Here is a 56284-nt window from a genome sequence, read left to right as displayed (position 1 = left end):
TGATGCGCCCCGCGCTCCTCGTTCAGCCGTCATGCCCCGGCTTGGCCGGGGCATCCACCGGGCCGCGCATCGGGTGTTTCCGGCCGGGTACCGCGCCCGGCCATGCCGTGGATCCCCCGCACGAGGCGGGGGATGACGAGTGGTGAAAACACGAGGAACGACACATAGCGGGCGGTTGGGCATCGGCGAGCGGCAGGACCGGTTCAAAGCGCCGGCCCGCAGCAGAGACGGAAGGTGACACAGCATGAGCCTTGCAGAGACGCTCGACAAACCGGCCTTCGACACATCGCCTCGCGACGGCGCCGCGGCCGATACCGCAGCCCGGCGACGCGCCCGCCGGCGTGGGCCCTCCCGCCCGACGGCCCTCGGCTCGGTCTTGCTCGGCCTCTCCTTCCCCTTCGCCTTGCTGGTGGCCTGGTGGTGGGCGGCGCGCCTCGGTCTCGTGCCGGAACAGATCCTTCCCGCGCCAGCGACCATCTATGAGACCGTCTCCAGCCTCATCGCCGACGGCTCGCTGGCCACGCATCTCGAAGTCTCCACCCACCGCGTGCTGGTGGGCTTCGGCCTCGGCGCCCTGTTCGGCATCGTCTTCGGCGCGGCGGCGGGGCTTTCGCCCACGGTGCGCGCCTTCCTCTATCCGCCGGTGCAGGCAGTGGCGCGGGTGAATGTCCTCGCCTGGATGCCGCTCCTCACACTGTTCATGGGCATCGACGAGCCCTTGAAATATGTGGTCATCGGCTGGTCGGCAGCGATCCCCATCATCCTCGGCACGGCGCGCGGCATCGAGAATGTCTCGCCCGCCTTCCGGGAACTCGGGCGCGTGCTGCACTTCAACACGCGGGACACCCTGCGCCTCGTGGTGCTGCCGGGCGCGGTGCCCTCCATCTTCGCCGGCCTGCGCGAGGGGCTCGCCAATGCGTGGCAGACGCTGGTGCTGGCCGAGCTGTTCGCCTCCTTCGAGGGGCTAGGCTATCTGATGACCTGGGGCCGGCAGCTGTTCCAGCTCGATCTCGTCGTCATCGCCATGATCGTGGTGGCCCTCGCCGGCCTTGCGATGGACCTCGTCCTGCGCTGGGTGGAGCGCCGGGCGCAGCCGTGGAAGTGGGGGACGCGCGATGTCCATTGAGGCCGCTGCCGCCACCGCCCTTCCCGCCGAAACCCGCGCCGGCAATGCACTGCGGAGCGTCGCGCGCCGGATCGACTGGCGCCCATGGGCGGCTTTCGCGGCCCTGCTCGCCGCGTGGCTCGCCGCCCATCACTTCGGCTGGGTGCCGGCCAAATACCTGCCTTCGCCCGTTGCCGTGGTGCAGCGTCTCATCCGCGAGGTCACGGCGGGCACGCTGCTGCACGATCTCCACGAGACGTTGCGGCGCAATCTATCCGGCCTCGTCATCGGCGTCGCTGCGGGCCTCGCGCTGGGGGCGCTGCTGGGCGCCTCCTCCCTCGTCGGGCGCATTGTCGGCCCCACCGTGCTGGCGCAGCGGCAGACGGCGCTGTTCGCCTGGGTTCCGCTGCTCGCCATGTGGTTCGGCGGCGGCGACACGGGCAAGATCACCTTCATCGCGGTGGCCGCCTTCCAGCCGGTGGTCATCGGCACGTGGCGCGGCATCAGCCTCGTGCCCGCCACCTATCGCGAGCTTTCCGACGTGCTGCTGTTGAGCCGCTGGAACTACATGCGGCTCGTCGCACTGCCCCATGCCTTGCCGATGATCTTCACCGGCCTCCACGGCGCGCTCATCTACGCCTGGCTCGCCACCGTGGGCTCGGAGCTGTTCCTCAACATCTCGCCCGGCCTCGGCGGGCGGCTCAATGAGGGTAGCCAGCTGTTCGAGATCGACCTCCTGTTCCTCGTCATCCTCCTCTTCGGCCTCATCGGCCTCGGCTTCAATACGCTGGCCGAACGCGCCGAAGGCCTCCTGATCCGCTGGAACAACCGATGAACGCTCCTTTCCCTGCCCCTGTACCTTCCATCGCCACCGCGCTGCCCGCCCTCGACATCCGCCATGTGAGCAAGGCCTTCGTGGTGGACGGCAAGGCCGTGGAGGTGCTCGCCGATATCTCGCTCTCGGTGGAAGCGGGCAGCTTCGTGAGCATCGTCGGCGCCTCCGGCTGCGGGAAGTCGACCCTGCTGCGGCTCATCCTCGGCCTCGATCTCGATTATGCGGGAGACATCCACCTCGATGGCCAGCCGGTCGAGGGGCCGGGGCCGGAGCGCTCCATCGTCTTCCAGGAGCACCGCCTGCTGCCGTGGCTGACGGTGGAGGGCAATGTGGGCGCGGCTCTGCTGCATTCGGGGCTCGATGCGGCGGCGCGGCGGCGGTCGGTGGCGGAGCATCTGGAGCTGGTGGGGCTGGAGGCCTTCGCCAAGGCCTATCCGGCCCAGCTCTCCGGCGGCATGGCCCAGCGCGTCGCCATCGCCCGGGCGCTGGCCAACCGCCCCCGCTTCCTGCTGCTGGACGAGCCTCTGGGCGCCCTCGACGCCCTCACGCGCCTGCGCCTGCAGGGCGAGCTGAAGCGCATCGTCGCCCATGAGGGCGCCACCGCCGTGCTTGTCACCCACGATGTGGACGAGGCCGTTTTCCTCGGCCACCGCATCGTCGTCCTCCACCCCCGCCCCGGTCGCGTCGCCGCCGTGCTGGAGGTGCCGGAAGAGGCCCGGGCCGACCGCTCCAGCCCGGCCTTCGTCGCCCTGCGTGACCGGGTGTTGGAACTGCTCGGCGTCTCCCTGGGTGAAGGGCGGGCGCGGTGACGCTCAGAGGGTATTGAGGAAGGCGACCAGCGCCGCCTTCTCCGCCTCGGTCAGGCCGAGGGGACGGATGTGGGGCGAGAGGCGGGCGGCGTCCCGGTAGAGGGGACGGGCCGCCTCCTCCGCGTTCCGCGCCCATACCTCGCCACCGCCGCGATCGTAGAAATTGACCACGCCGGCGAGGGTCGGAAACAGTCCGTTGTGGAAATAGGGCTGACTGGCACCGATATGCCGTAGAAACGGGGTCCTGAACCTACCGACATCGTCTCGACTGTCAGTCGCCTCGAACCGCCCGAGATCCTGCGCCGGCTCGCCGAAGAAGGAGAGCCGCAGATTGTGGAACAGGCCATCGGAAAGCATTGGCCCGAAATGACAATTCATGCACCGGGCCTTGGTGCGAAAGAGGTGCAGGCCGGCGAGTTCGATGTCGTTCAGGGCGGTGTGATCGCCCTCGATGAAGCGGTCGAACCGGGTGGGGGTGTCGATAGTATTCAGGTAGGCAATCAGGGCTTCCGCCAGGGTCCGCGCGGTCAGCCCCTCCGCTCCAAAGACCCGCCGGAACTCCCCCTCCAGCTCGGTCCCGTCGATGCGGGCGAGGGCCGAAATAAGGTCCCGTCCCATCTCCGTGGGGTCGCTCAAAGGCGCGAGGACGCGGGCGGAGAGGTCGCTGCCCCGGCCATCCCAATCGAACCGCGCGCGGGTCGCAACCAGTTGCAATGACGGCGGATTTCGCCGCCCCTTCGCGCCGCCGATCCCCCGCCCCACCCGCTCGGGCACGCTGAATCCATGCGCCGGATCGTGACAGGACGCACAGGCGACTTGCCCGTCCTCCGACAGCCGGGGGTCGGCGAATAGCTTCGCCCCCAGCACGGCCTTGGGTCCAGGAGGCTCTGGCAGCGGCGGTACCCCCATCTCCACAAAGGCCACAGCGGCATCGATGTCCGGACGCGGCCATGAGGCCGGCGCTCCGGCGTAGGCCGCCCGCAGCTCTCCGCCCCGCTCCTCCGCCTTGGAAAATCCTGTGCCGGCAAGGGTTAGCGCCACCAGCAGCACGGGGCGAAGGGCGCGAGCGGACCTCAATGGCAGTCCGCCGCCACCTGGTCGCGATAGACTTCGAACGAGACGGTAGACGCCCATTTCTCCCGCCGCTGCCGCCACCGCTCCGGGCTCGTCCCATCCTTGAGCGCGCCTGCAACCGCCTGAGCCAGATCAGTATTTCCGGGCGAGACGGCGACCACCAGGGACGTTGGCTCAACGGCCGGGAGGGTGGCGGAGAATTTCTGCCACGAGAGCTTGGTGAACAGCGGATCGAGCAGCACCCGGTCGTGGATGGCGGCGTCGCAGTCGCCGGTGCGCACACGCATCAGTGCAAGCGCTGGAGCGCGCTCGATTTTCACCGTCGCACCAAGGCGCTGGGCGAGATCGCGGCCGTGCTGGTTGGCCTCCGAGGCGCAGACCACCCGCCCCTTGAGCTCATCCCAGGAGGAGAGCGGCCGATCCGATCGCATGGCGATGCTCAAACCCGACTCGAAGCCCGTCTCGACAATCCGGGCGCGCTGTCTCAGCCCATCTCCAGTTCCGGCGCGGGCCACCACGAGATCGACATCGCCGCCGGCAAGCGCCTGCACGGCGTCATCCGGCGCCACGAGGACGAATTCCGGACGGACACCCATTCCCCGTGCGATCTCGGCCGCAAGGTCCAGATAGAATCCTTCCTCGGCATAGAGGCGCATGTCCGGCGTCTCCGGAGGCGGTAGCCAGCCGACGCCGATGCGCAGCGTCCCGCCCACCCGGTTGTTCGCGTGGGCACCGGCGCCCCGCGGCGCGAGAAGGAGCAAGGCGGCCGCGAGCGCGCCGGCCATCGCCGCCACGAATATTGCCGCGAGGAATAGAGGAGGCCGGTGGAGCCGGGCCATTGGCTTGGCAATCCCTTGAAATGATTGAATCGGGGGCGAGCGGAGTGCGGACGGCGCCCTCCGCGGGCAAAACACCGCTTGATATTTTCTATAAAATCACTCGATTATATCAAAATTGCAAGCGATGCCCGTGATCGGCGCCTGCCCCGCTCACCATCCCTAGGGAGAGATCCATGCCCCGCCTATCCCTGCCGACATCCCCGACCGGACGCGCCCTCACCCTTTCCGCGCTTGCCGCCACCGCCCTTCTGGCGGCGGCGCTCTCCAGCGGCAGCCCGGCCGCACGCGCCGATGAGCCGCTGACCGCCATCAACCTGCAGCTGACGCCCTGGACGGTGATCGCGCAGGAGAACGGCATCTTCAAAGACGAATTCGACCGGATCGGTGTCAAGAAGGTGAACCTCATTGCCTCCGGCGGCGCCGACCTCGTGGGGGCCGAATCCGCGGCGGTCAACAATGGCGCCATCGCCATCGCCCAGCGCATGATCTATCCGGCCACCGTGCACCGCGCGAACGGCCTCGACGGCGTGGTCATCTGGGCGTCCGAGCCCTCCAACCGCTACCGCGCCCCCATCCTCGCCCGCGCTGACAACGACAAGATCAATTCGGTGGCCGATCTCGACGGCAAGAAGTTCGGATCGAGCCGCATCTCCTGCTACTGGTCCTCACCCTTCGAAATGACCACCAAGGCTGGCCTGCCCTTCGATTCCCGCGACAAGCAGGGCCGCATCCGCTACACCTCCATCGACAATTCGGCGGTGGCGATCACCTCCGTCCTCACCGGCGCGACCGATGCCACCACCGCGCATCTCGCGGCCGGCGCCTTCGCCGGAGCCTGGCTCTCCGGCAAGCTCAAGGTGATCGGCCGCTCGCCCGATGACGGCGTCTATGTGAACAACGCCGGCCGCGTCACCTACTTCGCCCGGCGCGATTTCGTGAACAAGTATCCGCAGGTGGTCAAAGCCTTCCTCGCCGCGCGCGAACGCACCCGCGAGTGGACCTATGACCATGTGGACGAGGCGGCCCAGATCGTCGCCGATAAGACCCGCGTGCCCGTCGAAGTCGCGAAGTTTCAGATCAGCCATGCGGGCGAATGGGAATTCATGGCCGGCGAGCCCAATGCCGACCGCGCCCGCAACGCCATCAAGACGTTCCAGGCTTGGTACGTGGCCAATGGCGACGACATTCTCGCCGAACGCAGCCTCACCGAGGCACAGATCGACGCCTTCATCGACGGGCGCTTCTTCGCCGGCGGCGAATACTCGATCTACAACTGATCGGATCCGGCCTGAACTCAACCGCCGGGACACAATCCCGGCGGCGACGTCCTTAATTCCTCTCGCTTCCAGCCGGATGCCTCAGCATGTCCAACACATCCGACACCATCGAGGCCGCGGCGGTCGAAGCGGCCACCGTGGACCTGCCGACGCACGCCGAAGCTCCCAGTCGACGCGGGCTTCAGTTGCCCAACCTCACCGGCTTCGTTCTGCCTTTCATCATCCTGGTCCTGTGGCAGACCGCGGCGACCTATAAATGGATCGATCCGGTCTTTCTGCCCGCCCCTCTGACGGTGGTGACGGCATTCTGGAAGATGCTGACCAAGCAGAAGCTGGCTTTCGACTTCCTCGCCTCCATCAACATCGTCGGGCAGGCCTTCATCTATGGATCGGCCGCCGCGCTCCTGCTCGGCATCGCCGCCGGGCTGTCGCGCAAGGTCGAGGAATTCTTCGGCCCCACCTTCGATACGATCCGCCATATCCCGGGCATTGCCTGGCTGCCGCTCATCGTGCTCTGGCTCGGCATCGGCGCGCCGGCGAAGATCCTGGTCATTGCCAAGTCCGTCTTCTTCCCTGTGTTCCTCAATACGCTGCAGGGCATCCGCAACGTGGAGAAGAACTATATCGAACTCGCCAAGGTGCTCACGCTCACCCGTTGGCAGCTCATCCGCAAGGTAATCCTGCCTGCCGCCATGCCATCCATCATGGTGTCGCTGCGCTATGCGGCGGGCCTCGCCTGGGCGCTCGTTGTGGTGGCGGAGGGGCTTTCCGGCCTTGAGGGCCTCGGCTTCCTCATCTTCCGCGCCCAGGGCCTGCTGCTCACCGACCAATTGCTCGTCTGCATGGTCATCATCGGCCTCGTGGGCTTCGCCATCGACCGCTCCATGTTCCTCGCGCAGAGGCGCGTGCTGAAGTGGAAGCAGGGCTACGACGGCTGAGCCGGACGAAAGGAAAAACCATGGCCACGCCAGGACACCTCACCATCCGCAACGTCTCCAAGACCTATTCCCTCCCCGGTCGCCCGCTGGTGAACGTGCTCTCGCGCGTGAACCTAGACGTGGAGCCCGGCGCCTTCGTCACCATTGTCGGCCCGTCGGGCTGCGGGAAATCGACTCTGCTGCGGCTCATCATAGGCCTCGATGATGACTACAAAGGTGAGATCGAGCTGAACGATAAGCGCATCGTCGGCACCGCGCTCAGCCGTGGCATCGTCTTCCAGGATCATCGCCTGCTGCCGTGGCTGACGCTGGAGCAGAACATCGGCCTCAGCCTGGAGAATTCCGGCTGGACGCGGGCGGAGAAGGACCTCGCCGTGCGCGAGCATATCGTGCTGGTGGGTCTCTCCGGGTTCGAGAAGGCCTATCCGCATGAGCTTTCGGGTGGCATGGCGCAGCGCGCCGCCATCGCCCGCGGTCTCGCCAGCCGCCCGGAAATCCTGCTGCTGGACGAGCCGCTGGGAGCCCTCGACGCGCTCACCCGCATCCATCTGCAGGACGAGATCCAGCGCATCTGGGAGGTGGAGGGTGTCACGATGATCCTCGTCACCCACGATGTGGAAGAGGCCGTCTTCCTCAGCAACAAGGTGGTGGTGATGGCCGCCAAGCCCGGACGCATCGTCGAGGCGCTGGACATCGACCTCCCCTTTCCGCGTGACCGCGCGGACCCGGCATTCGTGGCCCTCAAGCGGCGCATCCTCACCGCCATGGGAGAGGATGGCGGCAAGCCCACCGCCCGCGCAGCATGAAGACCGGCATCATTCAAGTCGCGGCCCTGCTGGCGCTGGCGATCCTAGCGGCTTCTGGCCCGGCGCGGGCCATGGACACTGCGCCCTCAACGGATCTGCCGGACCTCTCGGAGAGCCGCGCCGCGCTCTATGCGGGCGACTACGAGCGGGCGCTGGCTTTGCTCGAACCGCTCACTGCCACGGTGCGCCACGCCGACCTCTACAACCTGCTCGGGTTCGCCAATCGCAATCTCAAGCGCTACGACGCAGCAGCGCGCTGGTACAAGGAGGCCCTGTTCTACGATCCGGTGCACCGTCCGGCGATCGAGTATCAGGGGGAGTTGTTCATCGCAATCGGCGACTTCAAGGGCGCCGAAAAGAACCTCGAACTCCTGCGCCTTCTGTGCTTCCCATCGGGCTGCGAGGAGCATGAGAAGCTTCGCAAGGCCCTCGTTGCTGCCGGACGCAATTCCTGAGGGACGGCGATCAGGCGTCCGGGAAAAAGCGATTGGGCGGGCGCGGCAGGCCGAGGTGCTCGCGCAGGGTGGTGCCTTCATAATCGCGCCGGAAGATGCCGCGCCGCTGCAGTTCCGGCACCACTTTGTCCACGAAGGCATAGAGACCTTCGGGCACGAACGGGAACATGATGTTGAACCCGTCGGAGGCCTCGGTGACGAGCCATTCCTCCATGGCATCCGCGATGGTCTGCGGAGTCCCCACGAAGGAGAGTCCGCCATAGCCGCCGAGCCGCTGGGCCAGCTGGCGGACGGTGAGATTTTCCGCCTTCGCGAGGGCGATGGCCCGTTCACGCCCGCTCTTGCTGGCATTGGTGGGCGGAATTTCGGGCAGCGGCCCATCCGGGTCGAAGCTTGAAGCGTCCACGCCGAGGGCGATGGAGAGGGCGGCGATGGCGCTTGCCTCATGCACCAGCGAATCCAGCCGGGCCCGGGTCTCGCGCGCCTCGTCGAGACTGTCGCCCACCACCACCAGCGCGCCGGGAAGAATTTTGAGATGGTCGCGGCTGCGGCCGGCCTTCTCCACACGCGCCTTCACGTCCGCATAGAAGGCCCGGCCAGATTCGATGGAGTTGACCGCGGTGAACACCACTTCCGCCGTTTCCGCCGCCAGTTGCCGCCCGTCATCGGATGCGCCCGCCTGGACGATCACCGGCCAGCCCTGCACGGGGCGGGCGATGTTGAGTGGTCCGCGCACCGAGAAATGCTCGCCCTTGTGGTCGAGCACGTGCATCCGCTCCGGATCGAAATAGAGCCCTGAGGCTGTGTCCCGCACGAAGGCATCGTCGGCGAAGCTGTCCCACAGGCCGGTGACGACCTCGAAGAACTCGCGGGCCCGACTATAGCGGGCCACGTGCTCCATCTGCTCATCGTGGCCGAAATTGAGCGCGGCATCGGGATTGGAGGTGGTGACGATGTTCCATCCCGCCCGTCCGCCGGAGATATGGTCCAGCGATGCGAAGCGCCGCGCGATGTGGAACGGTGCATCGAATGTGGTGGAGGCGGTGCCCACGAGACCGATACGATCCGTTGCCCCGGCGAGGGCGGAGAGCAGGGTGAAGGGCTCGAAGGATGTGACTGTATGGCTGCGCTTCAGGGCCTCGATGGGCATGTTGAGCACGGCGAGGTGATCCGCCATGAAGAAGGCGTCGAATTTCCCTTCCTCCAGCTTGCGGATGAACCGACGCAAATGGGCGATGTTGAAATTGGCATCGGGGAAGGCGCCCGGATAGCGCCAGGCACCTGTATGGATGCTGACGGGGCGCATGAAGGCCCCGAGGTGCAGGCGGCGCTGTGCGGGCATCAGGTCTCTCGATTGGACGGGGCTGAAGCGGCGCGCGTCCGATCAGGGAGCGGCCGGCGTCCAGATGGCGGCGTCGGAGGCGTCGACCTTCTTCGGCAGAACACCCTCAGCGAAGAAGACATCGGCAATCTTCTGCTGCTCCGCAAGCCCGGCTCGCGTCACAGGCCCCACCTTGTAGGAGCGGCGCGCATTGGCCTTTTCCACGGTCGGCGCGTCGATGCCCCAGAGGCCCGCGAGGATTTCGGCGGCGGGTCCGGGATTGGCCTTCACCCATTCGCCGGTGGCTTTCAGGCGCTCGAACAGCACGTCGAGCACCTTGCCGCCTCGCTTCGATAAATCCTCGGTAGTCAGATAATAGCGCTTGTAGCTGGCAAGGCCGGTGCCATCCGCGAGCACCCGCGCGCGCGACTGGTTCTGCGTGCTGGCGAGGAAGGGGTCCCACGCCACCCAGGCATCGAGATTGCCGCTGACGAAGGCCGCGCGGGCATCGGCGGGTGTGAGATAGGCCGGGGTAATGTCCCGGATCGACAGGCCGGCCTTGGCCAGCGCGACCAGCAGCAGATAATGGCTGCCTGCACCCTTGGTGACGCCGACCTTCTTCCCCTTCAACTGCTCCAGCGTCGTGATGGGAGAGGCGGCGGGCACGAGGATCGCCTGGGCCGAGGGCGAGGGCGCCTCCTCCGCCACATAGACGAGCTTGGCACCCGCAGCCTGGGCAAATACTGGCACGGTGTCGGCGACATCGGCCGAGAAATCGATGGAGCCGACATTCACGGCCTCAAGCAAAGGCAGGCCGCTGGTGAATTCGTGCCAAGAGACCTCCACGCCCAGCGGGGCGAGCGCCTTCTCCAGCGAACCGTTTGTCTTCAACACGGTGATGAGGGTGGAGGAGCGCTGGTAGCCGATGCGCACCTTTGTCGGCGCCTGTGCTGCGGCCGCCGTCGCCAGCGCGAAGGTCAGGGCGAGACCCGCAGCAAGGGGCCGGGAAGCGCGGAAGAGACGGGCAATCCGAAGGCCACGATGCAGGAAGAAGCGGGAAAGAAACACGTTCATCACCTCAAGGGGGAGACCGGCGGCCGGCACGAGAAAGGCGCCAGAGGGCGGCCTGACCGCGGGCGGCGGCCGTTACCGAGGAGATAATATCTATATTATCAATCGATCTTATGTAAAGATGACTCGCACCTCCCGATACCCCCCCGGCATACGCACGCAGACCGGGGGACTTTGCCGCTCCACCGCTCCTCCAAAGCCACCAGACGGTCTTCCGCATGACGACACCGGAATCCGCCCTCGCGCCTGCCGATGCGGCTCCCATTGCCCCCTTGCGCGACTTCGTCGTCGCCTTCGGTGGATTGCTCGACGAGCGCCCGGCCGAGGCCCGCATTCTAAAGGACGGTTCCGCCCTGCTCGCCCGGTTGGTGGCCCGAGACGACTGGCTGCCGGAGGCCTTCGCCGCGCCCCATCCCACCTACTACCAGCAATATCTGCTGCACACGGACTCGACGGAACGCTTCTCGATCGTCAGCTTCGTCTGGGGACCGGGCCAGAAGACGCCCGTGCACGACCACACCGTCTGGGGCCTCATCGGGATGCTGCGGGGCGCGGAATACAATCAGACCTTCGTGCTCGATGACGCAGGGCGGCCGGCGCCATCGGGCTCTGCGGACCGGCTGGAGCCGGGTGCGGTCGCTGCCGTCTCGCCAACCATCGGCGACCTGCACCGGGTGAGCAACGCCTTCGACGACCGGGTGTCCATCTCCATTCATGTGTATGGGGCGAATATCGGCGGCGTCCACCGGCACACCTATCCGGAGGATGGGCCGCCGAGGCCCTTCGTTTCGGGCTACAGCAACACCACCCTGCCCAATCTCTGGGACCGGTCCAAGGACGGCCGACGGAGCGCGTGAGCCAATGACCTATCATGAGGTTGCCACCTTCCCTTCCCTGTCCTTCGATCAGGTGCGGGCGCGGCTATTGGCGCGGCAGGAAACCGCCCTTCTGGACGTGCGGGAGGAAGACCCCTTCGCGCAGGAGCACCCGCTCTGGGCGGCCAACCTGCCGCTGTCGCGCATCGAACTCGACGCCTTCCGCCGGCTCCCCCGCCGAGACACGGTTCTGGTGGTTTACGGCAGCCACGACGGCGAGGACCTCGCGCCCCGGGCAGCCCGTAAGCTGATCGCACTGGGCTATGGCGCCGTGCATCTTCTCGAGGGCGGGCTCGAAGGCTGGCGCGCGGCGGGCGGGGAACTGTTCCGCGACGTGAACGTGCCGTCCAAGTCCTTCGGCGAGCTGGTGGAGCACGAGCGGCACACGCCATCCCTGTCCGCCGAGGAGGTGTCGCGGCTGATCGCCGACAAAGCCGATGTGGTGGTGGTCGATGCGCGGCGCTTCGACGAATACCGCACCATGAGCATCCCCACCGCCACCAGCGTGCCGGGGGCCGAACTGGTGCTGCGCGTGCGCGAGCTGGCGCCCGATCCCGCCACGCGGGTGGTGGTGAATTGCGCCGGGCGCACCCGCTCCATCATCGGCACCCAGTCCCTCGTCAATGCCGGGCTGCCGAACCCGGTGGCCGCGCTGCGCAACGGCACCATCGGCTGGCTTCTCGCCGGCCAGACGCTGGACCACGGCGCCGACCGCCGGCCGCCGGAACCCACGGCCGCCACCCGCGCCGCCGCCCGCGCGGATGCCCAGGCCGTCACCGCGCGGGCGGGCGTCCGCTCCCTCGCCTATCCGGGCCTCTCGGGCTTCCTCGACCCGGAGCGCACCACCTATCTGCTCGATGTCCGCACGCCGGAGGAATATGATGCGGGCCACCTGCCCGGCTTCCTCAGCGCCCCGGGCGGCCAGCTGGTGCAGGAGACGGACCACCACGCGCCTGTGCGCGGCGCCCGCTTCGTGCTGTTCGATACGGACGGGGTGCGCGCGCCCATGACCGGCTCCTGGCTGGCGCAGATGGGCTGGGAGGTGCATGTGCTCGAAGACGTCCCGGCCGCAGCGCTGAGCGCGACCGGCGCCGCCCCTCCCGACCGTCCGCCGCTTCCCGAGGTGCGGCTCATCACCGCCGCCGCGCTGGCCGAGGCGCGCGACGGGGCGCAGGACGATCCCGCGGCGCTCCAGATCATCGATGTTTCACCCGGCGCGGATTATGTCCGCGGGCATATCCCCGGCGCATGGTACGCCATCCGCGCCCAGCTCGGCGCGGCGCTGGAGACCATCCCGGCGGCGCGGCGCTATGTGGTCACCTGCGGCGCCGGCATCCTCGCCCGCTTCGCCGCGGCGGACCTCGCCGAACACCTCGGCCCCACCGCGGAGGTTTTCGTGCTCGACGGCGGAAACGCCGCCTGGCGTGCCGCCGGCCATCCGCTGGCACAGGGCGAAACCCGCCTCGCCGTGCCGCGGACCGATCGCTACCGCCGGCCCTATGAGGGAACCGACGCGCCACGCTCCGCCATGCAGGCCTATCTGGACTGGGAGTTCGGCCTCGTCGCCCAGCTCGCCCGCGACGGCACGCATCACTTCCGGGTCGTCTGAGGGGAAGCCGGCGGGCCTGGCCAGCCACCGGACAGGGGCGGCCAGACCCGCCCGGCCGATGCCCGCCGAGGGGGACAGGCGCGGCCTCGTCTGACTAACAGTATATAAAATCGAAGGCTGCCGATACGCTGTTCGGCGGTCTCGCCGCCAGCGGCTGGCACACGGCGGCTGTGACGATGCGCCTTTTGGTCGATGGCGGCGCGCCCATCGCCGGCGGCATCATCGGCGCGGGCGGAGAGATCAAGTAGCCACGACCGACACGTCCCGGCGACGTGCTGCGAGTGGAAAGCGAAATCATCGAAATCACCCCTTCTCGCTCGCGACCGGACCGCTGCCGCGTTCGCCTCCTGAGCGAGACCCGCAACCAGACCGGCGATGTGGTCCAGTTGCTCATCGCCGATCTTGTGGTGCCAGCGCGCGGCGCAGCGACCTGAGCGCCAACAGAAGGTCACGCTGCGGCCTCATCGCAGCAGATGCGTGCGGAACCATTCCAGCGCGGCACCTGCGGCCTCCTCGAACTTTTCCATGTAGGGCGAGAAATGTCCGCCCCGCAGAAGGACGAGCCTCTTCGGCTCGCGCGCCTCGCCATAGGCCTTGAGCGCGAGGTCCGTGGGCGTGACGTCGTCATGTTCGGCAACGATCATCATAAGCGGCGTGGGCGTGACCCTCGTCACATAGATGCCAGGCTCGTATTCCGAGGCGAATTCGAGCGAGCGCACGGTCACCATGTTCGGCCATGCCGCCTCCGGAAGATCGGCTCGCACATTCAGATAGAAGGCTCGCGCATCCGCGCCCTCGTAGACGGCCGCGTCGCCGGGCAAATCGGGCACCACCCGGCGCACGGCAGGCTCTTCCCCGCGATAACGCGCTTCCCGGTCGCGGACATAGGCCTCCCGCGCGGCCGCGATGGCGTCCGGACGCACGCGGCGGAGCGATTGCTCGTAGCCACTGATGGTCGGGACCTGGGCCACGACGCAACCGATGCGACGATCAACGGCGCCCAGCACGAGCGCATGCCCGCCGCTATAGCTTGATCCCCACAATCCCACATGCGCCCCGTCCACGCCTGGCTGGAGGGTCAGCCACGTAATCGCGTCACGCGTGTCGCGAATCTGCTGCCAAGGGTCGATCTCGTGGCGCGGTGCGCCGCCACTGCCGCCGAAATTGCGATGGTCATAGACCAGGACGATGAAGCCAGCGGCCGCGAAATCTTCAGCGAAGCGCTCGAGAAAATGCGCGGTCAGGGCAGCAAACCCGTGCGACATCACGATGGCGGCGCGCGGCCCAACGGTGTTGTCGGCGGGCGTGTAGAGCGCTCCGCTCAATCGGGTTCCGTCGCTTGCGGTGAAGTAGATCTCACTGCGCAGGAAGGCTGCTCCGCCCGGCACAGAATCGCCGCGCACTTCAAGACCGATCTCCTCCATCCCTGCGCTCCCGGCTAGCCTTGTCACCACCTCAAAAAAGGCGCTTGACTAAATAAGACGACTGGTCAAATTTATTCCCATCGAGGCGGCCATTCAAGCTGGAATGAACGTAGCTGGGGCGAAGCCCGACGAACGCCCGCCCGGAGGATCTGCAATGCCGATGATCGACCTGTCCCTGCCCAAGGGCGCGCTTCCTGCCGACAAGCTGGAGGAGATGATGCACCGGGCAGTGAAGACACTGATGTGGTGGGAGAAAATTCCGGATACGCCCGAGGCTCGGAACATCGCTTGGGCCTTCGTGAACGAGCTGGAACCGCACCACATCTTCATCGGAGGGATGCCGCCCGGACGTCCCCGCTATCGGTTCCGCGTCCACACCATCGAAGGGCTCATGGACGAGCGGGCCAAGCAGGGTGTCATGCGCGACCTCACCCGTCTCGTTCTGGAGACTGAGGGGGTGCCGGTCGACGCCGACAATGCCGCGCGCGTGTGGTGCATCCTGCGCGAATATCCGCGCGGAAATTGGGGAATCGCAGGCTATCCCTTCCCCCCGTCAGGCTATCTCTCCAGCGCCAGCCAGATCGCCATTTCGGCGGAGGATTTCGTGGAATGAGCCGGCACCTTGGTATAAATTTGACCAGTCGGCTTAAAATAGACCGAGCTGACTGACAGGCAGGAAGGACATCGAGGATGGCCAATCGCGCACCAAACCGGCGCGGCGCGGAGACACGCTCCAAGCTTCTGGCGGCGGGACTTTCGGAGTTTCACACGCGCGGCTTCAACGCCACGGGCGTCGATGTGATCGCCAAGACCGCCGAGGTGCCGAAGGGCTCGTTCTACAATCTGTTCGAAAGCAAGGAAGCCTTCGCGGCGGAGATCATCGATCTCTACTTCGAGCGGCATCGCAGCAAGCTGGCTGAATTCTTCGACCGGACCGACCTGCCGCCCCTCGACCGGCTCCGCGGCTATTTCCACGAACGCATCGGCTTCTTCGTGGCGATGGGCTTCAGGAAGGGCTGCATGATGGGCAACCTGAGCCTGGAGACGGCCGACCACAGCGAGAAGATGCGCCAGCGGCTGGCGGACAATTTCAGCATCTGGAGCGACCTGTTCGCCGGTACGGTTGCCGAGGCGCAGCGTCGCGGCGACATCAAGACGAAGACCGACCCGGCGATCCTCGCCGATTTCATCCTGAACAGCTGGGAGGGCGCCCTGCTGCGCATGAAGGCCGCGCAGAGTGTGAAGCCCCTGGAAGACGCCACCAAGATCATCTTCGAGACCATTCTCGTGTGAGATAAAAACAGGAGGAACCCAATGAGCGACAACGGTAAGATCATCGAAGCCTGCCGCGCAGCCTTCAGCGGCTTCGAGGCAAACGACAAGCGCAAGCTCATCGACCTGCTGGCGCCGGACGTCGTCTTCGAATTCCCGACCTCCCTTCCCTATGGCGGGAAGTACAAGGGCATCAACGAGTTCAAGGCATTCTGGGCCGACCTTTACGACAATTACTACGATTACTTCAATTACGACGCGCACGCCGTGCTCGATGCCGGCAGCCATGTTGTGGTGCCCGTCGTCGCCCGCGCCAAGGCGAAGAACGGCCGCTTCATGGAAAATGAGCACTGCATGCTGTTCCAGGTCGAGAACGGCCGCATCGTCTACGGCCGCATCTATGCCGACACGGCCAAGGGCCGCGATGTCATGGAGGGTATGATGAAGCATCCCTCGCGCGCGTCGGCCTGATCCGACCACCCGTCTCTTGAACCGGACGCGGCAGGATTTCTGCCGCGAGGCCACCGCGCCCCGACGAGGCCGCGGAACGAAGTCGCGCGCCCGGCGGCCTGAACGGCCTGGCGTCAGCACCGTGGCGCCCACGCCGATGGGGCGCGGCACGCCAACTAGAAAACTGAACCGGGAGGAAGTCATGATTACGCGCTCCGCCTTCATCCGTGGCGGCGCTGCCATGCTGGCGCTCGCAGCGGCCGGCACGGTCCGCGCCCAGGACAAGAAGCCGATCCGCATCGGCGTGCTTACAGACCTGTCCGGCAATTATTCGGACCCCGCAGGCATCGGCGCGGTGGAAGCAGCGCGCATGGCCATCGAGGACGTCGGCGGCAACGTCCTGGGGCGCCCGATCGAACTCCTGCAGGCCGATCACCAGAACAAGGCCGATATTGGCGCCGGCATCGCCCGTCGCTGGTTCGACGTGGATGGCGTCGGTGCCGTCTTCGAAATGGTTTCGTCCGCCGTGGCCCTCGCCGTGCAGGACATCGCACGGGAGAAGAACCGCATTTCGGTGGCCACCGGCGCGGCGACCTCCGCCCTCACCGGCAAGGCCTGTTCGCCCACCGGAATGCACTGGGTCTACGACACCTATGCCCTCGCCAATTCCACCGCTCGGGAACTGGTACGGCAGGGCGGTGATACCTGGTATTTCATCACCGCCGACTACACGTTTGGTCATGCGCTGCAGGCCGATGCGACGGCCCTGATCGAGGCCAATGGCGGCAAGGTGCTGGGGGCCGCGCGCCACCCGCTTGCTACGCAGGATTTCTCGAGCTTCCTGCTCCAGGCCCAGCAATCCGGCGCCAAGATCATTGCCTTCGCCAATGCCGGCAAGGACTTCGCCAATGCGCTGACTCAGGCGAACGAGTTCGGGGTCGGCGCGGACGGCAAGCAGCGCCTCGCCGCTCTCCTCATCACCCTCAGCGAAGCGAAGGCATTGGGCACGAAGGCGGCGCAAGGCCTCTACCTCACCGAGGGCTTCTACTGGGATTTCGACGACGCTACCCGCGCCTGGTCGAAGAAATTCTACGAGCGCCGCAAGGCCATGCCGACCTCCTTCCAGGCCGGCACCTATTCCGCCGTGCTCCACTATCTCAAGGCCATCGGGGCGGCCGGCACCGATGACACCGCGAAGGTGGTGGAGAAGATGCGCGAAATGCCGGTGGACGACATGTTCGCCCGCGGCGGCCGGCTGCGCCCGGACGGCCGCATGGTCCACGACATGCTGTTCGCTCAGGTCAAGACGCCGGCGGAGAGCAAGGGCGAGTGGGACCTCTACCGCATCCTGCGCACCGTGCCCGGGCCCGACGCCTTCCGCCCCCTCGACAAGGGCGGGTGCCCCCTCGCCTCCCTGTGACCCCCGAGACAGGACACACAGCCATGACCCTGAACCCCAATACCGTGAAGTGGGACCGCGTCGCCAAGAACGTGGAGCGCGAGCGCATCCGCACCTATTGGCGCCCCTACGGGCTGCCGGACATCATGGACACCGCGCAGAGCCATCTGTCGGGCGCAGATCCCATGCCGCGCTGGGAAGCCCCGCCCAAGGCGATCATTTCCGCCGCCATCAACGGCGCGTTCTTCACCAAGGCGCAGAACCCCAATCAACCCACGACGCCGGAAGAGATCATCGCCTCGGCCGAAGCCTGCATCGCGGAGGGCGCGCAGGTCATCCATGTCCACGCCCGCGACGCGAAGGGCTACAACGTTCTCGATCCCCGGCTGTTCGGCGATGTGCTGCGCCACCTGCGATCGTCCCATCCGGGCCTCGCCTTCGACGCCTGCCTGGTCGCAGTGGACGACGAGGAATGCGACAGCCTTGAGCAGATGCTGGAGCTGGGGCTCATCGATGCGGTGCCGGTCAACACGACGGCGCTGATCCTGGGCGACAACCTGTTCGTGAAGCCGCCCCATGCCATCATCGAGAAGACGCGGCTGGTGCTGGAGGCCGGCCTGACCCCGCAGATCGCCGTCTACACGGACGGCGACATCGACAATGCGCGGCGTCTGCTCATCGACAGCGGGCTCGTCTCGGGCCCCCTCACCTGGCTCGTGCTGGCCGGACTGCCGGGGTGCAGCCCCATGTACGGGCCCGAGAGCATGATCGAATGCCTGATGCGGCAGGTGCGCCTCATCCGCCACGTGGACCCCGGTGCGGTCATCATGGTCTGCGCGGGCGGACGCGCCAGCAGCCACATGGCGACGCTCGGACTTCTCATGGGCCTGCATGTGCGCGTCGGCATGGAGGATACGGTGTGGAAGTGGCCGCACCGGGACGATCTCATCGAGAGCAATGCGGGCCTGTTCCGCATGGTGCGGGACATCGCCGAGAATCTCGGCCGCGAATTGATGCCGGCGCGGGACTATCTCGCCATGACCAAGGCGCCGGCCGCCCGCGACGCAGCGGAGTAGGGCATGGCACCCCTCGGCTACACCACGGTCGGGCACGGGCCCCGCAAGGTGATGGCAGCCCACAGCTGGCTCGCCGACCACCGCACCTACGCGCCGATGATGCCGTTCCTGAACGGCGAGGCGGCGACCTTCGTATTCCCGGATTTCCGGGGATACGGCCGCTCGCGCGACCAGGACGGTGCCTTCTCCATCCGTGAGATGGGGCAGGACATGCTGGCGCTGGCCGACCATCTCGGCTGGGACCGCTTCGATATCGTAGGCAATTCCATGGGTGGCCAGGCGGCGCAGTGGCTCGCCGCAGGACCGCTGGCGTCCGGGCGCATCGACAGCCTGACCCTCCTGTGCGCGGTTCCTGCTTCGGGCTTCCCGCTGGATGCACAGGGCGCCGCCTTCTTCGGCGCGGCGGCGGACAGCGACGAGGTGCGGGGCCAGTGCGCCAGCGCGGTCACGGCCGGCCGGCTGGGCGCCGCCTTCGCAACCTGGATGGCGAAGCTTTCGCAGGAGAGCAGCACGCGCGAGGCGATCGCCCGCTACCTGCGGGCCTGGTCCACCGAGGACGTGTCGCACGAGATCGGCGAATTTGCGGGACGCGTGCGCATCTTCGTCGGCGCTTTCGATCCCGTTCTCACGGCGGCGGTTGCGCGCGAAAAGATCCTACCCCTCTTCCCCCATGCCACGATCGCGGTGGTGCCCGGTGCCGCGCACTATCCGAGCCTCGAAACCCCCGCCTACGCTGCAGCCCTCCTCAATCAGCCGGAACTGACGGGGGCGGATCATGCATCTTGACGGCATCCCCGAGCCGGACGCTTTCGGGCCCGCCGCTCCCCTCGCACCCCATGCCGGCGGACGCTGGGAGGCGCCGCCAGCGGTGAATGACACGGTGCTGATGGAGGTCCCGGGCGGGCGGACCGTCCGCGCCTTTCGACACAGGCCGACCACCTACGATGCCATGTTCCGGGCCTCCGTCGCGCGGAACCCCGACCAGGAGGCTGTCGTGTGCGGCGAGCGGCGTCTCACCTACGGGGCGCTCGACCGTCTCGTGGAGCGCACCGCCTCCGGCCTCATTGCCGAGGGAGTTACCCCGGGCGACCGCGTCGCCGTGATGCTGGACAACCGGCTTGAGTACCTCGTCGCGATCCTCGCGACGGTCCGCGCCGGGGGCATCGCCGTGCCGCTTGGTACCCGCCTTGGGCCGATGGATGTCGCCCACATCGTCCAGAATGCCGCGCCTGCGCTGGCCATCACGGCGCAGGCCTGGGCCGACCGGTTCCCCGCCCAATCGAGCATTCGCCGGCTTGTGCTGGTCGATGCCCCCGACGGCTCAGGCGGCTTCAGCGACCTTGCCATGGCGGCCCCGCACGCCATGCCGGAACTCGACCAGCACGACGTGATGCTGATCGTCTACACCTCCGGCACGACCGGCAAACCGAAGGGCGCTTGCCTCACCCACTTCAATTTCGTCCACACCTGCCTGCACTATCTCTACGCCCTCGCCATCGACCGCCCGCAACGCAGCCTTCTGGTGGTGCCGGGCACCCACATCGCCGGCTTTGGGCCGGTCATGTCGGTGGCGCTCGCCTGTGGCGGAGCCATCGTCATGATGCGCGAATTCAAGGCCAAGGCAGTCCTGGAAACGATCACGCGCGAACACATCACCTTCGCGGTGCTCGTGCCGGCCATGTACCAGCTCTGCCTCATGGAGCCGACCTTCGCCGAGCATGATCTTTCGAGCTGGCGCTACGGCGTCTACGGCGGCGCCATCATGCCGCCGGCGGTCATCTCCGGGGTCGCGGAGGTGGCGCCTCACCTGCGTCTCATTAACGCCTACGGCGCCACGGAGACCTGCGCGGTCTGCACCATTATGCCGGCCGAGTGGACGCTGCGCGCTCCGGCCAGCGTGGGCCTGCCGCTACAATGCGACGACCTGATCGTGATCGGCGAGGACGGCGGGGAGGTGCCAACCGGAGCGTCGGGCGAGCTTCTCATTCGCGGAGCGAACGTCAGCCCGGGTTATTGGCAGGATCCCGACGCCACCGCGCGCGCCTTTCTCGACGGCTTCTGGCGCAGCGGTGACGTGGCTACGCGCGATGCGGATGGGCTGTTTTACATTCACGACCGGCTCAAGGACATGATCAATCGCGGCGGCTTCAAGGTGTTCAGTGCCGAAGTCGAGAATGCCCTCATGAGCCATGGTGGCGTGGCCGACTGCGCGGTGGTGGGCGTGCCGGACCCGGTGCTCGGCGAGAAGACGTTCGCGCTCGTCCAGCGACGGGACGGCGCGACGGAGGCGGAGGCGCTGCGCGCCTACCTCAAGAGCCGCATCGCCGACTACAAGGTGCCGGACTTCTGGCTGGTCGGCGAGGCTCCGGTCCCCCGCAACCAGAACGGCAAGCACCAGAAGGCCGAGGTGCGCCGCATCGCGGCTGAGAGCCGACATAGCCAGAGTTCGGAGAGCCGGCGATGATCCTCGATCCCGCGTCCATGGACGCCACGTCCTGCTACAAGATTCTCATCGGCTCGATCGTGCCCCGGGCCATCGGTTGGGTCAGCACCATCTCAGCGGGCGGGGTGCCCAACCTCGCCCCGTTTTCCTTCTTCACGGCCGTCTGCCGCAAGCCACCTATGGTGTCCCTCACCATTCAGCCCAAGTCGGACCGGGTCTCGCTGAAGGACACCCTGATCAACATCCGCGAGACGGGGGCTTTCGTCACCAATCTGGTGACCCTTCCCCTGGCCGACGCCATGCACCATTCGTCCATGGAGCATCCGCCGGAGGCAGACGAGTTTGAACTGGCCGGCCTCGCCAAGGCGGCCTGCGATCTGGTGCCGGCGCCCCGTGTCGCACAGGCGCCGGTCAGCATGGAATGCCGGTTGGAGCGGATCATCCCCATTGGCGAGGTCGGAGACCATGTGATTTTCGGCGAGGTGGTGCGCTTCCACGTCCGCGACGACATCCATATCGAAGGCGGGCGCATCGATACCGCGGGCCTCAATCCCGTCGGTCGATTGGCGGCTGAGTATACGCTGGTCGAAAACATCTTCACCTGCCCGCTCGACGCCGACGTCCTCGTGGCGCGCGAAGGGCGCCGGATGGCGCGGCTGGATGGCAAGCCCGCCGACTGGTCACAGATCGCGCAGCCCGGATGGACCGGCTCCGGCAATGCGCTGAAGGGCTAGGATGTGTTTCGGCATGGAAGATTGGGTCTAACTCACCCTTTATGATGTTTGGGACCCAAGTAGTGCGGATCTCGATGGAGAATCAGCGCCATGCTGCCCAAGCTTCGCCTGTCCAATATGATCCCACTTGATCTGGTGATCGAGCACGTCACGTAGGCGGGTGACACCCCGATCGCGCAAGCCAAGGCCGTTGCCGCGAGCCTTTCTTGTCCGCCATGCTCGGTGCCACCGAGGCGCATTCAGTCCGGACAACCCGTCTCGAAGTGCTGGTTCGTCATCTCGATCTCCCTCCCGGCGGGCGCCCCGAAGCGAGCTTCGCTAGAAGGCTGATTCGACCTCAGCAATGTCCTTTTGCAGGTGGTGCGCAGTGGTCCCCCAGTTAGTGGGATCGGACCGTCTATCCTTGCGCTCACCTCATTCCACCGTTGTTTTTTTCGCGGAAGCGCCCCTACGCCATCCTCGACGCCCCGACAGGTGCTCCCTTGGCCGCAGAGGAAGCACGTCTGTCGACTTGGCCATCGATGATATGGGCCATCTCAGAAGCCACCCGATCGGCCGCAAGCCGCAGTGGCTCGACGAGCAGGCGGCCGAAACGCTCTATCTCTCCAGCGTCCTGCCCGCTGGCAAGCGCAAGGACAGGCTCCCCGCGGCTCTGGAGGGGTGATGGAGCCGTTCGCCGACCGCAACCTGCCGTTCCATGTCGCTGCCGCGAAACGCTATGCCGACCTCGCGGTGAAGGCGCGCGCGGCCAGAAAGGTCTTTCCGACGCCCGACAGCTATATCGCTGCAATCGCAGCCTCTCGGGGCTTCGCTGTGGCCACGCGCCCCACCAGTGCGTTCGCCGCCGCTGGTGTGGCGGTCATCAATCCGTGGAACGTGGGCCGCTGAAGACCTTCTGCGGACGGCACGTGTTGCACCTCGCAGCCCGGCGGAAGCGACCTGCCAGCGCGGCCCCTTACGCGTTTTTACACTGCACCCCGCTCAAAAATAGCTTGCTTCGTCCGGCGTTGTTTGCCGCATTGTTTCTTAATGACTTCCACCTTCCCAGCAACGCCTGCGGGAGGCACACCACCCCGGGCGCCTCCGCTGCCCCGTCACATCTCGCCGCGAACCGCCTTGACGCAGATCACCTCCCATGCAAATAGTGATCGAACGATAAATAAAAATCGTCCGGGAGGATTATATGTTCTCAAGGAGAGGATTCCTGGGAGCGACGGCGGCTGCCGTCTCCTATGGCGCGCTGCCCGCGATGGCCCAGCAACAGCCCATTCGCGTCGGCATGCTCACGATCAAATCCGGCGCGCTGGCCGCAGGCGGCCGGCAGATGGAGGATGGCTTCCGCCTCTTCCTGCGCGAGCGCGCCGAGCGCGTCGCCGGGCGTCCGGTGGAATTCATCGTGGCCGATACGGGGGGCCAACCGGCGCTCGCCAAGACGCGGGCGCAGGAGCTGGTGCAGCGCTCCGGCGTGCAGGTCGTCGTGGGGCCGGTGGCGGCCTTCGAGGCCTTGGCGATCAACGATTACTTGCAGGAAGCGGAAGTTCCCTTCCTGTGCTGTTCAGCTGCTGCGGAAGATCTCACCCAGCGCCGGCTGAATCCGTGGTTCGTGCGCACCTCGTCCACCTCCGCCCAGCCGTGCCACCCGCTCGGCGACTATGTGGCGCGTGAGCTGAAGTATAAGAAAATCGTCGCCATCGCCGATGATTTCGCCTTCGGCCAAGAGCAGACGTCAGGTTTCCAGCGCACATTCGAGGCGGCTGGCGGCACCCTCGTCAAGAAATTGTGGGCGCCGCTCAACGTGGCGGACTACGGCTCCTACATCTCGCAAATCGGCGAGCCCGATGCGGTCTTCGCGGCCTTTGCCGGGGCGAACGGTCTGCGCTTCCTGCGGCAATATTCGGAGTATGGCCTGAAGGGAAAAATCCCCCTCATCGGCTCCATGACGACCGTGGACGAGGGCGTGCTGCACAGCATGGGTGACGAGGCCATCGGCATCATCTCCGCCGGCTGGTATTCGGCCGCTCTGCCCGGCGAGGCCAATGCGCGCTTCGTCGATGCGCTGCGCAAGCAGACCGGCGTCGATCCGGGCTTCTACTCCGAAGGCGCGTATTCGGCCGGCCTCGCCCTCGAGGCCGCACTGAAGGCGGTGGACGGCAGGATCGAGGACAAGCCGGCGTTCATGAACGCTCTGCGCAAGGTGGACATCAAGGACGATCCGCGCGGGCCGTGGCGGCTCGATGCGTACGGCAACCCCATCGAGAACATCTATATCCGCAAGACGGAACGTCGCGACGGACGGCTGATGAACACGGTCATCAAGACCTACGAGAATGTCTCGCAGTTCTGGACCTACAAGCCGGAAGCCTTCCTCGCCGCGCCGGTCTACTCGCGCAGCGAGCCGACCAAGCTCTGAGCGTGCCGCCCCGCGGCACCCCTGCCCCACCCTTGCGAGCACGGTTCCATGATCGTCGACGCCCATAATCACGTCATGCCGGAGGCCATCATCCGGCACCTCGAAACCCAGGCGGATGTCTTCGGCGTCCGGGTGGACCGGGCGGACGGCGCAACGCGCCTCGCCCATCGGGAGGGCTTCGCCTATCCCCTGTTCGAGGAGTTTCTCACACCCTCAGCGAAGATCGAGGCGCTGGACCGCCGGGGCCTCGACGCCGCCATCATCTCGCCCTCGCCCACCCTGTTCTTCTACCGCGTTCCGCCGCAGGCGGAGGTAGAGTTCGTGCGGCGTCTCAACGACGAGATCGCCAACTTCGCCTCCGCCGCGCCCCAGCGCCTGCGGCCCATGGGCACCCTGCCCATGCAGTCGCCCGATGCGGCGGTGGCGGAGATCGAGCGTATCGTCGCCGATCTCGGCATGCGCTCGGTGATGATCGGCTGCCACATCGACGGTGCCGCGCTTTCAGAGCCGAAGTTCCGCCCCGTCCTGCGGCGCGCGGCGGAACTGGGCGTGCTTATCCTCACCCATCCCTATTACTTCGGAACCAAGGCCGGTTTCGAGAAATACTATCTCACGAACCTTGCCGGAAATCCGCTCGACACCGCCATCATGGCGGCGGACCTGATCTTCGGCGGGGTGATGGACGAGCTTCCCGACCTGAAGGTCGCGCTCTCCCACGGCGGCGGCTTCCTGCCCTACCAGATCGGCCGCCTCGTCCACGGATGGAAGGTGCGGCGCGAGGCGCAGACCATCCCGACCTCGCCCAAGGAGCTGTTCCGGCGCTTCTATTTCGACACCATCACCCATGATGCCGGGGCGCTCGCCTATCTCATCGATCTCGTCGGGCCGGAGCATGTGCTGCTCGGAACCGACATTCCCTTCGACATGGCGGACGAGACCGCGCTCGACACGCTCGATGCCGTGCCCGGCCTCTCCGCCGATGCGCACGCCCGCATCGCCGGCGGCAACGCCTGGGCTCTGACCGGCGGCTGACCGCCGCATCCCGACGCAACGGAGACACACATGGCACTCACCCTGGAACCGGCTTCGGCCGGAACGCCCCGTCACGACCTCGTCAAGGGCCTGTTCATCGACGGCCGCAGCGTCGATCCCGGCCCGCGCGCCCTCATGAACATCACCGCCCCGCGCGACGGCACCACCATCGCGCAGGTCATCGAGGCGAGCGCGGAGGATGTGAACCGCGCCGTCGCCAGCGCCGATGCGGCGTTCCGCTCCAAGGATTGGCGCGGCATGTCGGTGCGCACCCGCGCGCGCCTCGTCAACAAGCTGGCCGACGTGATGGAAGCCCATCTCGACGAATTGTTCGAGCTGGAGACGCTGAACAACGGCCGGCCCGTGCGCGAGACCCGCGCCCAGCTCGCCCGCGTGCCGGATCTGTTCCGCTACAATGCTGGCCTCGCCATGGCGCGGCGCGACGATGTGATCCCGGTGGAGGGCGATTATCTCACCTACGCCCGCCGCCTGCCGGTGGGGGTGGTGGCCAATGTCACGCCCTTCAACCATCCGCTGCTGATTGCCTGCCGGAATCTTGCGCCCACCTTTGCTTCGGGCTGCACCACGGTGGTGAAGCCCTCCGAATACACGCCGCTCACCACGCTGCGCCTCGCCGAGATCTTCTCGGAAGCCGGCCTGCCGCCGGGCGTGTTCAACGTGGTGACCGGCCCCGGCGCCGTCACCGGGCGGGCGCTGTCGGAGCATCCCGGCATCCGCAAGCTGGTGCTTACCGGCGGCACCGAAGCGGGCCGTCGCGCGGGCGCCGCCGCCGCCAGCAATTTCGCGCGCCAGACGCTCGAACTCGGCGGCAAGACGCCGGTGGTGGTGTTCGACGATTTCGACCTCGACCAGGCAGTGAACTATGCCGCCTTCGGGGCCTTCGTGGGTGCCGGGCAGACCTGCGTGTGCGCCGCGCGGCACATCGTGCAGCGCTCCATCTATGATGCGTTCGTGGAGAAGCTGGCCGCCAAGGCGAAGACCATCGCCGTCGGCGACCCCTTCGATGCCGCGACCCAGATGGGGCCGGTGATTTCCGAGCGGCAGCGCGCGCGCGTGCTCGACTTCGCCCGCATCGGCCTAGAGGAAGGCGCGCGGCTGGTGGCGGGCGGGCGGGTGCCGCCAGCGCTCGAAGGCAGCCACGGCTTCTATGTGGAGCCCACGGTCTTCGCCGACGTGGACCCGCGCATGCGCATCTTCCAGGAGGAGGTGTTCGGCCCGTTCACCGTGGTGACGCCGTTCGACACCGAGGACGATGCCGTGCGCATCGCCAACGACAGTCCCTACGGCCTCGCCGCCGCCATCCGCACCCGCGACATCGCCCGCGCCCATCGCGTCGCCGACCGCATCGAGGCCGGCATCGTCTGGATCAACGACCACCACCGCGTGGACGCGGCTTCCCCCTGGGGCGGCTTCAAGCTCTCGGGCATCGGCCGCGAGTTCGGGAAAGAGGCGTTCGACGCCTATTTCGACGTGAAGGCGGTGATGGTGAACGTCGGCGACCAGCCGTTCGACTGGTTCGACATGAGCGCCCCCACCCAGCGGCTGAACTGAAACCACCCGCCCCCGCGGCGGCCCCTGGAGGTGACCTCCATGTTCTGGATCAACGGTTTCCTGAACAGCTTCGCGTTCGGCGCGATACTGTTCCTGCTGGCGGTCGGGTTTTCCCTGATCTTCGGCCTCATGCGGGTCGCGAACCTCGCCCACGGCGCACTGTTCATGCTGGGGGGCTACATCGCCACATCGGCGGTGGGGCTCGGCTTCGCCGGGGCGGTGCTGGCGGCGGGGGCGGCGTGCGCCGTCTTTGGCGGCATTCTGGAGCGCACGCTCATCCGCCGCCTCGCGGGGCGCGAGCTGGCTCAGGTGCTGGGCACGCTCGGCCTCGCCTTCATCATCGCCGACCAGTGCCTGCTCATATGGTCGGGCGATCCCATCGCCCAGCCGGCGCCGGAGGCGCTGCGCGGCGCGGTGGGGTTCGGCGGCATCGTCTTTCCCGCCTATCGGCTGGCGCTGGTGGCGCTGGCGCTGGTGGCCTTCGCCGGCATCTGGGCGCTGGTGGAGCGCACGACGCTCGGCGCCCGCATCCGCGCGGCGGTGGACGACCGGGAGATGGCGCGGGCCATAGGCATTCCGGTGTCGCGCCTGTTCACCATGGTGTTCTGCCTCGGCGCCGGGCTCGCAGGCATTGGCGGGGCGCTCGCGGCGCCCATCATGTCGGTCTATCCGGGCCTTGATTCCGAAATGCTGCCGCTGGCGCTGCTGGTGGTCATCCTCGGCGGCATCGGCTCGCTCACGGGGGCGCTGGCGGGCAGCCTCGTCATCGGCCTCGTCTACACGTTCGGCCAGATGCTGCTGCCCGATCTCGCCTACGTCATCCTCTTCCTGCCCATGGTGGTGGTGCTCGCCGTGCGGCCCCAGGGCTTCTTCGGGAGGCAAGCCGCATGAAAAACCCTGGCCTCAAGACCCTCGGCATCCTCCTTCTCTGCGCGGCGGCGGTTCCCCTCGTCCTGCCCGGGCCGTTCTATCTCTCCATCGCCACGCAGGTTCTCGTCTACGGCCTGTTCGCGGTGAGCGTGAACCTCATCGCCGGCTATTGCGGCATGGTCTCGCTGGGCCACGCCGCCTTCCTCGGCATCGCCGGCTATGCCTTCGCGCTGCTGACGACCAGCACGGGCTGGCCGCTCTGGGCGGCGATCCCGACGGCGGTCGGCCTCTCGGTGGTGGCGGGTGCGCTGTTCGGCCTCGTGGCGCTGCGCACCTCGGGCCTGAGCTTCCTGATGATCACCCTCGCGCTGGGCCAGATCGTGTGGGGCATCGCCTTCCGCTACGTGGACCTCACCAATGGCGAGAACGGCATCTCCATGCCCCGCTTCCAGGGGCTGCTCGCCAACGGCACGGGGCTTTACTATTTGTGCCTCGTGGTGACGGGCGGCTGCCTCGCGCTCGTCACCATCCTCGCCGGCTCGCCGCTCGGCGCCTCCATGCAGGGCGTGCGCGACCAGCCGCGCCGCATGAGCACGCTGGGCTACGACGTGTGGCGCATCCGCTATGCGGCCTATGTGCTCTCCGCCGGCATCGCCGGCATCGCGGGCGTGCTCTACATGCTGCTGTTCCGCTTCATCAGCCCGCACACGCTCTCGCTCACGGTGTCGTCGGAAGCGGTGCTGATGGTGATCGCCGGCGGCCTCGGCACCACCTTCGGGCCCATCGTCGGCGCGGCGCTGGTGGTGCTGCTGAAGAATGTCGCCAGCGCCTATACGGATCGCTGGCCGACGCTGCTCGGCCTCATCTTCCTGTTCATCATCGTGGTGGTGCCGGAAGGGCTTCTGCCCGGCGCGCGGCGGCTGATGCGCACGCTCGGCGCGCGCCTCGCCACGCGGCGCGGGCCGACGGCGATCCCCGCCACCCCCGTCAAGGAGGCCCGCCCGTGACCGCGCCCACTGCCGCACTCCGCATCGACGACCTACACAAGAGCTTCGGCGGCCTTCATGTCATCCAGGGCGTGAACTTCACCGTCGCGCCGGGCGAGCGGCGTCTGCTGCTCGGCCCCAACGGCGCGGGCAAGACCACGCTGTTCAACCTCATCGCCGGCGATCTCAGGCCCACCGCCGGGCAGATCCGCATCGCGGAGGAGGACGTGTCGGCCCTCCCGACCTTCCGGCGCGCGGCGCGGGGCATCGGCCGCACCTTCCAGATCCTCACCCTGTTCGCCCGCGAGAGCGTGATCGGCAACGTCATCATGGCCCTCCTCGGCGGACGCCCGCAGCGCTGGAAGCCCTATGGCGCGGTGGCGAGCGATCCGGCCCTGCGGCGCGAGGCGCTGGAGGTGCTGGCGCGGGTGCGGCTCGACACGCTCGCCGACCGGCCGGTCTCGGAGACCTCCTATGGCGAGAAGCGCCGACTGGAGATCGCCATGGCGCTGGCGCAGGCGCCGCGCATCCTGTTGCTGGACGAGCCGCTCGCGGGCCTGTCGAAGGAGGAGCGCGGCACGGTGAGCGCGCTGCTCGCCGAGCTGCCGCGCGACCTCACCATCTTGATGATCGAGCACGACATGGATGTCGCGCTCGCCTTCGCCGAGAAGATCGCCCTTCTGCACTACGGCCGCCTGATCGTGGACGGCACGCGCGAGGAGGTGATCGCGGACCCGAGGACACGGGAGGCCTATCTTGCCCAGTGATGCCGCGCTCTCGCTCTCCGGCCTGAACGCCTTCTATGGCGACAGCCACATCCTGCACGACGTGTCGCTGGAGGTGGCGCCGGGGCGCATCCTCGCTCTGCTCGGCCGCAACGGCGCGGGCAAGACCACCTGCATGAACGCCCTCGCCGGGCTGCTGCCCACCCGCAGCGGTCGGATCGTGCTCAACGGGCGGGATATCTCGGCCTTCTCGCCCGAGGCCATCTGCCGGGCCGGGCTCGCGCTGGTGCCGCAGGGGCGGCGCATCTTTCGCAGCCTGAGCGTGGAGGAGAATCTCGCCGTCGCCCGCTGCGCCCGGCCGCCGGACGGGCGGGTGGCGTGGACGGACGACGACATCTTCGGCCTCTTCCCCCGCCTGAAGGAGCGGCGCCGGCACCCGGCCGGGCTCATGTCCGGCGGCGAGCAGCAGATGCTGGCCATCGGCCGGGCGCTGGTGACTGCGCCGCGCGTGCTGCTGATGGACGAGCCGACCGAGGGCCTCGCGCCGCAGATCGTCGCCGAGGTGGGCGCCATCGTCGGCCGGCTGCGGGCCGCCGGGCTGTCGGTGATCCTGGTGGAGCAGCACATGGCCTTCGCCCTGAAGCTCGCCGACGAGGTGGTGGTCATCAGCACCGGGCGAGTGGTGGACAAGGCTCCGGCGGCCGCGTTCCAGGCCGATCCGGCCCGGCTGGAGGAGCATCTGGGCGTGCACTGACGGCGGCCGAACACGGCGCCTGACCTTCCGGCATCTCGTCGCAGGGTGATGAATCGCACGCGAGCCGTGCTAGGATTGATCGTCCGATAAAGACCGGGTGTCCGCAGTGCCGTCCTCAAAAGCCCCCTCCCCCCAGCGTCGTCGCCTGTCCCCCGCGGACCGGGAGCGGGATATCGTGGCGGGGGCGGTGGCCTTCTTCGCCGAATTCGGCTTCGACGGCGCGACGCGGGATCTGGCGCAGCGGCTCGGCATCACCCAGCCGCTGCTCTACCGCTATTTTCCCGGCAAGGATGCGCTGCTCGACCGGGTCTACCAGGAGGTCTACCAGAGCCGCTGGCAGGCCGAGTGGGAAACCGCCATCGCCGACCGCTCCATCCCCATCGAGGAGCGGCTGAAGCGCTTCTATCGGGCCTATGCCGCCGTCATCCAGACCTATGAATGGGTGCGGCTGTTCATGTTCGCCGGCCTGAAGGGGCTGGACTTCAACAGCCGCTACCTCGCCTTCCTGCGCGCGCGGCTGTTCGAGCGCATGGTCATCGAGATCCGCGCCGCCAACGGCCTCGACGAGAAAGCCCCGGTGAGCGAGGAAGAGATCGAGCTGATCTGGTCGCTGCACGCCGGCATCTTCTACATCGGCGTGCGCAAGTTCATCTACGGCATGCCCATTCCGGCTGATCCCGAAGCCGACATCGATGTGAAGGTGAACGCCTTCCTCAACGGCGCCCCGGCGGCATTCGCCTCGGTGATCGACCGCGCCAAGCCCGCGCGCAAGAAGGTCGCCGCCCGGAAATAATCATTTGATAAATTAATTTGACGCCGGTCAAATTCCGCGCCACTATCTATCATCCGATAAATAATCGGACGGCTTCGCCCAGCCCGGCACAGACCGGCCACCGGCGATGCGACGCGACCACACGAAGGCTCGCGCGGGACGGCCCTCGCACAGGCGAGACGCTGCCGCCCTCAGGAGCCGAGGGAGGACACCATGCCAATGCACACAAACGCCGGGCCGCAGGCGCGCAACGCCGCGCCCCCCGCCCGCTCCAAGCGCGCAATCATCATCGGCGGCTCCATCTGCGGCCTCTTCGCTGCGCTGCTGCTGCGCAAGGCGGGCTGGGACGTGGCCGTCTTCGAGCGCATCGGCAGCGAGCTCGCCGGGCGCGGGGCGGGGATTGTCACCCATCCCGAGCTCTTCGACGTCATCGGCAAGACCGGGATCGACGTCACCGAGGCCCGTGTGGGCGTGGGCGTCAGCGGCAGACGGGTGTTCGGGCCGGACGGGCGCATCACCGGCCAGCTCGACCTGCCGCAGGTGCTGACCTCCTGGGGCCACCTCTACCGCCTGCTGCGCTCCGCTCTGCCGGACGACAGCTACCACCATGGCCGCAACCTCGTGCGCGTCGAGGACGGTGCCGAACGCGTGCGCGCCCATTTCGCCGACGGCGCGGTGGAGGAAGCGGACCTGCTGGTGGGAACGGACGGCCTGTTCTCCACCGTGCGCGCCGCCTTCCTGCCGGAGGCCAAGCCCACCTATGCGGGCTATGTGGCGTGGCGTGGGCTGGTGGAGGAGAGCGCGCTCTCGGCGGAAACCCGCGCGGCGCTCTGCGGCCACTTCTCCTTCAGCCTGCCGCCCGGCGAGCAGATGCTCGGCTATCCCGTCGCCGGCGCGGACGAGCAGCTGGACGAAGGCCACCGCCGCTACAATTTCGTCTGGTACCGGCCCGCCGCCAGCGACGGTCAGCTCGCCGAGCTTTTGACCGATGTGGACGGCACGCGGCATCCCCTCTCCATTCCCCCGCACCTCATCCGGCCCGAGGTGGTGGCGGGCATGCGGGCGGACGCGCACCGCCTGCTGGCTCCCCAGTTCGCCGAGGTGGTGGAGCGCACGCAGCAGCCCTTCCTCCAGGCGATCCAGGATCTGGAGAGCCCGCGCCTGCGCCTCTCGCCCCATGTCGTGATCCTGGGCGATGCCGCCTTCGTCGCGCGCCCCCATGTGGGCATGGGCGTGACCAAGGCCGCCGCCGATGCCGCCGCCCTCGCCGACGCGCTTGCAGATGGCACGGACGTGGAAGCGGCGCTGGCCGCCTTCGAGGCCAAGCGCCTCGCCTTCGGCCGCGCGGTGGTGCAGCGGGCCCGGCATCTCGGCGCCTACATGCAGGCGCAGATCCTCGACGAGGAGCAGCGCGCCCGCGCCGAACGGCACCGCCACCCCGAGGCGGTGATGAGCGAAACCGCCGTCGCCACGGGGATTGCCGCATGAAACCCGATGGAGCCTTCCCCCCTCGCCCACACGCGCGGCCCCGCGATGCGGCCGCGCGCATCGAGGCGATCCGGCAGAACCCCAATTTCCGCCGCCTCGCCGCCATCCGTGCCCGGCTGGGCCTCTCCATGGCCGCGCTGATGGCGACGCTCTATTTCGCCTACATCCTCACCGTGGCGCTGAAGCCCAGCGCCCTCGGCACGCCGGTGCTGCCGGATGCGGTCTCCACCTGGGGCATCGTCGCCGGCGTCGGCCTGCTCGGCCTCGGCTTCGTGCTGACGGCGATCTATGTCGCTGTCGCCAACCGCACCTTCGACCGCCTCACCCAGAACCTCCGGGAGGACGTGCAATGAAACGGCCTCGGCTCAACCGCGCGGCGCTCGCCGCCATCATGCTGGCTTTCGCCGCGAAGCCCGCCGTTGCGGCCGGCGCCATCGAAGGCGGCGCGCGCCAGCCCATCAATCCGGTGGCGATCACCCTCTTCCTGCTGTTCGTGGCGGTGAGCCTCGGCGTCACCTGGTGGGCGGCCCGCAAGGGCACCGGCGGCGCGCAGGATTATTACGCGGCCGGCGGCGGCCTCAGCGGCTTCAAGAACGGCCTCGCCATCGCCGGCGACTACACCTCCGCCGCGACCTTCTTGGGGGTGACAGCGCTGGTCTACTCGTCCGGCTATGACGGCATGATCTACGCCATCGGGTTCCTCGTGGGCTTTCCGATGATCCTGTTCCTCATCGCCGAGCCGCTGCGCAATCTCGGGCGCTATACCTTCGCCGATGTGGCGGCGTATCGCCTCGCGGAAGTGCCGGTGCGGGTGGTAGCAGCCACCAACACGCTGGTCATCGTGCTGCTCTATCTCATCGCCCAGATGGTGGGGGCCGGAAAGCTCATCGAGCTCTTGTTCGGCCTGCCCTATTGGGTGGCGGTGGGCCTCGTGGGCCTGCTGATGATGGCCTATGTGACCTTCGGCGGCATGCTGGCGACCACCTGGGTGCAGATCATCAAGGCGGTGCTGCTGCTCACCGGCTCGGTGGTGATGTCCCTGCTCATCCTTGGCCATTTCGGCTTCAGCCTGGAGGCGCTGTTCGCTCGCGCCGCCGCGCTGCACCCCAAGGGCATGGCCATCATGGCGCCGGGCGGGCTGGTGAAGGACCCCATCTCCGCCATCTCGCTGGGCGTCGCCCTCGTGTTCGGCACCGCCGGACTGCCGCACATCCTGATGCGCTTCTTCACCGTGGCCGATGCCCGGCAGGCGCGCACCTCCGTGCTGGTGGCGACGGGCTTCATCAGCGTCTTCTACACGCTGCTGTTCGTGCTCGGCTTCGGCGCCATCGCCTTCGTGATGTCGGACCCCAGCTTCAAGGACGCGACCGGCGCGGTGGTGGGCGGCACCAACATGGTGGCGCTGCATCTCGCCAACGCGCTCGGCGGCTCGGTTCTGCTCGGCTTCATCTCGGCGGTCGCGTTCGCCACCATCCTCGCGGTTGTGTCGGGCCTCACCATCGCAGGAGCGTCGGCGGCGAGCCACGATCTCTATGCCCGCGTCATCCGGCGCGGCAAGGCCTCGGAACAGGAGGAGGTGCGGGTCTCCAAGGCGGCGGCGGTGGTCATCAGCCTGCTCGCCATGGCCCTGGGGCTCCTGTTCGAGAACCAGAACATCGCCTTCATGGTGGGCCTCGTCTTCGCCATCGCGGCGAGCGCGAACTTCCCCGTCATCGTGCTGTCGGTGTCCTGGCCGGGCCTCACCACGCGCGGCGCCGTGACCGGATCGGTGACGGGCCTCGTGGTCGCCCTCGTGCTCGTGGCGCTAAGCCCGAGCGTGTGGACGACCACGCTGAAGCTCGGCCCCGCGCCCTTCCCTTATGACAACCCCGCGCTGTTCTCCGTGCCGCTCGCCTTCCTCGTCTCGATCCTCGTCTCGCTGGCGGATCGCAGCACGGCGGCCGAGCGCGTGCGCGCCGCCTTCGCCGCCCAGAACGTGCGCGCGCAGACCGGCTTCGCGGTGGACTGAAACACCAGACAGACAGGGAGAAACGACATGAACATCGCCACCAATGCCACCTTCGCCACCATCGAGGCCCCGCGCGACTGGCCGGAGGCCCAGCGGGCTGACCTGCATGCCAGCCGAGGCAACGGCCGCGTCGGCAGCCGCCTCGTCTCGCAGAGCGACCGGGTGCGGGTGTGGCATCTCGCGCTGAAGCCCGGCGAGCGCATCGGCTTCCATACCCATGTGCTCGACTATTTCTGGACGGCGGTGACCGGCGGGCGCGCCCGCTCCCACTATGCCGACGGACGGGTCGCCGAGGTGACCTATGAGGCCGGCGACACCAAGCACCACCATTTCGGCCCGGGCGAGTTCATGATGCATGACCTCACCAACATCGGGGACACCGAACTGGTGTTCACCACCGTCGAGTTCCTGGACAGCGACAACGCGCCGCTGAAGGTCGACTGAGACCCGGGTCGGACCCATCCGCGCAAAAGAAAAGGGGTCGCCGAGGCGACCCCTTTTTGCTTTCAGGATGGCGCCGATCAATTGTCGTCGGCGTCGTGGGCGGGGCCGGACTGGGCGCTGCCGATCTCGAAGGGGCGCTCGGAGACATAATAGGGACCGGGGGTGCCGAAGGCGCTGGGACGCTCGAGCCGGCGCTGCTCGCGGGCCACGGCCGCCGGGGAGGTGGGGGTCAGGCTCCCCTGTGCGGAGACCGCATACTGCTCCATGTTCTCCTTCTGGACGGTCGGGTCGGCGAAAGCCGAACCCATGGACGAGACGAGCACCACGGCGACACCGGCGGCGAGGACAGCAGACTTGATGGACATGGCAAGCACTCCGTTGTTGATGAGATGAATTTAGAAGTCGCCCGCCAAGACGAAAACTATTCTGTGATTTATTATTCTCATCTGCTTCGATAGATCAGTATACGAGGGTATGAACCGCGATCCGGGCGGGGGACCCCTGCCGAACAGGAGGCAGCGGGTAACGACCAAAGGCCGGTGCGTACCCGCACCGGCCTCTGCTCGTTCAAAATCGGATCGTTAAGCGACAGCAGAGCCGGAAATGCAGCGCCGGAAACGCGCTCCTAGGCCTCGCGCGCCGGCCCGAGGGTATGCGGGGCCATGGCACCGGCGCGCGGGGCGCGGGCCATCCGCTCCGACCTCCAGCGATGCGGTGTGGTGGAGGCGAAGCGTCGGAACACGGTCGTGAAATGGGCCTGGGTCTGGAAGCCGACGCTTAAAGCGACCTGCGCCAGCGGCTCGTCACTCTCCAGCATGATCTTCTGGGCGCGCTCCACCCGCAGCCGCAGCAGGTATTCGTGAGGCTTGACGCCCGTCGAGATGCGGAACTGCGCGGCGAAGTGCATCCGGCTGAGGCCGGCAACGCGGGCCATGTCGGCGAGCGTGACGGTCTCGCCATACTGCTCCTCCATGAAGGCGAGCACGCGCTTGAGGCGCCACGCCACCAGTCCGCAGCCGACCCGCGCGGGCTTCGGCGCCGCGTGCGGCGGATGGTGTGGCGTCGCCCGACCGTTCGCGGCGGGAAGCGGGGCGAGAAGCCCGAGGCGGCGGACCTCGGCGTCGAGGCCTGCATGGTTCTCCGCCGGGATCGCGGTGGCTGCGGCGGACGGCGCGGCATGGAACGACATGCTGAAGACCCCGAGTGCTGAAGTGCCGTTCGGCGGAAAGACTTGCGTCTCGCCGACTGGAGATCAGCATCGGCCACCCACGTCTCTTGCTCCATTCTACTTGGGGTTCGCGGCTCATATGATCGGGTCGCCGCGGGCATACCTTGGTATAGGTGCCTAGACTTTGCGTTTGGTGGGCTTGAGATGGCCGCCCATTTTTGCTGCACTACCGCCTCGCGAGCCGGCAAAGGCGCCGTTTGAACTGGCAAGATCGAGGTATGTGTCGGTGATACCGAAGCACGATGCCGGGCGACCGGTGGCCCTACACCGGGCATCCGGCCCCTGCGTTACGGCGGATCGCCGCGCGCAGGCCGAACTCTCGAGGACATGATGTCTGGTCTGGCCGGTCCCGTGTCAAGCAACAGCGCGGATTCCCCCGCCCGGGGGCGGACCGGCTATTTCCTCGTGGGGCTGCTGTGCCTCGCGATCTTCCTGGCGGATACGCTCTCGCCGCTCGACATGGCCATCGCCGTGCTCTACGTGGTCGTGGTGACCCTGAGCGCGAGCCTGTTCAAGCGCACGGGGCTACTGGTCGTGGCAGCGGCCTGCGTCATGCTCACGATGCTGAGCTTCGTCATCATCCACGCCACGGACTACAACATCTCCTCAACGATGCGATGCTTCGTCAGCGTCGCCGCCATCACCGTCACCACCTTTCTGTCGCTGCGCAACCAGGAGGCGACGGGCGTGCTGAAGGAACAGGCGGCGCTGCTGGACCTCTCCCACGATGCCATCTTCGTGCGGAACCTCGCCGACACGATCGTCTACTGGAACCGCGGTGCCGAGCGGCTTTACGGCTGGAACCGCGCCGAGGCCGTGGGCCAGCAGGCCGGCGCGCTGCTGAAGACCACCTTCCAGACCCCGCGCTCGGACATCATGCGCACCCTGCTGGACACCGGGCAATGGGAAGGCGAGATCGTCCAGACCGCGCGCGACGGGCGCCAGCTGGTCTGCACCAGCCGCTGGTCGCTCCAGCGCGACGCGCGCGGGCGGCCCATGGGCACCATGGAGACCAACCACGACATCACCGAGCGGCAGAAAGCGGAGCAGGAGTTGCACCAGGTCCGCAGCGACCTTGCCCATGTCACCCGCGTCAGCACCATGGGCGAACTCACCGCCTCCATCGCCCACGAGGTCAACCAGCCGCTCGCGGCCGTGGTGACCAACGGCGAGGCCGGCCTGAGGTGGCTGCGCCGCGCGCCGCCCGACCTCGACGAGGCGGAAGCCTCCGTCACCCGCATGATCGCCAACGCCCGCCGTGCCAGCGACGTGATCGACCGGCTGCGCGCCTTCGCCCGGCGCGGCAAGCCGGTGCGCCAGGCCCTTGCCAGCGCCGAGCTGGTGCAGGATTGCATGCTGCTGCTGGAGCGGGAGCTGTCGAGCCACCGCATCCGGCTCGATCTCGCCCTCAGCCCCGACCTGCCGCCCGTGGAAGGCGACCGCATCCAGCTGCAACAGGTGCTCATCAATCTGGTGCTCAACGCGATCCAGGCCATGGACGAGGTTGCCGAGGACCGGCGCGTGCTGCATATCGCCACCGCGCTCGCCACGCCGCCCTGGCCTACGGAAGGCGACACGGAGCTGACCATCTGCGTGCGCGACACGGGGCCGGGCATCGCGCCGGACATGTTCGCCACGCTGTTCTCGCCCTTCGTATCCACCAAGGCGGATGGGATGGGCCTCGGCCTCTCCATCTCCCGCTCCATCGCGCAGGCCCACGGCGGCCGGATCACCGCCGCGCCCAACGCCGGGGGCGGCATGTGCTTCACCCTCACGCTGCCGCTTCCCGGCCCCGCAGCCGCTTCCAACCCCAGGGACACCCGCCCGTGACCAATCGACCGCTGACCCGCCCGACGCCGCCCCCGAGCGCCCCCGTCGTGATCGTCGTGGACGATGACGCCAGCCTGCGTGAGGCGCTGTCCAGCCTGTTCCGCTCCATCGGGCTCGAGGTGGCGCTGTTTGCCTCCGCCGCCGAGCTTTTGGCCGCCAAGCTGCCGGATGCGCCGCGCTGTCTCGTTCTGGACATCCGCCTGCCGGGCGTGAGCGGGCTGGACTTCCAGGCGCAGCTGGCGCGCTCGGATCTCGACCTGCCGATCATCTTCATGACCGGTCACGGCGACATTCCCATGAGCGTGCGGGCGATGAAGGCCGGCGCGGTGGACTTCCTCACCAAGCCGTTCCGCGATCAGGACATGCTGGACGCGGTCTCGGCCGCCATCGAGATCGACCGCGGCCGCCGCGCGGAGCGCGCCTCCTCCTCGAAGCTGCGCGCCCTTTACGATACCTTGACCGAGCGCGAGCGGCAGATCATGGCCCTCGTCACCTCCGGCCTGATGAACAAGCAGGTCGCCGCCGAGGTGGGCCTGAGCGAGATTACCGTGAAGATTCATCGCGGTAACGTCATGCGGAAAATGGAGGCTCATTCCCTCGCCGACCTCGTCCGCATGGCGGAGGCGCTGGGGCCGAGTGCAAAAAGCTAAATTTGCAAACGTCTGTATGATTACGGCTTGGGCGGGCGGCAGGCTATACAGGGTCGAACCGGCGCGTCATCCGTGCCGAATGATTGCACGTTGAGGTGCCCCGCGTGTCACGCGCTCCAACCATAACCATCATCGATGATGATGAGTCCGTTCGCATTGCCACAGAAAGTCTCGTCCGCTCCCTTGGATTCGGCGCGCGGTCCTTCGCGTCCGCCGAGGATTTCCTTGGGTCCACGGAGCGCAGCCGGACCGCGTGCGTCATCACCGATGTCCAGATGCCGGGCATGAGCGGCGTCGAGCTTCAGACCCGGCTGCGCGCCGAAGGCGATCCGGTCCCGGTTATCTTCATCACCGCCTTCCCCGAAGAGCGCATCCGCCGGCAGGTGGATGAGGCCGGCGCGTTCGGCTTCCTGGCCAAGCCCTTCGACGGCAACGAAATGATCGATTGCATCGATCGCGCGCTGCAGGCCTCTGCGCGGCGCTGAAGCGCTGGCGCGCCCCGCGCCACCCCTGTCGTTCTCCCCTTCGTTTTGCCCCTGGCTCCACGCGGCGGCGGCCCCGCGCGGGATCGCGCGCACGCGCCAGCACGCACGCAATGCCCCATACCCACGTATGATGCGGACAAACGAGCGCCCAATTCTTTCGCCCGTCCCCCGGTCCTATGGTGACCCTCGTGACCCGAGACGTCGCCCGGGCATCGCGGCCCAGCGACCGCCTCCCGCGCCTTTCAAAAAGGACGACCATCATGGACAAGACCATTGCGAAGCTGCGCCAGCAGGCGCCCCTGCGGACCCCAACCGATCTGGGCGAAGACGCCACCAGGGACATTGCTGGCGCCCTCACCGTTCTTCTGGCGGACATGTTCGCGCTTTATCTGAAGACGAAGAATTTTCACTGGCACATGTCCGGCCCGCATTTCCGCGACTACCATCTCCTGCTGGACGAGCACGGCGATCAGATCTTCGCCACCACCGACGCCATCGCCGAGCGCGCCCGCAAGGTGGGCGGCACGACGCTGCGCTCCGTGGGCCACATCGCACGCCTCCAGCGCCTCGCCGACAACGATGCGGCCTTCGTGACCGCCGAGGACATGCTGGCCGAGCTGGCCGATGACAACAAGCGCCTCGTCACCTTCCTGCGCGAAGCCCACGTGGTCTGCGAGAACTACAATGACGTCGCCACCACCAGCCTCATCGAGGTCTGGATCGACGAGGCCGAGCGCCGCGTGTGGTTCCTCTTCGAAGCGACCCGTTCGAACTGAAATCCCCTTCCTCCCCGCCTCAGCCCGCCGGCCACGCCCGGCGGGCCTTTTTTTTGCGCGCGCTGCGCCCCGCGACCGATCAAGCGGAAGGCTTCCGGAACCGGAGCGCCCCCAACGCGAAGAGGCCGGCGGCCCTGAGGGCGCCGGCCTCGTCATTCCGTTGCCTGGCGGAAGGCTCACGCCCCCGGGGACGTGGCATCCTGGGCCGGCCCCCAGTGGGCGTCGGGCTGGGCCGGCTGGCCGATGAACGGGCGGGCGGAGTTCAGGGCCCGCAGCCTGGCCGCGGGGGGCACCTGGAAGATGTCGAGCGGCTGGACGACGACGCCGGGCCGAGCATCGAAGAAGGCAGTCTCGCCGCGTGCCTCGGTGGGGAAGCTGGTGTCCGCGCGGGCGGTGCCGGCAGCACCGGCCACCATGAAGGCGAGAGCACCGAACGCCATGATGAACTTCGAATTGGTGGACATGGGAAACTCCTCGGTTGTTGATGATTATGTTTTACATCTTCCAGACCAGACTCGATATCGAACTGAAATTCATCTCACGAATATCGTTGTTTTGCCCGCCTATACGTCCGTTTACTTCTCCGCCTCAACCCCAGCCGTTGGCCATACCAAGCCGACTGGGAGGGCGCCCCTCGGCCTCGGTCTCCCGTAGCAGCTTGTGCGACAGATCGATGGGAAGGCGCCCGTGCCGGACGAGGCGGAGGATGGACCGGCGCTCGGCCTGGATGCAAAGGAGACACATGCGCCTCTCCGGCCAGGCGACGGCTCCGACATCGTCGCCTACGGCTGCAGCTGATTCAGTCGGTGCTGGTATCGCTCGGCGACGATCATGCGACCGGCGGCGCGCCGGCATCGGCCTTCTGCGTCCCGGCCGTGTCGGCGAGGGCGTCGAGGGCCGCCTTCAGGACCGCCGCCCGGGTCTCGCGCTCCGGCGCCGCGTCCACCGCGTCGGCGGCAGGTCGATCCCCCGCAGGAGGATAAGGAGCGCCGCGGCGGCGAGCGCCAGACACGGGGCCGGGGGCGCGGAAGTCTGTGGCGCACAGGCCGCGCCGGCCACACGGCAGCGGCGCGCGAGGAGGCGCGACAAGACCCCGCGCGTGGCGGAGCCTCGTCTACCTTGGTGCAGTCGAAGCTGGTTCAGTGCGCAGGATCAGACCGGCGGCTGCGGGCTGCCAGAAGCTGGAGGGCGACGGCGAAGGCGGCGAACGCCGTCCCCAGCACGCACACCAGAAACCAGCCGCCCGCACCCCATGCGAGCGTCGCCGTGGCCGAGCCGAGGGATCCACCGAGGAACATGGCGCTCATGAGCACCGTGTTGATCCGCGACCGTGCCTCCGGCCGTAAGGCGAAGACGATGTGCTGGTTGGAAACGAGAGCGCTCTGCATCCCGAAGTCCAGCAGCATCACGCCGACGATCAGCCCCGCGAGCGAGCCCCATGCGCCGAACACGACCCACGCGGCGAGGGTGACGATGGCGCCCACCAGCACCGCCAGCTGAGGGCCGCGCTTGTCGGCGAACCGGCCGGCCAGCGGCGCGGCGAGGATGCCGACCGCACCCACGAGGCCGAACAGGCCCGCCACCTCGGCGCCGAAGCCGAAGCGCGGCTCGGCGAGGCGGAAGGCGAGGATGGTCCAGAACACGGTGAAGGCCGCGAACAACGCCGCCTGGGTGATCGCCGCGAGCCGCAGCGCAGGAAAATCCAGCCACTGCTGCCACACGGAATGCAGCAGCCGGTGATAGCTCAGGCGCTGCTCCGGCCTGCTGGTCGGCAGCGTCACCGCCATCAGCACCGCGCCGGCCAGCGCCATGGGCGCCGCGAGCCACAGCATCTCGCGCCAGCCCCCATGGGAGGCGACGAAGCCGGCAACCGTGCGGCTGAGGAGAATGCCCGTGAGCAGGCCGGCCATCACCGTACCCACCGTCGCGCCCCTTTTCTCCGGCGCGGCGAAATGCGCGGCGAGGGGCACGATCTGCTGGGCCACCGTCGAGGCGAGCCCCACCACCAGCGAGGCGGCCACCAGCAGCAGCGCCGTGGGCGCCACCGCCGCCAGCACCAGCGCGGCCGCGAGCAGCACGAACTGCACCACGATCAGCCGCCGCCGCTCCACGAGGTCGCCGAGCGGAACGAGCAGCACGAGACCGATGGCGTAACCGAGCTGAGTGGCGGTGGGGATGGCGCCCGTCAGGGCGCCCGGCAGATCCTGCTCGATCAGTTCGAGCATGGGCTGATTGTAATAGATGTTCGCCACCGCGAGGCCGGCGGCCGTGGCCATGGCCAGCGTCGCGCCGAAGCCCAGGGTGCCGGGCTGCGGCGCGGCCGCGAGATCGGGCGCTCCGGGGCGCCCCAGGGTGGATGTCTGCTTGAAGATCATGGGGGCCTCCTCGGGCGGGCGCATGCGGGCTCAGGCCGGAGCGTTCATCTCGGCGGTGGCGGCGGCCTGCTCGAGCACATGGATCAGGCTCTGTGTGTCACGCGGGCCGTCGTAGCGGATGCCGTTGATGAACAAGCACGGGGTGCCGTTCACGCCGGCCCGCGCGCCGCCCACGAAGTCCTGCTGGATGATGGCGTCGTACCGGCCCTGGAAGGCCGCCTGCAGCACGCGGCGCTCGATGCAGAGCGCGTCGCCATAGGCCGTGAGGCTCGCCATATCGAGGGCGTCCTGATGCTCGTAGAGCATGTCATGGGCGGCCCAGAAGACGCCGGAGGCGGCGGCCGCGGCGGCGAACTGCGCGGCCCTGAGCGCGTGGGGGTGCATCTCCGTCAGCGGGAAATTGCGGAACACGAAGCGCAGCCGCGCACCCATCGCCGCCTGCACGGCCTTGAGCACCGGGTAGGCCTCGCCGCAATAGGGGCATTCGTAGTCGCCATACTCGATCAGCGTCACCGGCGCATCGGCAGGGCCGGACACATTGTCGGTGGCGCTCACGGGGGGAAGACGGCGGGTCATGCCTGCGCTCCTTGGGGCTTCTGGGTGGGGGCGAGCGCGTCGAGCGCATCGAGAATGCCGTCCGCGCCGGGATTGAGGCCGAGCGGCGAGAGATAGCTCCAGCGGATGATGCCGCCGGCATCGAGCACGAACAGCGCGCGCTGGGCGACGCCCTCCGCCGTGCGATAGGCGCCATAGCGGCGCGCCACCCCGCCCTTGGGCTCGAAATCGGCCAGCAGCGGAAAATGCAGCTTGCGCGCCTCGGCGAAGGCCGCGTGACACCACACGCCGTCCACCGAAATCCCCACCAGCTGCGCGCCGGCGCGATGAAACTCCGGCAGCATCTGGTTGTAGAGGCCTATCTGGTCGCCGCAGACCGGGCTCCAGTCCGCCGGATAGAAGGCGAGGATCACCGGTGCGCCCCTGAGGTCCGAGAGGGAGAGCATCTGGTCCGGCGTCGCCGGCAAGGTGAAGTCGGGCGCGGCCTGCCCCGGCTGGAGCAGGGCGGGTGCGGAAGCGTCGTGCGGATCGGCCATGGCCTCATCCCTCTGCGTCGCGGATGTCCAATGTCGGCTGCGAGAGTGTCGAGGGTCTGCGCCGGGCGAAATCGGCCATAGGCTTGGCCGCCTCATACTTCCGTTTGTCCGGCGCGCCGCGCGTGCATTTCCGGAAGATGAGGCGCCGGGCCCGCCACATCTTGCCCCCGAAGGGTGCGGATGATGACGACGCGCGCCCGCTTGATCGCGCACCCACAGGAGACGGCCATGATCATTGATCTTTCCGGCAAGACCGCCCTCGTCACGGGGTCGAGCGAAGGCATCGGCTTTGCCATCGCCAGAGGGCTTTCGCTGGCCGGCGCGGCGGTGGTCGTCAACGGGCGATCCGAGGCGAAGGTGGCCGAGGCCGTGGCGCGCATCGGCGGCACCACGCGGGGCCGGGCCATCGACCTCGGCACCGCCGAAGGCGCCGCCGCGCTGGTGGCGGCGGAGCCGGCGTTCGACATCGTCGTCAACAATCTCGGCATCTTCCAGCCGTCCGACTTCTTCGAGACCGACGACGCTGTGTGGGACCGCCACTGGGCGGTGAACGTCATGTCCGGCGTGCGCCTCGCCCGCGCCTATCTGCCGGGCATGGCGGCGCGTGGCTGGGGGCGCATGCTGTTCCTTGGCTCGGAATCCGCCTTCAACATCCCGGCGGACATGATCCACTACGGCGTCAGCAAGACGGCCGACGTCTCCCTCGCGCGCGGCCTCGCCAAGCGCATGGCGGGAACGGGCGTGACGGTGAATTCCATCCTGCCCGGCCCCACCCTCTCGGAGGGCGTCGCGGCCATGCTGCAGGATGAGGTGGCGGGCGGAAAGACGCTGGAGCAGGCCGGCGCCGACTTCGTTATGGCGCACCGGCCGAGCTCCATCATCCAGCGGCCGGCGAGCGTGGAGGAGGTGGCCAACATGGCGGTCTACATCGCCTCGCCACTCGCCTCCGCCACCACCGGCGCCGCCCTGCGCGTCGATGGCGGCGTCATCGATTTCATCGTCTGACCTCAGAGAGACTGGCCATGGCGCCGCGCATCCTCATCGTCGGCGGCTCCATCGGCGGCCTGTTCGCCGCTGTGCTGCTCCACCGCGCCGGCTTCGACGTGCACGTGAGCGAACGCTCGGTGCATGGCCTTGAGGGGCGCGGCGCCGGCCTCGTCGCCCAGCGCGAGGTGTTCGACATCCTGCGCGAAATCGGCGTGGAGCACCTCGCGCATGTGGGCGTGACGGCCCATGAGCGGATCTATCTCGACCGGGCCGGCGCCATCATCCACCGCCAGCACACGCCCCAGACCCAGCTCTCCTGGGACGTGCTGTTCCGTACCTTCCGCCAGCTCCTGCCGGACGCGTGCTACCACATCGACCGGCCGGCCGTTTCCGTGGCGCAGGAGCCGGACGGCGCCCGCGTGACCTATGCGGATGGCCGGGGGGAGCGGGCGGATCTCGTGATCGGCGCAGACGGGGTAGGCTCGACCCTGCGCGGCGCCGTCAACGGCCCGAAGTCGCGCCCTACCTACGTGGGCTACGCCACCTGGCGCGGGCTCATTCCAGAGGCCGAGGTGCCCGCGGCGGCGGCCGAACAGCTGTTCGATCGCTTCGCATTCTACGAGATGCCCGGCTCGCACATCCTCGGCTATCTCGTGCCCGGCCCGGACGGCTCCACAGCCCCCGGCCGGCGCCGCTACAATTGGGTCTGGTACCGGCGCTACTCGGAGGATGCGCTCGGTGACGTGCTCACCGACGTGGACGGCGCCCGCCGCCCCTTCTCCCTCGCGCCGGGCCGCGTGCGCCCTGAGGTCGCCGACGCGATGAAGGCGGATGCCGCCCGCCTGCTGCCGCCATCCTTCGCCGCCATGGTGGCGACGGAGCCCCGCCCTTTCCTCCACGCCATCTTCGACTACGCGCCGCCGCAGATGGTGGCGGGCCGGATCGCGCTGATGGGCGATGCGGCATTCGTCGCCCGCCCGCACACCGCCATGGGCGTGGCGAAAGCCGCGGGCGATGCTTTCGCGCTCCGCGACGCGCTGGCCGCGACGCCGGACATGGACGCCGCCCTCGCCGCCTACGCCGCTGCCCGCCTGCCGGTGGGCGCCGCCATCGTCCAATACGGCCAGCGGCTGGGGCGTTCGCTGGAATAAGGTGGACTGGGGCAAACGAAGGTAGGTCCCGGTTTCCCCGCGTATAATTTTCCGCGTCCTGCCCATGCCTATGCTGAACACAGCCCCTTTCGGCTCGGCAGGCACGACGGCGATGAGCTCCCTCTCCCACGACAGTCTCGACACCCAAGCGGCGGCGCTCTTCGCAGACCTGCGGGCGCTCGCTCGCGCCTCCATGCCCCGGCTGGTGTTCGGGCTGCGACTCGCCGCGTCGGTTTGTCTTGCGCTCTACATCACCTATGCTCTGGAGCTTCAGAATTCCTTCTGGGCGGCGACCACCGCCGCCATTGTCTGCCAGCCGAACCTCGGCACGTCGCTTCAGAAGGGGCGCTGGCGGATCATCGGAACCATCGTCGGCGCGCTGGCCATGGTCACGATGCTGGGCCTCCTTGCGCAGGACCGCTACGGCCTCGCCTTCGGCCTCGCCGTCTGGTGCGGCCTGTGTGGCATCGCTGTCGTCGTGCTCCGGAACTTCGCGTCCTACGCGGCTGCGCTGGCCGGCTTTACCGCAGCGGTGATCTTCGCGGACACGATCAACGATCCGACGTCGGCCTTCTTCCTCTCCCTGGTCCGGGTCAGCGAAATCGGCATCGGCATCGGATCGACCCTCTTCGTCGTCGGTCTCACCGACTTCGGCAGCGCGCGCCGGGCGTTTGCGGTTCTTCTCGAAGACCTCGCCAGCCGTCTGGTCCAGGGATTCCGCGTATCACTCGCCCTGCCTGAGGATCGGCACGAACCCCGCGTCGGCCCTCGGGTCATCGCGCAGAAACTGGGCCAGCTTCAGGCCGCAGCGGACGCCGCAATGGCGGATTTCCCTTACCTGCGGTCGAGAAGCGGCCATCTGCGCGAGGCCGGCAGGCGCCTCATGACTGCGGTGGTCGGCTGGCAGACAATCGCGCTGGAGCACGACGCGGCCCGCCGAGGGGCGGACGAGGTTCGCTCTCGCCTCGACATGGTGCTGTCGCAACTGGACCCGGCCGATCTCCGGCAAAACCCGGCACGCCTCCGCGACGCTTGCGCAGAGGCGCTTCGGGCTCTCAAGGCCGTCCCCGAGGGCAACGCCAGGGCAAGCATCCTGACGGACGCGACCCGCGACGTCGTCCTTTGCCTGGAGGCGATCGCCGTGAGCGTCGCCCTGCTCATCGGCGCGGGCGCCCCGCGCCGGACGTCTCCGGCGTGGGCGGTGGTGATCGGCGATCCGCTTCCGCCCCTTCTCAGCGGCTTTCGCGTTTTCGCGGCGGTCGCTGCGGCGGCTGTGTTCGCCATCGTCACCGCCTGGCCGAATGGCCCGTTGGCCATCGCCTTCGTCGCGATCGCCGCCCTGATCTTCGCTCCGGCCGGCGCTCAGGCGCGCGTGCTCGCCGCGGACTTCACCGTCGGCTCCGTGCTCATGACGGTCATCGGCGGCGTGCTCTATTTCGGTGTGATGCCCGCCATCTCAACCTTCCCGCAGCTCGCGGGGATGCTGGCGCTCGTCATGGTGCCGGTCGGCTTCATGCAGGCGGGTGGCTGGCACACGCCGGTGTTCCTGGCCATGTCCGTCAATTGCCTTCCCCTGCTCGGGGTCGGCAATCCGATTTCCTATGATGCGTCCTCATTCTTCAACATCGCGCTGACGATCATCCTGGGAAATATCATCGGACTTCTCTTCTTCATCGTCATCCCGGGCTTGTCGCCAGAGGTGCAGGCGCGGCGCCTCCTTGCGCTCTCGGTCCGCGACCTGCGCAGGCTCGCGGCGGAGCCCGAGCCCCTTGACGGCGCGCGCTGGACGGCGGTGATGACCCGCCGTGTCGAAGACCTGCCGCCGCAGGCGACGGACGAGCAGGCGGCGGCTTTGGTGCGGCTGTTCGCCTTGGGGCGTGCCCTGATCGCCCTGCGCGACGCGGTGGCGGGCGAAATCGAGTCCCGGCTTTTCACCCGTGCCGGTGCCGAGCTAGCGGCGGGGTGCCCGAGCGCAGCGCGCATCACCTTCGGCGACCTGGAGCGCGTGCTGGCTGAGCGGCCAGGGCTGCCGGCCACAGAGGCGCCGGTCTGCGCTCCGGCGCGCGCGCAGGTGGCCATCATCACGGACGCGCTCGTTACGTGCTCGGACCTTTTGCAGGCAACGGGCCGTCGGCGCACCCACCTCGGCTAGATCATCAAGGACGGGGCCGCCCCATGTTCTCGGAACTCGATCTCCTCGGCGTGCTGGTCTCGCCCTTCGTGGCGATGATGGCGGTGGCATGGCTCATCACCATGCCGCTCACGCTGCTCGGCAACCGCATCGGCCTGTCGCGGGCGGTGTGGCACCCGGCCCTCTTCAACCTCGCGATCTACGTGATCGTGCTGTCCCTCACCGTGCTGACCATGGGAGCCCGCTCATGAGCGCCATCGAAATGCCCGCCGGGAAGCGCGCTTCCCTGTTGCCCCGCCTCGCGCGGGTACTTGTGACCCTCGCCGCCGTCGGCGTCGCCGGCGTTCTGGGATGGCGCATGTGGGAGACCTACATGACCACGCCCTGGACCCGCGACGGCACCGTGCGGGCCTATGTGGTCACCGTCGCGCCGCAGATCTCGGGGCGCATCGTGGAACTGCCGGTGAAGGCAGACCAGTTCGTCCATAAGGGCGACCTGCTGATGGTCATCGAGCCTTCCGACTACCAGATCGCCCTCGCCAACGCCGAGGCTACCGTGGCCCGCGCAAAGGCCGACCTAGAGAACAAAAAAGCGGAAGCCGAGCGGCGGACAAAACTCAGCGCCATCGCCGCCTCGCAGGAGGAAAAGGAGAGCTTCGCGGCCTCGGCGGACATGGCGGTGGCGGTCTATCAGCAGGCCCTCGCCGACCGCGACCAGGCGAAGCTGAATCTGAGCCGCACGCGCATCGTCTCGCCGGTGAACGGCTATGTCACGAACCTGCTCACCCAGGTGGGTGACTACGGCATCAGCGGCCAGCGCGCGCTCTCCGTGGTGGATGCCGACAGCTTCTGGGTGGACGGCTATTTCGAGGAAACGGTCCTCTCCGGCATCCACATGGGTGACAAGGCGAAGGTCGCGCTGATGGCCTATGGCGCGCCGCTCACCGGGCATGTCACCGGCATCGGCCGGGGCATCGCCATCCCCAATGTGGCGCCCGATGTCTCCGGCCTTGCCACGGTGAACCCGGTGTTCACCTGGGTGCGGCTCGCCCAGCGCGTGCCGGTGCGCATCGCGCTCGATCCGGTGCCGTCGTCGGTCACGCTGTCCGCCGGCCTCACCGCGACGGTCACCATCACCGGCAAATGATCGCCAGCGCGCATTGACGGCCTGCCGCGCAACGGGCAGGCCGCGTCCGTTTCCCGTCGCCGTATCTTCCTCCGGAATGACTGTGCCGCGCCATACCAATGTATGCGCCGGACATATGTGAAGCCCATTTATTGGAGCGGACCCCGCAGGTCATCATTGGCTCGTCTTCCGGTTACTTCCGAACCGGGAACGCGCGCCGTCGCGCAAGACGGGCGCAAGAGCCTCTCACCCCTGCTGCGGGAGCCGCCCATGGGCATCGCGAAAACCATCCGTCCCTATCACGAGCCCGCCGGCGGCTGGGGAGCCCTGAAGGCCATGGGCAGCGCGCTGGTGGAGCAGCATGTCGCCGTGTCCGGCATGGCCACCCTCGCCCGCATGAACCAGCCCGGCGGCTTCGATTGCCCCGGCTGTGGATGGGGCGACCCGAAGCACACCTCACCCTTCGAATATTGCGAGAACGGCGGCAAGGCCGTCGCCTGGGAAGCAACGACGAAGCGCTGCACGCCCGAATTCTTCGCCGCCCACACCGTCACCGAGCTTTCGGCCCTCGGCGATTACGAGCTGGAGATGGAGGGCCGTCTCACCCACCCCATGCGCTACGACGCGGCAAGCGACCGCTACGTGCCGGTGCGCTGGGAGGAGGCCTTCGCGCTGGTGGCGCAGCATCTCAATGCTTTGCCCGACCCGAACATGGCGGATTTCTACACGTCGGGCCGCGCCTCCAATGAAGCAGCCTTTCTCTATCAGCTTTTCGCCCGCGAATACGGCACCAACAACTTTCCCGACTGCTCCAACATGTGCCACGAGGCCACCAGCGTCGGGCTGCCCCAGTCCATCGGTGTCGGCAAGGGCACGGTGCTCTTGGAGGATTTCGCCCGGGCGGACTGCATCTTCATCTTCGGCCAGAACCCCGGCACCAACTCGCCGCGCATGATGACCGAGCTGCGCAACGCCTCGCGGCGCGGCGCCACCATCATGTCGTTCAACCCCTTCCGCGAGCGCGCGCTGGAGCGCTTCCAGGCGCCGCAGAACCCGGTGGAGATGGCGACGCTGACCTCCACGCCCATCTCCTCTCGCATCTTTCAGGTGCGGGTCGGCGGGGACGTGGCCCTCCTCAAGGGCATGATGAAGCATCTCGTTGCGGCGGATGACGCGGCCCGCGCGCAAGAACTCGCGCCGGTGCTCGACTGGGACTTTATCCGCGGCCACACCGCCGGCATCGACGCCCTCGTCGCCGACCTCGCCGCGACGGCGTGGGAGGACATCGAGCGCAAGAGCGGCCTCGCCCGCGCCGACATCGAGACGGCGGCCGAGGCCTACATGCGGGCGGAGCGCGCCATCCTCGTCTACGGCATGGGCATCACCCAGCATCGCCACGGCACGAAGAACGTGCAGCAGATCGCCAATCTCGCGCTGCTCAAGGGCAATGTGGGGCGCGAGGGCGCCGGCATCTGCCCGGTGCGCGGCCATTCCAACGTGCAGGGCGACCGCACGGTGGGCATCACCGAGGTGCCCTCCGACGCGCTGCTCGCGGCCATCGAGGCGCGCTTCGGCTTCGCCCCGCCGCGCGCGTTCGGGCACAACGTGGTCACCGCGCTGGAGGCCATGCTGCGCGGCGAGACGAAGGTGTTCATCGGCCTCGGCGGCAATTTCGCCGCCGCTATCCCGGATTGGCAGCTGACCCAGGAGGCCATGCGCAAGCTCAGCCTCACCGTCCACATCGCCACCAAGCTCAACCGCAGCCACCTCGTCCACGGGCGCGACGCGCTGATCCTGCCCTGCCTCGGGCGCACCGAGATCGACATGCAGGCGAGCGGGCCGCAGTCGGTGACGGTGGAGGATTCCATGTCCATGGTCCACGCCTCCAGGGGCCACAATCCGCCGGCCTCCGCGCATCTGAAGAGCGAGCCGTCGATCATCGCCGGCATGGCGCGGGCGACGCTCGGCAGCCGGTCCAAGGTGAACTGGGAGGCGCTGACCGCCGATTACGCGCGCATCCGCGAGGACATCGAGGCGGTGTTCCCGATCTTCCAGGGCTACAACACCCGCATCAAGGCGCCGGGCGGCTTCCACCTCACCTCCACCGCCCGCGAGCGCATCTGGGCGACGGCCTCGGGCAAGGCGAACTTCATCGTCTGCGAGGGCCTGTGCGAGGACCCCGGCGTCACCGGCCACCCGCTCTGGCTCACCACCATCCGCAGCCACGACCAATACAACACCACGCTTTATTCGCTCTCCGACCGGTATCGCGGCGTCCATGGCGCGCGCGACGTGATCTTCCTCGGCGCCAAGGAGATGGAAAAGCGCGGGCTGAAGCCGGACGACCGCGTGGACATCGTGACCCTCTCCACCGACGGCATCGAGCGCGCGGTGCGCGGCTTCCGCGTGGTCCTCCATCCGTTCCCGGAGGCGAGCTGCGCGGCCTACTACCCGGAAACGAACCCCCTCGTGCCGCTCTACGCGCACGACCCGCAGAGCTTCACCCCGGCCTCGAAGGGCGTCCCCGTGCGCCTCGTGAAGTCCGCCCCCGCCACCGGAGCGAAATGACCATGGACGCCCTTGCGCTCTCGCGCCTGCAATTCGCCTTCACCGTCGGCTTCCACATCCTGTGGCCAACGCTCACCATCGGCACCGCCTGGTTCGTCACGCTCCTCAGCTTCCTGTGGTGGCGGACCGGCAGGACGGTCTATCGCGACCTCATGCGCTTCTGGATGCGCCTGTTCGCCCTCGTATTCGGCATGGGGGTGGTGACCGGCATCGTGCTGAGCTACCAGATCGGCACCAATTGGGCCGGCTTCTCGCGCTCCGTGGCCAACGTGCTCGGCCCGCTGCTCGCCTATGAGACCATGACCGCCTTCTTCCTGGAGGCGGGCTTCATCGGCATCATGCTGTTCGGCGAATCCCGCGTGTCGAGGGGGACGCACTTCTTCGCCTGCCTCATGGTGGCGGGCGGCGCGCTCATCAGCACCACCTGGATCATCGCCGCCAACAGCTGGATGCAGACCCCGGCCGGCGCCGTCGCGGATGCCGGGGGCATCTTCCATGTGGTGGACTGGTGGCAGGTGATCTTCACCGCCTCCTTCCCCTATCGCCTCGCCCACATGGTGTGCGCCAGCTTCCTCACCTGCGCCTTCATGATCGCCGGCGTCTCCGCCTTCCATCTGTGGCGCGGCCAGCATGTGGCCGCCTCGCGCACCGCCTTCTCCATGGCGCTGTGGCTGGCGCTGGTGCTGGCCCCGCTGCAGATCTTCATCGGCGACCTGCACGGCCGCAACACTTTGGTGGAACAGCCCACCAAGCTCGCCGCCATGGAAGGCCTGTGGGACACCACGCGCGGCCCGGCCATGACGGTCATCGCCTGGCCGGACATGGCGGCGCAGAAGAACCTCTACGCGCTGGAAATCCCCCACCTCGCCAGCCTCTACCTCACCCACAGCTGGGACGGCGAGGTTCAGGGCCTGAAGGCGGTGCCGCCCGCCGACCAGCCCAACGTGCCCATCGTGTTCTTCGCCTTCCGCATCATGGCCGGCATCGGCATGCTGCTGCTGGTGACGGCGCTGACGGGGCTGGTGCTGCGGCTGCGCGGGCGGCTCTACGACACCCGCTGGTTCCAATATCTCGCCATGGCCACCACCCCCCTCGGCCTCGTCGCCGTGCTGGCCGGATGGACGGTGACGGAGGCCGGCCGGCAGCCCTGGATCATCTACGGCGTGCTGCGCACCGCCGATGCCGTCGCCCCGGTCGCCGCAGGGGCGGTCACCACCAGCCTTCTCATCTTCTTCGCCGTCTACAACCTGCTTCTCCTCGCCTTCCTCTGGTTCGCCGGACGGGTGGCGTTCAAGGGCCCGACCGACACCACGACCGAAGCCGCCGAGCGTCCCGGCATGGAACGCGCCAGCGTCAGCCTGTTCACCAATTCCCCCACCCTTCCGTCGCCCGTCCCCGGCGTCGGACACGCGAAGGCCTGACCATGACCGAGCTGATGCAGGCGGACCATGTGCCGCTCCTCTTCGCCGCCGCCGCCCTCTTCTGCGTCACCGTCTACGTGCTGGCGGACGGGCTGGACCTGGGCGTCGGCATCCTCTTCCTCGCCGCCCCGCGTGATCAGGACCGCGACGTGATGATGGCCTCCATCGAACCCGTCTGGGACGGCAACGAGACGTGGCTGGTGATGGGCGGCACGCTGCTCTTCGCCGCCTTTCCCGCCGGCTACTACATCCTGCTGCCGGCCTTCTACCTGCCTATCATGTTCATGCTGTTCGCCCTGATCTTCCGGGGGGTCGCCTTCGGCTTCCGCCTGCAGGCGACGCGCTTCCGGCCGGTGTGGGATGCCGCCTTCTTCGCCGGCTCCTTCCTCGCCACCTTCTGCCAGGGGCTCATCCTCGGCGGGCTCATCGACGGCGTGCCGGTGGAGAACGGCATGTTCGCGGGCGGCGCCTTCAGCTTCCTCAGCGTGCTCGGCGTGCTGTGCGGCATCGGCCTCGTGGGCGGCTATGCGCTTCTCGGCGCCGGATGGCTCATCTGGAAGGCGCAGGGGCCGACACAGGTGTTCGGCCGGGAGATCGCCCGCGCGGCGCTCCTCCTCACCGCCGCGATGATGCTGCTGGTGAGCCTCTGGAGCGCCTGGAGCGTGCCCGAGGTGGCGGCGCGCTGGTTCGCCTTGCCGAACCTGTTCTGGCTGGCGCCCGTGCCGCTCCTCACCGTGGGGGTAATCGCCTGGATCTGGTGGGCGATCTGGAGCGGGCGGGAGGCGCAGACCTTCGCGCTCGCCCTCGTGCTGTACGCCCTCGGCCTGTTCGGCCTCGTGGTGAGCCTGTGGCCCTATGTGGTGCCGCGTCAGGTCACCGTCTGGGACGGGCTGTCCGATCCCCGGTCGCTCGCCTTCCTGGGGGTGGGCGTCATGGTCATCATCCCGGTGGTGCTGGCTTATCAGGCCCATGCCTACTGGATTTTCCGGGGCAAGGTGCAGCACGAGGCGGACGGCGCGCAGGGCGGCTACGGCTGATCCCCTCCGCCCGCGCCATCGACCCTTCCGAAACAGGACACCCCGCGCGATGAGCCCATCGCGCGGGGTGTTTTTTGGTTTGGTAGTGCGACGAAGGCTGTGCGGGATCGCGCGCTTCGCTTTACGCGGCTAGCGGAAATCGCCGGTGGCGATGGGGTCGGAGGCGGGGAAGCTCTCCTCCAGCGCCTCATCCAGCAGCGCCGCGTCGGCGGTGGGGTAGTCGATGTAGCCCTCGGGCCCCTGCGTGTACCAGGTCTCCATATGATCCGGCGCCAACGGGATGCCGTGCTGGATGCGGGACGGCAGATCGGGATTGGCGAGGAAGCCCCGCCCGAAGGCGATGGCATCCGCCTCCCCCGTCTCCAGCGCCGCGGCGGCGCGGGCGCCGTCGAAATCGGAATTCAGCACCAGAGGCCCGTCGAAGACCGCGCGGATCTCGGGATGGACCGGCGGATGGTCGGGCTTGCCGCGGGTGCCGTCCGGCGGCGGCTCGCGCAGTTCGAGGAAGGCGATGCCGATCTCCGACAGGAGCTTCGCCGCATGCCGGAACAGCGGCACCGGATCAGGATCGTTGACGCCCTGGCTCTCGCCGTTGGGCGAGAGGCGCACGCCGGTACGGTCGGCACCGATCTCGCCGGCCACCGCCTCGGTCACCTCGCGCAGCAGGCGCGCGCGGTTCTCGATGGAGCCGCCATAGGCATCCGTGCGGTGATTGGCCGAGGCGCGCAGGAACTGGTCGATGAGATAGCCGTTCGCGGCGTGGATCTCGACGCCATCGAAGCCGGCGAGAAGGGCATTGCGCGCCGCCCGGCGATAGTCGTCGAGCAGGCCGGGAATCTCGCTGGCGTCGAGGGCGCGCGCCTCGGCGTGGGGCTGCTTGCCGTCATAGGTGTGGGCATAGGCCGGCGCCGTGGTGGCCGAGGCGGAGACCGCCTTCGCGCCGTCGAGGAAGCTCGGATGCACGATCCGCCCCATGTGCCAGAGCTGGCAGACCATGCGCCCGCCAGCCTGCTTCACCGCCTCCGTGACCGGCCGCCACGCGGCGACCTGCTCATCGCTCCAGATGCCCGGGGCATAGGGCCAGCCGGTGCCCTGGCGGCTGATGCCGGTGGCCTCGGAGATGATGAGGCCGGCGCTGGCGCGCTGGGCGTAATACTCCGCCATGAGCGCGGTGGGCACATGCTCGCGCGTGCCGCGGCCACGGGTGAGCGGCGCCATGAACATGCGGTTGGGCGCCGCGATGGCGCCAAGCTGGATGGGATCGAACAGGGTGGGCATGGGCGGTCTCCGGGGGATGGCGGGTCGCCGTGCGTCCGGCGTGTTTCACGCCGGACAGGCGGGAGGATGGCGCCTCAGCGCGGCAGCAGGTTGGTCTTGGCGAGATCGATCACCTCGTCGCCGCGCCCGCTCATCACCGCGCGGATCATCCAGAGGCTGAAGCCCTTCACCTCCTCGGCCTCGATGGTAGGCGGCATGGAGAGTTCCTGCCGCGCGGTCACCACGTCGAGGAGCGCGGGGCCGTCGTGGGCGAGAATGTCGTCCACCGCCCCCGGCAGGTCGCCCGGATCCTCGACCCGGATGGCGTGGATGCCGATGGCCCGCGCCATGGCGGCGAAGTCGGGATTCTCGAGGTCCACGCCCGTCTCCAGGAAGCCGCCGGTCTTCATCTCCAGCGCCACGAAGCCGAGCACGCCGTTGTTGACCACGACGACCTTCACCGGCGTCTTCGTCTGCACCAGCGTGACGAGTTCGCCCATCAGCATGGTCAGGCCGCCGTCTCCGGAAAAGGAGATCACCTGCCGGCCCGGCTGGGCCGCCTGGATGCCCATGGCCTGCGGCAAGGCATTGGCCATCGAGCCGTGGACAAGGGAGCCGACCAGCCGACGCTGGCCGTTCATCTTCAGGTAGCGCGCGGCCCAGATGGTGGGCGTGCCCACATCGAAGGTGAAGACGGCGTCCTCGTCCGCCTTGTCGCTCAGGAGTTTGGCCAGATATTGCGGGTGGATCGGCTTCTTGCCCGGCGTGCCGGTGGCGAGGCTGTCGAGACCCTCGCGGGAGGACTTGTAGGTGGCGAGCGCGGTGTCGAGGTGGCTGCGGTCGTCCTTGACGGTAAGGCGCGGCAGCAGCGCCGCGAGCGTCGCCTTGACGTCGCCCACCACGCCAAGGTCCAGCTTGCAGCGCCGGCCGAGCTGTTCCGGGCGTATGTCGATCTGGGCGATGCGGGCGCCGGTCGGCAGGAACTGCTTGTAGGGAAAATCCGTGCCGAGCAGCACCAGCAGGTCGCAGGCATGCATGGCATCGTAGCCGGACCGGAAGCCGATGAAGCCGGTCATGCCAACGTCATAGGGGTTGTCGTACTCAACCCATTCCTTGCCGCCCAACGCGTGGACCATGGGGCTCTTCAGCGCCTCGGCCAAGGCGATCAGTTCGGCGTGCGCGCCCGCGCATCCGCGTCCGCAGAACAGCGTAACGCGCTTCGCCCCGTTCATCAGGTCGGCCAGCGCATCGAGCTCGGCAGCGGCGGGTGTCACCACGGGCGCCGGCGGCAGGAGGCC

At 67.9% G+C, this 56284-nt stretch carries 54 protein-coding genes and 1 pseudogene (1 of these 55 cut by a window edge); 42 read left to right on the top strand and 13 right to left on the bottom strand.

From position 1 onward, the window contains the following. Nucleotides 1-244 precede the first annotated feature (244 nt). Genes ACT535_RS22120 through ACT535_RS22110 form a run of 3 tightly spaced genes read left to right on the top strand, consistent with a single transcriptional unit; the run spans nt 245 to nt 2749 of the window. On the top strand, nt 245-1126 hold the full coding sequence (locus ACT535_RS22120; RefSeq protein WP_476366050.1) for an ABC transporter permease: 882 nt from the start codon (nt 245-247) through the stop codon (nt 1124-1126). Beyond that, nucleotides 1116-1940 carry an ABC transporter permease gene (locus ACT535_RS22115; protein ID WP_476366049.1) on the top strand — a complete coding sequence of 275 codons (825 nt, stop codon included), beginning with the start codon at nt 1116-1118 and terminating at the stop codon, nt 1938-1940. The genes ACT535_RS22120 and ACT535_RS22115 overlap by 11 nt, the downstream gene beginning before the upstream one ends. Then, nucleotides 1937-2749: an ABC transporter ATP-binding protein gene (locus ACT535_RS22110; protein ID WP_476366048.1), complete on the top strand. Its 813-nt coding sequence runs from the start codon at nt 1937-1939 to the stop codon at nt 2747-2749. The genes ACT535_RS22115 and ACT535_RS22110 overlap by 4 nt, the downstream gene beginning before the upstream one ends. 3 nt (nt 2750-2752) lie before the next feature. Here the strand turns inward: ACT535_RS22110 and ACT535_RS22105 are convergent, their stop codons facing one another. Both ACT535_RS22105 and ACT535_RS22100 read right to left on the bottom strand, forming a co-directional pair. After that, nucleotides 2753-3799, bottom strand: coding sequence for a cytochrome-c peroxidase (locus ACT535_RS22105; protein WP_476366047.1), 1047 nt, complete (start codon nt 3797-3799; stop codon nt 2753-2755). A 23-nt stretch (nt 3800-3822) separates the two neighbouring features. Further along, nucleotides 3823-4662 carry a transporter substrate-binding domain-containing protein gene (locus ACT535_RS22100; RefSeq protein ID WP_476366046.1) on the bottom strand — a complete coding sequence of 280 codons (840 nt, stop codon included), beginning with the start codon at nt 4660-4662 and terminating at the stop codon, nt 3823-3825. A gap of 173 nt (nt 4663-4835) precedes the next feature. Here ACT535_RS22100 and ACT535_RS22095 point away from each other — a divergent pair, with 173 nt between their 5' ends. The 4 genes from ACT535_RS22095 to ACT535_RS22080 all read left to right on the top strand — a co-directional run bounded on the left by ACT535_RS22095 (nt 4836) and on the right by ACT535_RS22080 (nt 8138). Further along, nucleotides 4836-5939, top strand: coding sequence for an ABC transporter substrate-binding protein (locus ACT535_RS22095; protein WP_476366045.1), 1104 nt, complete (start codon nt 4836-4838; stop codon nt 5937-5939). A gap of 86 nt (nt 5940-6025) precedes the next feature. Then, complete coding sequence (locus ACT535_RS22090) at nt 6026-6877, top strand: ABC transporter permease (RefSeq protein ID WP_476366044.1); 852 nt, start codon at nt 6026-6028, stop codon at nt 6875-6877. Nucleotides 6878-6897: 20 nt separating this feature from the next. Beyond that, nucleotides 6898-7683 carry an ABC transporter ATP-binding protein gene (locus ACT535_RS22085; RefSeq protein WP_476366043.1) on the top strand — a complete coding sequence of 262 codons (786 nt, stop codon included), beginning with the start codon at nt 6898-6900 and terminating at the stop codon, nt 7681-7683. Nucleotides 7684-7754: 71 nt separating this feature from the next. Further along, nucleotides 7755-8138, top strand: coding sequence for a tetratricopeptide repeat protein (locus ACT535_RS22080; RefSeq protein ID WP_231711258.1), 384 nt, complete (start codon nt 7755-7757; stop codon nt 8136-8138). A gap of 10 nt (nt 8139-8148) precedes the next feature. Here the strand turns inward: ACT535_RS22080 and ACT535_RS22075 are convergent, their stop codons facing one another. Next, nucleotides 8149-9480 (bottom strand): LLM class flavin-dependent oxidoreductase, encoded by a 1332-nt coding sequence (locus tag ACT535_RS22075; RefSeq protein ID WP_476366042.1) that lies wholly within the window; start codon nt 9478-9480, stop codon nt 8149-8151. A 42-nt stretch (nt 9481-9522) separates the two neighbouring features. Continuing rightward, the gene (locus tag ACT535_RS22070; RefSeq protein WP_476366041.1) at nt 9523-10533 is read right to left on the bottom strand and encodes an aliphatic sulfonate ABC transporter substrate-binding protein; all 1011 of its coding nucleotides are present in this window, start codon (nt 10531-10533) and stop codon (nt 9523-9525) included. A gap of 215 nt (nt 10534-10748) precedes the next feature. On the opposite strand from ACT535_RS22070, the gene ACT535_RS22065 reads away from it, so the two are divergent. Further along, nucleotides 10749-11387: a cysteine dioxygenase family protein gene (locus ACT535_RS22065; protein WP_476366040.1), complete on the top strand. Its 639-nt coding sequence runs from the start codon at nt 10749-10751 to the stop codon at nt 11385-11387. Nucleotides 11388-11391: 4 nt separating this feature from the next. After that, nucleotides 11392-13014 carry a rhodanese-related sulfurtransferase gene (locus ACT535_RS22060; RefSeq protein ID WP_476366039.1) on the top strand — a complete coding sequence of 541 codons (1623 nt, stop codon included), beginning with the start codon at nt 11392-11394 and terminating at the stop codon, nt 13012-13014. A 461-nt stretch (nt 13015-13475) separates the two neighbouring features. Here ACT535_RS22060 and ACT535_RS22055 read toward each other — a convergent pair whose 3' ends face one another. Then, entirely contained in the window at nt 13476-14438 is a 963-nt protein-coding gene (locus tag ACT535_RS22055; protein WP_476366038.1) for an alpha/beta hydrolase, read from the bottom strand. Nucleotides 14439-14592: 154 nt separating this feature from the next. Here ACT535_RS22055 and ACT535_RS22050 point away from each other — a divergent pair, with 154 nt between their 5' ends. From ACT535_RS22050 to ACT535_RS21950, 21 genes and pseudogenes are all read left to right on the top strand, one after another. Beyond that, complete coding sequence (locus ACT535_RS22050; protein ID WP_476366037.1) at nt 14593-15051, top strand: tautomerase family protein; 459 nt, start codon at nt 14593-14595, stop codon at nt 15049-15051. Nucleotides 15052-15128: 77 nt separating this feature from the next. Beyond that, nucleotides 15129-15731, top strand: a complete 603-nt coding sequence (locus ACT535_RS22045) for a TetR/AcrR family transcriptional regulator (protein ID WP_168462087.1) — start codon at nt 15129-15131, stop codon at nt 15729-15731. Nucleotides 15732-15752: 21 nt separating this feature from the next. Continuing rightward, a complete protein-coding gene (locus tag ACT535_RS22040) occupies nt 15753-16181 on the top strand; it encodes a nuclear transport factor 2 family protein (RefSeq protein WP_168462088.1) in 429 nt (142 codons plus the stop codon). A gap of 181 nt (nt 16182-16362) precedes the next feature. Next, nucleotides 16363-17580, top strand: a complete 1218-nt coding sequence (locus tag ACT535_RS22035; protein WP_476366036.1) for an ABC transporter substrate-binding protein — start codon at nt 16363-16365, stop codon at nt 17578-17580. A 23-nt stretch (nt 17581-17603) separates the two neighbouring features. Further along, nucleotides 17604-18635, top strand: a complete 1032-nt coding sequence (locus ACT535_RS22030; RefSeq protein ID WP_476366035.1) for a beta-keto acid cleavage family enzyme — start codon at nt 17604-17606, stop codon at nt 18633-18635. A 3-nt stretch (nt 18636-18638) separates the two neighbouring features. Further along, nucleotides 18639-19421: an alpha/beta fold hydrolase gene (locus ACT535_RS22025; protein WP_476366034.1), complete on the top strand. Its 783-nt coding sequence runs from the start codon at nt 18639-18641 to the stop codon at nt 19419-19421. Beyond that, complete coding sequence (locus ACT535_RS22020; RefSeq protein WP_476366033.1) at nt 19411-21099, top strand: class I adenylate-forming enzyme family protein; 1689 nt, start codon at nt 19411-19413, stop codon at nt 21097-21099. The genes ACT535_RS22025 and ACT535_RS22020 overlap by 11 nt, the downstream gene beginning before the upstream one ends. Further along, complete coding sequence (locus ACT535_RS22015) at nt 21096-21812, top strand: flavin reductase family protein (protein ID WP_476366032.1); 717 nt, start codon at nt 21096-21098, stop codon at nt 21810-21812. The genes ACT535_RS22020 and ACT535_RS22015 overlap by 4 nt, the downstream gene beginning before the upstream one ends. Nucleotides 21813-22338: 526 nt before the next feature. Then, nucleotides 22339-22700, top strand: a pseudogene (locus ACT535_RS22010) (PIN domain-containing protein). Nucleotides 22701-22995: 295 nt separating this feature from the next. After that, entirely contained in the window at nt 22996-24222 is a 1227-nt protein-coding gene (locus ACT535_RS22005) for an ABC transporter substrate-binding protein (protein WP_476366031.1), read from the top strand. 48 nt (nt 24223-24270) lie between these two features. Then, entirely contained in the window at nt 24271-25254 is a 984-nt protein-coding gene (locus tag ACT535_RS22000; protein WP_476366030.1) for an amidohydrolase family protein, read from the top strand. Nucleotides 25255-25284: 30 nt separating this feature from the next. Further along, nucleotides 25285-26826 carry an aldehyde dehydrogenase gene (locus ACT535_RS21995; RefSeq protein WP_476366029.1) on the top strand — a complete coding sequence of 514 codons (1542 nt, stop codon included), beginning with the start codon at nt 25285-25287 and terminating at the stop codon, nt 26824-26826. A gap of 39 nt (nt 26827-26865) precedes the next feature. Then, the gene (locus ACT535_RS21990) at nt 26866-27717 is read left to right on the top strand and encodes a branched-chain amino acid ABC transporter permease (protein WP_476366028.1); all 852 of its coding nucleotides are present in this window, start codon (nt 26866-26868) and stop codon (nt 27715-27717) included. Continuing rightward, entirely contained in the window at nt 27714-28703 is a 990-nt protein-coding gene (locus tag ACT535_RS21985; protein ID WP_476366027.1) for a branched-chain amino acid ABC transporter permease, read from the top strand. The genes ACT535_RS21990 and ACT535_RS21985 overlap by 4 nt, the downstream gene beginning before the upstream one ends. Continuing rightward, nucleotides 28700-29449 (top strand): ABC transporter ATP-binding protein, encoded by a 750-nt coding sequence (locus tag ACT535_RS21980; RefSeq protein WP_476328752.1) that lies wholly within the window; start codon nt 28700-28702, stop codon nt 29447-29449. Before ACT535_RS21985 ends, ACT535_RS21980 begins: the two co-directional genes overlap by 4 nt. After that, entirely contained in the window at nt 29439-30161 is a 723-nt protein-coding gene (locus ACT535_RS21975; RefSeq protein WP_476366026.1) for an ABC transporter ATP-binding protein, read from the top strand. The genes ACT535_RS21980 and ACT535_RS21975 overlap by 11 nt, the downstream gene beginning before the upstream one ends. Nucleotides 30162-30336: 175 nt before the next feature. Next, on the top strand, nt 30337-30954 hold the full coding sequence (locus ACT535_RS21970) for a TetR/AcrR family transcriptional regulator (protein ID WP_476328756.1): 618 nt from the start codon (nt 30337-30339) through the stop codon (nt 30952-30954). Between the two features lie 198 nt (nt 30955-31152). Beyond that, entirely contained in the window at nt 31153-32421 is a 1269-nt protein-coding gene (locus tag ACT535_RS21965) for an FAD binding domain-containing protein (protein ID WP_476366145.1), read from the top strand. After that, the gene (locus tag ACT535_RS21960) at nt 32418-32774 is read left to right on the top strand and encodes a DUF485 domain-containing protein (RefSeq protein ID WP_374250511.1); all 357 of its coding nucleotides are present in this window, start codon (nt 32418-32420) and stop codon (nt 32772-32774) included. Before ACT535_RS21965 ends, ACT535_RS21960 begins: the two co-directional genes overlap by 4 nt. 38 nt (nt 32775-32812) lie before the next feature. Next, on the top strand, nt 32813-34429 hold the full coding sequence (gene actP / locus ACT535_RS21955; RefSeq protein WP_476366144.1) for a cation/acetate symporter ActP: 1617 nt from the start codon (nt 32813-32815) through the stop codon (nt 34427-34429). A 27-nt stretch (nt 34430-34456) separates the two neighbouring features. Next, on the top strand, nt 34457-34873 hold the full coding sequence (locus tag ACT535_RS21950) for a cupin domain-containing protein (RefSeq protein WP_476328764.1): 417 nt from the start codon (nt 34457-34459) through the stop codon (nt 34871-34873). Nucleotides 34874-34950: 77 nt separating this feature from the next. Here the strand turns inward: ACT535_RS21950 and ACT535_RS21945 are convergent, their stop codons facing one another. Then, entirely contained in the window at nt 34951-35238 is a 288-nt protein-coding gene (locus ACT535_RS21945; RefSeq protein ID WP_476328766.1) for a hypothetical protein, read from the bottom strand. 260 nt (nt 35239-35498) lie between these two features. Further along, nucleotides 35499-36062, bottom strand: a complete 564-nt coding sequence (locus ACT535_RS21940; RefSeq protein ID WP_476366025.1) for a helix-turn-helix domain-containing protein — start codon at nt 36060-36062, stop codon at nt 35499-35501. A gap of 390 nt (nt 36063-36452) precedes the next feature. Between ACT535_RS21940 and ACT535_RS21935 the strand changes: the two genes are divergently transcribed. The 4 genes from ACT535_RS21935 to ACT535_RS21920 all read left to right on the top strand — a co-directional run bounded on the left by ACT535_RS21935 (nt 36453) and on the right by ACT535_RS21920 (nt 39842). After that, nucleotides 36453-37931, top strand: a complete 1479-nt coding sequence (locus tag ACT535_RS21935) for a sensor histidine kinase (RefSeq protein ID WP_476366024.1) — start codon at nt 36453-36455, stop codon at nt 37929-37931. A gap of 11 nt (nt 37932-37942) precedes the next feature. Next, the gene (locus tag ACT535_RS21930; RefSeq protein WP_210254707.1) at nt 37943-38581 is read left to right on the top strand and encodes a response regulator transcription factor; all 639 of its coding nucleotides are present in this window, start codon (nt 37943-37945) and stop codon (nt 38579-38581) included. 104 nt (nt 38582-38685) lie between these two features. Further along, nucleotides 38686-39066 carry a response regulator transcription factor gene (locus tag ACT535_RS21925; RefSeq protein WP_476328772.1) on the top strand — a complete coding sequence of 127 codons (381 nt, stop codon included), beginning with the start codon at nt 38686-38688 and terminating at the stop codon, nt 39064-39066. Between the two features lie 260 nt (nt 39067-39326). Continuing rightward, nucleotides 39327-39842: a Dps family protein gene (locus ACT535_RS21920; protein ID WP_168462107.1), complete on the top strand. Its 516-nt coding sequence runs from the start codon at nt 39327-39329 to the stop codon at nt 39840-39842. Between the two features lie 176 nt (nt 39843-40018). Here the strand turns inward: ACT535_RS21920 and ACT535_RS21915 are convergent, their stop codons facing one another. The 4 genes from ACT535_RS21915 to ACT535_RS21900 form a co-directional block, all read right to left on the bottom strand. Next, nucleotides 40019-40306, bottom strand: a complete 288-nt coding sequence (locus ACT535_RS21915) for a hypothetical protein (RefSeq protein WP_476366023.1) — start codon at nt 40304-40306, stop codon at nt 40019-40021. A gap of 675 nt (nt 40307-40981) precedes the next feature. Then, entirely contained in the window at nt 40982-42217 is a 1236-nt protein-coding gene (locus ACT535_RS21910; RefSeq protein ID WP_476366022.1) for an MFS transporter, read from the bottom strand. A 30-nt stretch (nt 42218-42247) separates the two neighbouring features. Beyond that, the gene (locus ACT535_RS21905) at nt 42248-42793 is read right to left on the bottom strand and encodes a DsbA family protein (protein ID WP_476366021.1); all 546 of its coding nucleotides are present in this window, start codon (nt 42791-42793) and stop codon (nt 42248-42250) included. Further along, nucleotides 42790-43308 (bottom strand): redoxin domain-containing protein, encoded by a 519-nt coding sequence (locus tag ACT535_RS21900; protein WP_476366020.1) that lies wholly within the window; start codon nt 43306-43308, stop codon nt 42790-42792. Before ACT535_RS21900 ends, ACT535_RS21905 begins: the two co-directional genes overlap by 4 nt. A gap of 228 nt (nt 43309-43536) precedes the next feature. On the opposite strand from ACT535_RS21900, the gene ACT535_RS21895 reads away from it, so the two are divergent. The 8 genes from ACT535_RS21895 (at nt 43537) to cydB (ending at nt 53729) form a co-directional block, all read left to right on the top strand. Then, nucleotides 43537-44313 (top strand): SDR family NAD(P)-dependent oxidoreductase, encoded by a 777-nt coding sequence (locus ACT535_RS21895; protein WP_476366019.1) that lies wholly within the window; start codon nt 43537-43539, stop codon nt 44311-44313. Between the two features lie 17 nt (nt 44314-44330). Beyond that, nucleotides 44331-45446 carry an FAD binding domain-containing protein gene (locus ACT535_RS21890; protein WP_476366018.1) on the top strand — a complete coding sequence of 372 codons (1116 nt, stop codon included), beginning with the start codon at nt 44331-44333 and terminating at the stop codon, nt 45444-45446. A gap of 112 nt (nt 45447-45558) precedes the next feature. Then, entirely contained in the window at nt 45559-47598 is a 2040-nt protein-coding gene (locus tag ACT535_RS21885; RefSeq protein WP_476366017.1) for an FUSC family protein, read from the top strand. 23 nt (nt 47599-47621) lie between these two features. Beyond that, the gene (locus ACT535_RS21880) at nt 47622-47828 is read left to right on the top strand and encodes a DUF1656 domain-containing protein (protein ID WP_168462115.1); all 207 of its coding nucleotides are present in this window, start codon (nt 47622-47624) and stop codon (nt 47826-47828) included. Next, nucleotides 47825-48724 (top strand): efflux RND transporter periplasmic adaptor subunit, encoded by a 900-nt coding sequence (locus ACT535_RS21875; protein ID WP_476366016.1) that lies wholly within the window; start codon nt 47825-47827, stop codon nt 48722-48724. The genes ACT535_RS21880 and ACT535_RS21875 overlap by 4 nt, the downstream gene beginning before the upstream one ends. Before the next feature lie 249 nt (nt 48725-48973). After that, nucleotides 48974-51271, top strand: a complete 2298-nt coding sequence (locus tag ACT535_RS21870; RefSeq protein WP_476366015.1) for an FdhF/YdeP family oxidoreductase — start codon at nt 48974-48976, stop codon at nt 51269-51271. Nucleotides 51272-51273: 2 nt separating this feature from the next. Continuing rightward, the gene (locus tag ACT535_RS21865; protein ID WP_476366014.1) at nt 51274-52692 is read left to right on the top strand and encodes a cytochrome ubiquinol oxidase subunit I; all 1419 of its coding nucleotides are present in this window, start codon (nt 51274-51276) and stop codon (nt 52690-52692) included. A gap of 2 nt (nt 52693-52694) precedes the next feature. Next, complete coding sequence (cydB, locus tag ACT535_RS21860; protein ID WP_476366013.1) at nt 52695-53729, top strand: cytochrome d ubiquinol oxidase subunit II; 1035 nt, start codon at nt 52695-52697, stop codon at nt 53727-53729. 129 nt (nt 53730-53858) lie between these two features. Here the strand turns inward: cydB and ACT535_RS21855 are convergent, their stop codons facing one another. Together ACT535_RS21855 and poxB are read right to left on the bottom strand one after the other, a co-directional pair. Beyond that, the gene (locus ACT535_RS21855; RefSeq protein WP_476366012.1) at nt 53859-55007 is read right to left on the bottom strand and encodes an alkene reductase; all 1149 of its coding nucleotides are present in this window, start codon (nt 55005-55007) and stop codon (nt 53859-53861) included. A 74-nt stretch (nt 55008-55081) separates the two neighbouring features. Further along, nucleotides 55082-56284: the 3' portion of a ubiquinone-dependent pyruvate dehydrogenase gene (gene poxB / locus ACT535_RS21850; protein ID WP_476366011.1), read on the bottom strand. The gene runs 531 nt beyond the window's last position; the window shows 1203 of its 1734 coding nt (coding positions 532-1734); its start codon lies off the right edge, out of view — the gene reads right to left on this strand; it ends in the stop codon at nt 55082-55084.

The organism is Xanthobacter sp. DMC12 (genome assembly GCF_056314105.1).
Note: the sequence above shows the minus strand (reverse complement) of the source record. Positions and strands in the feature narration are given on the sequence as shown.

Coding starts and splice junctions, on each gene's coding strand:
- ACT535_RS22120 (WP_476366050.1), top strand. CDS start 245: ATGAGCCTTGCAGAGACGCTCGACAAACCGGCCTTCGACACATCGCCT.
- ACT535_RS22115 (WP_476366049.1), top strand. CDS start 1,116: ATGTCCATTGAGGCCGCTGCCGCCACCGCCCTTCCCGCCGAAACCCGC.
- ACT535_RS22110 (WP_476366048.1), top strand. CDS start 1,937: ATGAACGCTCCTTTCCCTGCCCCTGTACCTTCCATCGCCACCGCGCTG.
- ACT535_RS22100 (WP_476366046.1), bottom strand. CDS start 4,662: ATGGCCCGGCTCCACCGGCCTCCTCTATTCCTCGCGGCAATATTCGTG.
- ACT535_RS22095 (WP_476366045.1), top strand. CDS start 4,836: ATGCCCCGCCTATCCCTGCCGACATCCCCGACCGGACGCGCCCTCACC.
- ACT535_RS22090 (WP_476366044.1), top strand. CDS start 6,026: ATGTCCAACACATCCGACACCATCGAGGCCGCGGCGGTCGAAGCGGCC.
- ACT535_RS22085 (WP_476366043.1), top strand. CDS start 6,898: ATGGCCACGCCAGGACACCTCACCATCCGCAACGTCTCCAAGACCTAT.
- ACT535_RS22080 (WP_231711258.1), top strand. CDS start 7,755: ATGGACACTGCGCCCTCAACGGATCTGCCGGACCTCTCGGAGAGCCGC.
- ACT535_RS22075 (WP_476366042.1), bottom strand. CDS start 9,480: ATGCCCGCACAGCGCCGCCTGCACCTCGGGGCCTTCATGCGCCCCGTC.
- ACT535_RS22070 (WP_476366041.1), bottom strand. CDS start 10,533: ATGAACGTGTTTCTTTCCCGCTTCTTCCTGCATCGTGGCCTTCGGATT.
- ACT535_RS22065 (WP_476366040.1), top strand. CDS start 10,749: ATGACGACACCGGAATCCGCCCTCGCGCCTGCCGATGCGGCTCCCATT.
- ACT535_RS22060 (WP_476366039.1), top strand. CDS start 11,392: ATGACCTATCATGAGGTTGCCACCTTCCCTTCCCTGTCCTTCGATCAG.
- ACT535_RS22055 (WP_476366038.1), bottom strand. CDS start 14,438: ATGGAGGAGATCGGTCTTGAAGTGCGCGGCGATTCTGTGCCGGGCGGA.
- ACT535_RS22050 (WP_476366037.1), top strand. CDS start 14,593: ATGCCGATGATCGACCTGTCCCTGCCCAAGGGCGCGCTTCCTGCCGAC.
- ACT535_RS22045 (WP_168462087.1), top strand. CDS start 15,129: ATGGCCAATCGCGCACCAAACCGGCGCGGCGCGGAGACACGCTCCAAG.
- ACT535_RS22040 (WP_168462088.1), top strand. CDS start 15,753: ATGAGCGACAACGGTAAGATCATCGAAGCCTGCCGCGCAGCCTTCAGC.
- ACT535_RS22035 (WP_476366036.1), top strand. CDS start 16,363: ATGATTACGCGCTCCGCCTTCATCCGTGGCGGCGCTGCCATGCTGGCG.
- ACT535_RS22030 (WP_476366035.1), top strand. CDS start 17,604: ATGACCCTGAACCCCAATACCGTGAAGTGGGACCGCGTCGCCAAGAAC.
- ACT535_RS22025 (WP_476366034.1), top strand. CDS start 18,639: ATGGCACCCCTCGGCTACACCACGGTCGGGCACGGGCCCCGCAAGGTG.
- ACT535_RS22020 (WP_476366033.1), top strand. CDS start 19,411: ATGCATCTTGACGGCATCCCCGAGCCGGACGCTTTCGGGCCCGCCGCT.
- ACT535_RS22015 (WP_476366032.1), top strand. CDS start 21,096: ATGATCCTCGATCCCGCGTCCATGGACGCCACGTCCTGCTACAAGATT.
- ACT535_RS22005 (WP_476366031.1), top strand. CDS start 22,996: ATGTTCTCAAGGAGAGGATTCCTGGGAGCGACGGCGGCTGCCGTCTCC.
- ACT535_RS22000 (WP_476366030.1), top strand. CDS start 24,271: ATGATCGTCGACGCCCATAATCACGTCATGCCGGAGGCCATCATCCGG.
- ACT535_RS21995 (WP_476366029.1), top strand. CDS start 25,285: ATGGCACTCACCCTGGAACCGGCTTCGGCCGGAACGCCCCGTCACGAC.
- ACT535_RS21990 (WP_476366028.1), top strand. CDS start 26,866: ATGTTCTGGATCAACGGTTTCCTGAACAGCTTCGCGTTCGGCGCGATA.
- ACT535_RS21985 (WP_476366027.1), top strand. CDS start 27,714: ATGAAAAACCCTGGCCTCAAGACCCTCGGCATCCTCCTTCTCTGCGCG.
- ACT535_RS21965 (WP_476366145.1), top strand. CDS start 31,153: ATGCACACAAACGCCGGGCCGCAGGCGCGCAACGCCGCGCCCCCCGCC.
- ACT535_RS21960 (WP_374250511.1), top strand. CDS start 32,418: ATGAAACCCGATGGAGCCTTCCCCCCTCGCCCACACGCGCGGCCCCGC.
- actP (WP_476366144.1), top strand. CDS start 32,813: ATGCTGGCTTTCGCCGCGAAGCCCGCCGTTGCGGCCGGCGCCATCGAA.
- ACT535_RS21950 (WP_476328764.1), top strand. CDS start 34,457: ATGAACATCGCCACCAATGCCACCTTCGCCACCATCGAGGCCCCGCGC.
- ACT535_RS21945 (WP_476328766.1), bottom strand. CDS start 35,238: ATGTCCATCAAGTCTGCTGTCCTCGCCGCCGGTGTCGCCGTGGTGCTC.
- ACT535_RS21940 (WP_476366025.1), bottom strand. CDS start 36,062: ATGTCGTTCCATGCCGCGCCGTCCGCCGCAGCCACCGCGATCCCGGCG.
- ACT535_RS21920 (WP_168462107.1), top strand. CDS start 39,327: ATGGACAAGACCATTGCGAAGCTGCGCCAGCAGGCGCCCCTGCGGACC.
- ACT535_RS21915 (WP_476366023.1), bottom strand. CDS start 40,306: ATGTCCACCAATTCGAAGTTCATCATGGCGTTCGGTGCTCTCGCCTTC.
- ACT535_RS21910 (WP_476366022.1), bottom strand. CDS start 42,217: ATGATCTTCAAGCAGACATCCACCCTGGGGCGCCCCGGAGCGCCCGAT.
- ACT535_RS21905 (WP_476366021.1), bottom strand. CDS start 42,793: ATGACCCGCCGTCTTCCCCCCGTGAGCGCCACCGACAATGTGTCCGGC.
- ACT535_RS21900 (WP_476366020.1), bottom strand. CDS start 43,308: ATGGCCGATCCGCACGACGCTTCCGCACCCGCCCTGCTCCAGCCGGGG.
- ACT535_RS21895 (WP_476366019.1), top strand. CDS start 43,537: ATGATCATTGATCTTTCCGGCAAGACCGCCCTCGTCACGGGGTCGAGC.
- ACT535_RS21890 (WP_476366018.1), top strand. CDS start 44,331: ATGGCGCCGCGCATCCTCATCGTCGGCGGCTCCATCGGCGGCCTGTTC.
- ACT535_RS21885 (WP_476366017.1), top strand. CDS start 45,559: ATGAGCTCCCTCTCCCACGACAGTCTCGACACCCAAGCGGCGGCGCTC.
- ACT535_RS21880 (WP_168462115.1), top strand. CDS start 47,622: ATGTTCTCGGAACTCGATCTCCTCGGCGTGCTGGTCTCGCCCTTCGTG.
- ACT535_RS21875 (WP_476366016.1), top strand. CDS start 47,825: ATGAGCGCCATCGAAATGCCCGCCGGGAAGCGCGCTTCCCTGTTGCCC.
- ACT535_RS21870 (WP_476366015.1), top strand. CDS start 48,974: ATGGGCATCGCGAAAACCATCCGTCCCTATCACGAGCCCGCCGGCGGC.
- ACT535_RS21865 (WP_476366014.1), top strand. CDS start 51,274: ATGGACGCCCTTGCGCTCTCGCGCCTGCAATTCGCCTTCACCGTCGGC.
- cydB (WP_476366013.1), top strand. CDS start 52,695: ATGACCGAGCTGATGCAGGCGGACCATGTGCCGCTCCTCTTCGCCGCC.
- ACT535_RS21855 (WP_476366012.1), bottom strand. CDS start 55,007: ATGCCCACCCTGTTCGATCCCATCCAGCTTGGCGCCATCGCGGCGCCC.